Origin of the sequence: Pseudoxanthomonas beigongshangi, from assembly GCF_016820515.1 — a bacterium.
In the GTDB taxonomy this organism is placed as follows: Bacteria; Pseudomonadota; Gammaproteobacteria; order Xanthomonadales; family Xanthomonadaceae; genus Pseudoxanthomonas_A; species Pseudoxanthomonas_A beigongshangi.
The window spans coordinates 1-57003 of record NZ_JADHDV010000003.1 but is presented as its reverse complement, the minus strand read 5'-3'; the positions used below and the strand labels follow the sequence as shown (position 1 = coordinate 57003).

48 protein-coding genes and 1 riboswitch (1 of these 49 only partly in view) are annotated in these 57003 nt (G+C 68.1%); of the genes, 19 read left to right on the top strand and 29 right to left on the bottom strand.

The features are described from left to right. Both IQ458_RS02910 and dinB read left to right on the top strand, forming a co-directional pair. Positions 1–537: the final stretch of an aminotransferase-like domain-containing protein gene (locus IQ458_RS02910; RefSeq protein ID WP_203321859.1), read on the top strand. The gene continues 900 nt to the left of window position 1, outside the view; only the last 537 of its 1437 coding nucleotides appear in the window; its start codon lies off the left edge, out of view; its stop codon occupies positions 535–537. A gap of 216 nt (positions 538–753) precedes the next feature. Next, a complete protein-coding gene (gene dinB, locus IQ458_RS02905) occupies positions 754–1824 on the top strand; it encodes a DNA polymerase IV (RefSeq protein WP_203321858.1) in 1071 nt (356 codons plus the stop codon). A gap of 306 nt (positions 1825–2130) precedes the next feature. On the opposite strand, the gene btuB is transcribed toward dinB, so the two are convergent. Further along, positions 2131–3966 (bottom strand): TonB-dependent vitamin B12 receptor, encoded by a 1836-nt coding sequence (btuB, locus tag IQ458_RS02900; protein ID WP_235996600.1) that lies wholly within the window; start codon positions 3964–3966, stop codon positions 2131–2133. A gap of 126 nt (positions 3967–4092) precedes the next feature. Beyond that, a riboswitch (cobalamin riboswitch) is annotated at positions 4093–4332 on the bottom strand. Between the two features lie 168 nt (positions 4333–4500). Between btuB and cobT the strand changes: the two genes are divergently transcribed. Genes cobT through cobS form a run of 3 tightly spaced genes read left to right on the top strand, consistent with a single transcriptional unit; the run spans position 4501 to position 6901 of the window. Further along, positions 4501–5565, top strand: a complete 1065-nt coding sequence (gene cobT / locus IQ458_RS02895; protein WP_203321857.1) for a nicotinate-nucleotide--dimethylbenzimidazole phosphoribosyltransferase — start codon at positions 4501–4503, stop codon at positions 5563–5565. Next, positions 5562–6158, top strand: coding sequence for a histidine phosphatase family protein (locus tag IQ458_RS02890; protein ID WP_183640843.1), 597 nt, complete (start codon positions 5562–5564; stop codon positions 6156–6158). The genes cobT and IQ458_RS02890 overlap by 4 nt, the downstream gene beginning before the upstream one ends. After that, positions 6155–6901, top strand: a complete 747-nt coding sequence (cobS, locus tag IQ458_RS02885; protein WP_203321856.1) for an adenosylcobinamide-GDP ribazoletransferase — start codon at positions 6155–6157, stop codon at positions 6899–6901. Before IQ458_RS02890 ends, cobS begins: the two co-directional genes overlap by 4 nt. Before the next feature lie 6 nt (positions 6902–6907). Here the strand turns inward: cobS and IQ458_RS02880 are convergent, their stop codons facing one another. Then, complete coding sequence (locus IQ458_RS02880) at positions 6908–7291, bottom strand: TfoX/Sxy family protein (RefSeq protein ID WP_141454604.1); 384 nt, start codon at positions 7289–7291, stop codon at positions 6908–6910. 2 nt (positions 7292–7293) lie between these two features. Next, positions 7294–7779: a GAF domain-containing protein gene (locus IQ458_RS02875; protein WP_203321855.1), complete on the bottom strand. Its 486-nt coding sequence runs from the start codon at positions 7777–7779 to the stop codon at positions 7294–7296. Positions 7780–7974: 195 nt separating this feature from the next. On the opposite strand from IQ458_RS02875, the gene bioD reads away from it, so the two are divergent. Beyond that, positions 7975–8643 (top strand): dethiobiotin synthase, encoded by a 669-nt coding sequence (bioD, locus tag IQ458_RS02870; protein WP_183641407.1) that lies wholly within the window; start codon positions 7975–7977, stop codon positions 8641–8643. 252 nt (positions 8644–8895) lie between these two features. On the opposite strand, the gene IQ458_RS02865 is transcribed toward bioD, so the two are convergent. Both IQ458_RS02865 and queD read right to left on the bottom strand, forming a co-directional pair. After that, positions 8896–9291 (bottom strand): phasin family protein, encoded by a 396-nt coding sequence (locus IQ458_RS02865; protein ID WP_183640850.1) that lies wholly within the window; start codon positions 9289–9291, stop codon positions 8896–8898. A gap of 321 nt (positions 9292–9612) precedes the next feature. Further along, a complete protein-coding gene (queD, locus tag IQ458_RS02860) occupies positions 9613–9966 on the bottom strand; it encodes a 6-carboxytetrahydropterin synthase QueD (protein WP_141454267.1) in 354 nt (117 codons plus the stop codon). A gap of 181 nt (positions 9967–10147) precedes the next feature. On the opposite strand from queD, the gene IQ458_RS02855 reads away from it, so the two are divergent. The 3 genes from IQ458_RS02855 (at position 10148) to IQ458_RS02845 (ending at position 14495) form a co-directional block, all read left to right on the top strand. After that, positions 10148–10945: a DUF4198 domain-containing protein gene (locus IQ458_RS02855; RefSeq protein WP_203321854.1), complete on the top strand. Its 798-nt coding sequence runs from the start codon at positions 10148–10150 to the stop codon at positions 10943–10945. 31 nt (positions 10946–10976) lie between these two features. Further along, a complete protein-coding gene (locus IQ458_RS02850) occupies positions 10977–11888 on the top strand; it encodes an EF-hand domain-containing protein (RefSeq protein WP_203321853.1) in 912 nt (303 codons plus the stop codon). Positions 11889–12149: 261 nt separating this feature from the next. Then, a complete protein-coding gene (locus IQ458_RS02845; protein ID WP_203321852.1) occupies positions 12150–14495 on the top strand; it encodes a TonB-dependent hemoglobin/transferrin/lactoferrin family receptor in 2346 nt (781 codons plus the stop codon). Positions 14496–14599: 104 nt separating this feature from the next. Here IQ458_RS02845 and IQ458_RS02840 read toward each other — a convergent pair whose 3' ends face one another. Beyond that, on the bottom strand, positions 14600–15946 hold the full coding sequence (locus tag IQ458_RS02840) for a DEAD/DEAH box helicase (RefSeq protein WP_183640858.1): 1347 nt from the start codon (positions 15944–15946) through the stop codon (positions 14600–14602). A 386-nt stretch (positions 15947–16332) separates the two neighbouring features. Between IQ458_RS02840 and IQ458_RS02835 the strand changes: the two genes are divergently transcribed. After that, positions 16333–17106 (top strand): Crp/Fnr family transcriptional regulator, encoded by a 774-nt coding sequence (locus IQ458_RS02835; RefSeq protein ID WP_183640860.1) that lies wholly within the window; start codon positions 16333–16335, stop codon positions 17104–17106. Between the two features lie 358 nt (positions 17107–17464). Here IQ458_RS02835 and cydC read toward each other — a convergent pair whose 3' ends face one another. The 12 genes from cydC to ccoN form a co-directional block, all read right to left on the bottom strand. Then, positions 17465–19183 (bottom strand): thiol reductant ABC exporter subunit CydC, encoded by a 1719-nt coding sequence (gene cydC / locus IQ458_RS02830; protein WP_203321851.1) that lies wholly within the window; start codon positions 19181–19183, stop codon positions 17465–17467. Beyond that, complete coding sequence (cydD, locus tag IQ458_RS02825) at positions 19180–20874, bottom strand: thiol reductant ABC exporter subunit CydD (RefSeq protein ID WP_183640864.1); 1695 nt, start codon at positions 20872–20874, stop codon at positions 19180–19182. The genes cydC and cydD overlap by 4 nt, the downstream gene beginning before the upstream one ends. After that, a complete protein-coding gene (locus IQ458_RS02820; protein ID WP_183640866.1) occupies positions 20871–21596 on the bottom strand; it encodes a sulfite exporter TauE/SafE family protein in 726 nt (241 codons plus the stop codon). Before IQ458_RS02820 ends, cydD begins: the two co-directional genes overlap by 4 nt. After that, positions 21586–21828 carry a cbb3-type cytochrome oxidase assembly protein CcoS gene (gene ccoS / locus IQ458_RS02815; protein ID WP_183640868.1) on the bottom strand — a complete coding sequence of 81 codons (243 nt, stop codon included), beginning with the start codon at positions 21826–21828 and terminating at the stop codon, positions 21586–21588. Before ccoS ends, IQ458_RS02820 begins: the two co-directional genes overlap by 11 nt. Continuing rightward, positions 21825–24230 carry a heavy metal translocating P-type ATPase gene (locus IQ458_RS02810; protein WP_328805055.1) on the bottom strand — a complete coding sequence of 802 codons (2406 nt, stop codon included), beginning with the start codon at positions 24228–24230 and terminating at the stop codon, positions 21825–21827. The genes ccoS and IQ458_RS02810 overlap by 4 nt, the downstream gene beginning before the upstream one ends. Next, positions 24227–24739, bottom strand: a complete 513-nt coding sequence (locus tag IQ458_RS02805) for a FixH family protein (RefSeq protein WP_183640872.1) — start codon at positions 24737–24739, stop codon at positions 24227–24229. Before IQ458_RS02805 ends, IQ458_RS02810 begins: the two co-directional genes overlap by 4 nt. Further along, positions 24736–26286 (bottom strand): 4Fe-4S dicluster domain-containing protein, encoded by a 1551-nt coding sequence (locus IQ458_RS02800; protein ID WP_203321849.1) that lies wholly within the window; start codon positions 26284–26286, stop codon positions 24736–24738. The genes IQ458_RS02805 and IQ458_RS02800 overlap by 4 nt, the downstream gene beginning before the upstream one ends. A gap of 179 nt (positions 26287–26465) precedes the next feature. After that, on the bottom strand, positions 26466–26762 hold the full coding sequence (locus tag IQ458_RS02795; RefSeq protein ID WP_203321848.1) for a hypothetical protein: 297 nt from the start codon (positions 26760–26762) through the stop codon (positions 26466–26468). A 17-nt stretch (positions 26763–26779) separates the two neighbouring features. Further along, positions 26780–27715, bottom strand: coding sequence for a cytochrome-c oxidase, cbb3-type subunit III (gene ccoP / locus IQ458_RS02790; RefSeq protein WP_192199132.1), 936 nt, complete (start codon positions 27713–27715; stop codon positions 26780–26782). Next, a complete protein-coding gene (locus tag IQ458_RS02785) occupies positions 27712–27840 on the bottom strand; it encodes a cbb3-type cytochrome oxidase subunit 3 (RefSeq protein WP_318288375.1) in 129 nt (42 codons plus the stop codon). Before IQ458_RS02785 ends, ccoP begins: the two co-directional genes overlap by 4 nt. Before the next feature lie 16 nt (positions 27841–27856). Then, positions 27857–28477, bottom strand: coding sequence for a cytochrome-c oxidase, cbb3-type subunit II (ccoO, locus tag IQ458_RS02780; protein ID WP_203321847.1), 621 nt, complete (start codon positions 28475–28477; stop codon positions 27857–27859). A gap of 13 nt (positions 28478–28490) precedes the next feature. Then, on the bottom strand, positions 28491–29930 hold the full coding sequence (ccoN, locus tag IQ458_RS02775; RefSeq protein WP_183640879.1) for a cytochrome-c oxidase, cbb3-type subunit I: 1440 nt from the start codon (positions 29928–29930) through the stop codon (positions 28491–28493). A 226-nt stretch (positions 29931–30156) separates the two neighbouring features. Between ccoN and IQ458_RS02770 the strand changes: the two genes are divergently transcribed. The 5 genes from IQ458_RS02770 to IQ458_RS02750 all read left to right on the top strand — a co-directional run bounded on the left by IQ458_RS02770 (position 30157) and on the right by IQ458_RS02750 (position 34988). Further along, a complete protein-coding gene (locus IQ458_RS02770; RefSeq protein ID WP_203321846.1) occupies positions 30157–31731 on the top strand; it encodes a cytochrome ubiquinol oxidase subunit I in 1575 nt (524 codons plus the stop codon). Positions 31732–31744: 13 nt separating this feature from the next. After that, positions 31745–32899, top strand: a complete 1155-nt coding sequence (cydB, locus tag IQ458_RS02765) for a cytochrome d ubiquinol oxidase subunit II (RefSeq protein ID WP_183640883.1) — start codon at positions 31745–31747, stop codon at positions 32897–32899. A 12-nt stretch (positions 32900–32911) separates the two neighbouring features. Further along, positions 32912–33019 carry a cytochrome bd-I oxidase subunit CydX gene (gene cydX, locus IQ458_RS02760; RefSeq protein ID WP_141454247.1) on the top strand — a complete coding sequence of 36 codons (108 nt, stop codon included), beginning with the start codon at positions 32912–32914 and terminating at the stop codon, positions 33017–33019. A gap of 329 nt (positions 33020–33348) precedes the next feature. Then, entirely contained in the window at positions 33349–34089 is a 741-nt protein-coding gene (locus tag IQ458_RS02755; RefSeq protein ID WP_203321845.1) for an SDR family NAD(P)-dependent oxidoreductase, read from the top strand. A gap of 134 nt (positions 34090–34223) precedes the next feature. Next, positions 34224–34988 (top strand): FadR/GntR family transcriptional regulator, encoded by a 765-nt coding sequence (locus tag IQ458_RS02750; RefSeq protein ID WP_141454245.1) that lies wholly within the window; start codon positions 34224–34226, stop codon positions 34986–34988. A gap of 19 nt (positions 34989–35007) precedes the next feature. On the opposite strand, the gene IQ458_RS02745 is transcribed toward IQ458_RS02750, so the two are convergent. Genes IQ458_RS02745 through IQ458_RS02705 form a run of 9 tightly spaced genes read right to left on the bottom strand, consistent with a single transcriptional unit; the run spans position 35008 to position 44141 of the window. Next, entirely contained in the window at positions 35008–36150 is a 1143-nt protein-coding gene (locus IQ458_RS02745) for an alpha-hydroxy acid oxidase (protein ID WP_203321844.1), read from the bottom strand. A gap of 28 nt (positions 36151–36178) precedes the next feature. Then, on the bottom strand, positions 36179–37417 hold the full coding sequence (gene fucP, locus IQ458_RS02740) for an L-fucose:H+ symporter permease (protein WP_183640891.1): 1239 nt from the start codon (positions 37415–37417) through the stop codon (positions 36179–36181). Positions 37418–37442: 25 nt separating this feature from the next. Beyond that, on the bottom strand, positions 37443–37781 hold the full coding sequence (locus IQ458_RS02735) for an L-rhamnose mutarotase (protein WP_183640893.1): 339 nt from the start codon (positions 37779–37781) through the stop codon (positions 37443–37445). Between the two features lie 10 nt (positions 37782–37791). Continuing rightward, on the bottom strand, positions 37792–38568 hold the full coding sequence (locus IQ458_RS02730) for an SDR family oxidoreductase (protein ID WP_183640896.1): 777 nt from the start codon (positions 38566–38568) through the stop codon (positions 37792–37794). Positions 38569–38578: 10 nt separating this feature from the next. Further along, a complete protein-coding gene (locus tag IQ458_RS02725; RefSeq protein WP_203321843.1) occupies positions 38579–39424 on the bottom strand; it encodes an L-fucono-1,5-lactonase in 846 nt (281 codons plus the stop codon). Next, positions 39421–41202 carry an alpha-L-fucosidase gene (locus IQ458_RS02720; protein WP_203321842.1) on the bottom strand — a complete coding sequence of 594 codons (1782 nt, stop codon included), beginning with the start codon at positions 41200–41202 and terminating at the stop codon, positions 39421–39423. Before IQ458_RS02720 ends, IQ458_RS02725 begins: the two co-directional genes overlap by 4 nt. Then, positions 41202–42524, bottom strand: coding sequence for an L-fuconate dehydratase (locus tag IQ458_RS02715; protein WP_425504624.1), 1323 nt, complete (start codon positions 42522–42524; stop codon positions 41202–41204). Before IQ458_RS02715 ends, IQ458_RS02720 begins: the two co-directional genes overlap by 1 nt. Further along, positions 42521–43363: a fumarylacetoacetate hydrolase family protein gene (locus IQ458_RS02710; protein WP_203321841.1), complete on the bottom strand. Its 843-nt coding sequence runs from the start codon at positions 43361–43363 to the stop codon at positions 42521–42523. Before IQ458_RS02710 ends, IQ458_RS02715 begins: the two co-directional genes overlap by 4 nt. Positions 43364–43373: 10 nt before the next feature. Then, positions 43374–44141, bottom strand: a complete 768-nt coding sequence (locus tag IQ458_RS02705; RefSeq protein WP_203321840.1) for an SDR family oxidoreductase — start codon at positions 44139–44141, stop codon at positions 43374–43376. A 101-nt stretch (positions 44142–44242) separates the two neighbouring features. Between IQ458_RS02705 and IQ458_RS02700 the strand changes: the two genes are divergently transcribed. Genes IQ458_RS02700 through IQ458_RS02690 form a run of 3 tightly spaced genes read left to right on the top strand, consistent with a single transcriptional unit; the run spans position 44243 to position 50569 of the window. Beyond that, entirely contained in the window at positions 44243–46600 is a 2358-nt protein-coding gene (locus IQ458_RS02700) for a beta-N-acetylhexosaminidase (RefSeq protein ID WP_328805053.1), read from the top strand. After that, positions 46600–49014, top strand: coding sequence for a glycoside hydrolase family 3 N-terminal domain-containing protein (locus IQ458_RS02695; protein WP_203321839.1), 2415 nt, complete (start codon positions 46600–46602; stop codon positions 49012–49014). The genes IQ458_RS02700 and IQ458_RS02695 overlap by 1 nt, the downstream gene beginning before the upstream one ends. A 40-nt stretch (positions 49015–49054) precedes the next feature. Then, positions 49055–50569, top strand: a complete 1515-nt coding sequence (locus IQ458_RS02690) for an alpha-L-fucosidase (protein ID WP_235996599.1) — start codon at positions 49055–49057, stop codon at positions 50567–50569. A gap of 88 nt (positions 50570–50657) precedes the next feature. Here IQ458_RS02690 and IQ458_RS02685 read toward each other — a convergent pair whose 3' ends face one another. After that, positions 50658–52115 (bottom strand): alpha-L-fucosidase, encoded by a 1458-nt coding sequence (locus tag IQ458_RS02685; protein ID WP_203321838.1) that lies wholly within the window; start codon positions 52113–52115, stop codon positions 50658–50660. Next, on the bottom strand, positions 52112–53512 hold the full coding sequence (locus tag IQ458_RS02680; RefSeq protein WP_203321837.1) for an alpha-L-fucosidase: 1401 nt from the start codon (positions 53510–53512) through the stop codon (positions 52112–52114). The genes IQ458_RS02685 and IQ458_RS02680 overlap by 4 nt, the downstream gene beginning before the upstream one ends. Positions 53513–53966: 454 nt before the next feature. On the opposite strand from IQ458_RS02680, the gene IQ458_RS02675 reads away from it, so the two are divergent. Continuing rightward, positions 53967–56852, top strand: a complete 2886-nt coding sequence (locus tag IQ458_RS02675) for a TonB-dependent receptor plug domain-containing protein (protein WP_425504628.1) — start codon at positions 53967–53969, stop codon at positions 56850–56852. Positions 56853–57003 lie beyond the last annotated feature (151 nt).

The following is a 57003-nucleotide window of genomic DNA, read 5'->3' as shown; positions in this document are numbered from 1 at the left end:
TTCGACCGCGGCGGACGGGTGCTGCATTGCGGATCGTTCTCCAAGAGCCTGGCGCCGGGCTATCGGGTGGGCTGGGTGGCGCCGGGTCGCTACCGGCGCGAGATCGCCCACCACAAGCTGACGTTCTCGCTGGCAACCTCGGCGCCTAGCCAACTCGGCTTGGCCGCGTACCTGGAAAAGGGTGGCTACGAGCGCCACCTGCGGCGCCTGCGCAAGGCGCTGGAACGGCAGCGGCAGGAATACATGGGCGCGATCGCCCGGCACTTCCCCGAGGGCACGCGGATGACCCGGCCGCAGGGCGGCTACTTCCTGTGGGTGGAACTGCCGCCGCAGGTCGATGCGCTGGCCCTGCACCGGCAGGCGCTCGCCCAGGGCATCAGCCTCGCGCCCGGACCGATGTTCTCCGCCAGCCGCGCCTTCCGCCACTGCATCCGCCTCAACTATGGCCATCCGCTGGACGCACGCGCCGAACAGGCCATCACGACCCTGGGCACGCTGGCCACCGCCTTCCTGTCCCCACCTGTGGGAGCGACGTAAGTCGCGAGATTTTCCCTCAGCGGACGATTCCGGCCATCGCGACTGACGTCGCTCCCACAAGGAAAAATTCTCAAATCCTTGGCCCTGCCATCCATAACCCCACTTGTGGGAGCGACGTAAGTCGCGAGTTTTTCCTCAGGGTAAGGTTCCCGCCATTGCAACCGACATCGCTCCCGCAGGGAAAGAAGACTGCAGGACTCTTACAATACCGCCGGCATGCGCAAGATCATCCATATCGACATGGACGCGTTCTACGCGTCGGTGGAGCAGCGCGACGATCCGTCGTTGCGCGGCAAGCCGGTGATCGTGGCCTGGCGCGGCGCGCGTTCGGTGGTGTGCGCGGCCTCCTACGAGGCGCGTACCTTCGGCGTGCGCTCGGCGATGCCGGCGGTGCGCGCCGAACGGCTGTGTCCGGACGGCATCTTCGTGCCGCCGGACTTCGCGCGCTACAAGGCGGTGTCGCGGCAGGTGCGCGAGATCTTCCTGCGCCAGACCGATCTGGTCGAACCGCTGTCGCTGGACGAAGCCTACCTGGACGTGACCGCGCCCAAGACCGACCTGCCTTCGGCCACCGCCATCGCCGAGGCCGTGCGCGCGCAGATCCGCGAGGAAACCGCGCTGACCGCCTCCGCCGGGGTGGCGCCGAACAAGTTCCTCGCCAAGATTGCCTCGGACTGGCGCAAGCCGGACGGCCTGTTCGTGATCAAGCCGGGTCAGGTGGACGCCTTCCTCATCCCGCTGCCGGTGGAGCGGATTCCCGGCGTCGGCAAGGTGATGCTGGGCAAGCTGCACGCGATGGGCATCCGCACCGTGGGCGAACTGCGCGAGTGGTCGCAGATCGAACTGGAACAGCGCTTCGGCAGTTTCGGCGGCAGCCTGTTCCGGCGTGCGCGCGGCGTCGACGAGCGCCCGGTGGAACCGGATCAGCCGGTGCAGTCGATTTCCGCCGAGGACACCTTCGAGCGCGACGTGCCGCTGGCGGACATCGGCGAGGCGGTGCGGCGCCTGGCCGGCAAGACCTGGGAAGCGACCCGCAAGACCGATCGCGTCGGCCGCACCGTGGTGCTGAAGCTGAAGACCGCGCAATTCCGCATCCTCACCCGCAGCTTCACCCCAGAAGCACCGCCGGCCACCCTCGAGGATTTCACCGCCATTGCGCTGGCCCTGCGCGAACGCGTGGACCTGCCGGCCGACACCCTGTACCGGCTGGTCGGCGTGGGCCTGTCCGGCTTCCGCGATCGCGAGGATGTCGTCGAGCAGCCCGGGCTGTTCGAAGACGCCTCGTAACCTGGATTTTTCCTTGTGGGAGCGACGTGAGTCGCGAGCTCTTCCGGAGTTTCCGGCTTTCCGGTATCGCGACTAGGTCGCTCCCACAAGGGAGAAAGGCAACAAGGCGCCCGGCACTCGCGGTCGAGCAGCAAGGATTGTTCGATAAATCTCCGTAACCCGGATGTCTCCCTGTGGGAGCGACGTGAGTCGCGAGCTTTTCCGGAGTTTCCGGCTTTCCGGTATCGCGACTTACGTCGCTCCCACAAGGGAGGGATGGCAAAAAAGAAAAAGCCCGGCGTCTGCCGGGCTTTTTCATGCACGCAATCAGCGCTTGGGCTGGTAGCGCAGGCTCAGGCCGTATTCGCGGCCGGGCTGGTTGTACCAGGCGATGGTTTCGTATTCGCGGTCGAACACGTTGTCGACCTTGGCCAGCAGCGTCCATTCCGGGGTGACCGCGTATTCCAGCCGCAGGTCGGTGGTGGCGAAGCCGCCCAGGCGGGTGGCATTGGTCAGCTCGTCGTAGCGGTAGCCCGCGCCATTGACGGTCGCGCCGACGCGGAAGTCGCCGAATGCGCGATCCACGTCGATGCGACCGGTATTGCGCGCGCGGCGAGGCAGCAGCTTGTCGTTGTTGCTGGCGCTGCGGTTGCGCGGGTCGGTGTGGCTGAGCTGGGCGGAGAGATCCCAGCCGGCCAGGGTGACGTCGACGGTGAACTCGGCGCCGCGGATGCGGGCCTCGTCCACCTGCACCATCGCGAAACTGCTGCCGTCATAGGTGATCAGATCATCGATGCGGGTCTCGTACAGATCCAGCGCCCAGCGCCAGGCGTCGCCGTTCTGGGCGATACCGACATTGAGGCTCTTCGATTTCTCCGGCTCCAGGTCGCGGTTGCCGCTCCACGGGTCGTACAGATCGCTGAAGGTCGGCGCCTTGAAACCGGTGCCGTAGGTCGCGCTGAGCTTGAAGCCGCGCCCGAAGCTCATGCCCCAGCCGAGGTTGCCGGTGGTGTGGTTGCCGAATTGCTCGTTGTCGTCGTTGCGCACGCTGGCCTGCAACTGGTGGGCGCCGAACTTGCCCTGGTACTCGATGAAGCCGGCGGTGTTGCGGCGGCTGTCGGCGGCGTAGTCGGTGGTGCTGTCGAGGTGGTCGATGTACCAATCCGCGCCGACGGTCAGCAACTGATCCTGGCCCAGGCCGATGTCGGCCTGCGCGCTGGCGGTGTTGCGGTGGGTGTTGTGGGTGCTGTCGTGATCGACTTCGTTACGGTAGTTGTCGGTCTCGTTGTCGCTGCGGCCGATGTTGACGGTCAGGGCGAAGCGGTCGGTCGGCACGTAGCGGACCTTGCCATTCAACACCTGCTGCACGTTCTCGGTGTAGTTGTAGTAGCCGTCGTACCGGTTCGCGCCTTCGGCGCGCAGCGCGCTGGCCTCGGCGGTCAGCGTGTCGGTCAGCTTGTAGCCGCCGCGCAGGCTGGCAGAGACGTTGCGGTAGCCGTCGCGGTCAGGTTCGTCGGCGTAGCAGCCGCGACCCTGCGATACCGAGCCGCGGCAGGCATTGATGCCATCGGTGCGCTGGTAGGCCGCGTCCGCACCGAACCAGCCGCGTTCGCCGCCGCCACCGAAACCGGCGCTGGCCTGGCGCAGGCCGTTGCTGCCGCCGCCGATCTGGAAGTGCGGCGAGTAGGTGCCCTGGTTGCGGCGGGTGAAGATCTGGATCACGCCGCCGATCGCCTCGGAGCCGTACAGGCTGGAGTTCGGGCCGCGCACGATCTCGATGCGATCGATCTGCGCCAGCGGCAGATCCGGGATGGCGGCGGCGGCGAAATCGGCCGAGTTCACCCGCACGCCGTCGATCAGCACCAGGGTGTGGCTGGAGTTGGTGCCGCGCAGGAACAGCGAGGTCTGCTTGCCCGGGCCACCGGCATTGGTCAGGTTGATGCCGGCGCGGCCGCGCAGCAGATCCTGCAGCGAGGTCGCCTGGCTGCGCTCGATGTCGGCGCGGTCGATGACCTGCGCCGGCGCCAGGCTGTCTTCCAGCGCGATCGCGGTGCGGGTGCTGGTGACGACGACTTCGTCCAGTTCGGTGGCGGCGTCCTGGGCGAGCGCCAGGCCCGGCAGCGCCAGGGCGACGGCCAGGGACAGGGTACGGATAGATGGCATTGCAATCGGCTCCATGCGCCGCGCGCTCCCGCGCGGCATAACGAGGGGAGGCGGCAACGCGGGAACGGGAAGACAGCGGAAACGGCCGTACGCACGGCGCTCGCCGCCGCAACGCCCGCCGCGTCGCAACCAGTCGTCTTTCGGGCCGGTCTCCGGGCTTGCGAGCGCGATGGCGGCACCATCGCCGGCCAGCGCGCCTTCCCGTGCGGATGCACAGTGGCGTATGCCCTGTCCTGGCTCGCTTACCGTTGCGGGGGCAGCGCCGGAATCACCCGCAGCGCCGGGATGGCGTGCGCGGGTTCACCGGCTTCCCGTTTCAACCCGGGGCGGAATCGTCCGCGGGTCACCAGAAAGCGCGGCGATCCTACCAGATACCGGTCTGGCGGATGCCGATCCTGTGGATGGGCGGGCCGCGCCGGGGCGGCAGCGCGCATCGATGGAAAGCGGGCAAGACAAGGCATGCATCGGGGCGGACGGGGATGGGCGCGAGGCCTCCCGTAGAATCCCGGTTCCCTCGCCGCAAGAAATCGCCTCGTGTCTTCCGACTGGATCCTCGCCGATTGCCGGCAACCTTCCCCCGAACACGCTGAACGCGCGCGCGCGCGCCAGGATCAGCTGACCAAGCCGCAGGGCTCGCTGGGCCGCATCGAGACTCTGGCGGTGGAACTGGCGGCGCTGCAACGCGCCGATCGTCCGACGCTGGCACGGGTGCCGGTGATCGTGTTCGCCGGCGATCACGGCGTGGTCGCCCAGGGCGTGTCGGCGTTTCCGCCCGAGGTGACGGTGCAGATGCTGCACAACTTCGCCCACGGCGGCGCCGCGATCTCGGTGCTGGCGCGCGAACTCGGTCTGCCGCTGCGGCTGGTGGATGCCGGCACCCGCGGCAGCCAGCCCATCGCCGGCGTGCACGCCGACAAGCCCTGCCTGGGCACCCGCGACTTCAGCGTGGAAGCGGCGATGGACGAGGATGAACTCGCGCATGCGCTGGCGGCGGGCAGGCGCGCGGTGGAAGCGGCCGGCGACGCCGATCTGTTCGTGTTCGGCGAAATGGGCATCGGCAACACCACCGCGGCCAGCGCGTTGGCCTGCGCGCTGGCGGATCTGCCGCTGGAGGAACTGGTCGGCGCGGGTACCGGATTGCAGGGCGATCGGATTGCGCACAAGCAACGGGTGATCGCGGATGCGCTCGCATTGCACCGTCCGCACATCGCCGCGCACCCGCAGCCCGCGCGCGAGGCGCTGCGTCGTGTCGGTGGATTGGAAATCGCCGCGATGGCCGGCGCGATGATCGCCGCCGCCCAGCGGGGCGTACCGGTGCTGGTGGACGGTTTCATCGTCTCGGCCGCGGCACTGGCGGCGGTCCGCCTGCAACCAGAGGCGCGGCCATGGCTGCTGTTCTCGCACCAGTCCGCCGAGCGCGGCCACGCGCGCGTGCTGGCCGCGCTGGAAGCGCGCCCGCTGCTGCAACTGGATCTGCGCCTGGGCGAAGGCAGCGGCGCCGCGCTGGCGGTGCCGCTGCTGCGACTGGCCTGCGCGCTGCACGCCGGCATGGCCACCTTCGCCGAAGCCGCGGTTTCCGGACGCGACGAGACGCCATGATCCTCGACCTGGTGCGCCACGCCTCGACCGGACGCGTCGGTCATTTCGATGGCCGCACCGATCCGCCGCTGCTGCCGGGCGCCGCCGACGCGGTCTGCGGTGGTTGCACGGGCATTGCCTGGTCACGGGTGATCAGTTCGCCACGCCAGCGCGCGCTGCATACCGCGCAGGCGCTGGCCGCCGCGCAGGCGTTGCCGGTGGACATCGCCGATGACTGGGCGGAGTGGGATTTCGGCGACTGGGACGGTCGCCATCGCGACACCCTTGCGGCAGACCCGCACTCGCAGCGCGCCTTGCAGGATTTCTACCGGGATCCCGGCGCGCATCCGCCGCCGAACGCCGAACCCTGGGCCGGCTTCGAAGCACGCGTCGGTCGCGGCCTGCGCGCGCTGGCGCGACGCGAAGACACCTCGCCCGCGCTGGTGGTCAGCCATGCCGGCCCGTTGCGACTGGCGCTGGCGCTGGCCTGCGGCCTGCCGCTGGCGTCGCTGTGGGCGGTGCGCATCGATTACGGCACCCGCCTGCGCCTGCGCGTGCAGATCGATGACCGGGATCAGCTGTGGGGCGAACTGATCGAGGTGCGACAGGCATGAGCATGCGCAAGCTGATCCTGGCGGTGCAGTTCCTGACCCGCCTGCCCACGCCGCAACTGCGCGACTTCCGCGAGGAAGAACTGAGCCGCACGGCGGTGTATTTCCCGCTGGTGGGCGTGCTGATCGGCGCGTTGGTGGCGCTGCCGCTGTGGGCGCTGGACGCGCGCCCGTGGCTGGCCGGCCTGCTGGCCTTGCTGGCCTGGGTGTGGGTGACCGGCGCATTGCACCTGGACGGGCTGGGCGACGTGGCCGACGCCTTCGGTGCCGCGCATCGCGATCCGCAGCGCTTCCTGGAAGTGCTGAAGGATCCGCACATGGGCGTGTTCGGCGTGGTCACCGTGGTCATGCAGGTGCTGGCCAAGTTCGTGCTGCTGGCCGAACTGGCCGATGGCGCGTGGCTGTGGGGCGTGCTGCTGGTACCTGCGTGGGCGCGCTGGGCCACCACGCTGTTGTGGAGCCGCTGGTTGCCGCCGCTGCATGCGGGCATGGCCGAGCGCTTCGCCTGGTACCGCAACGAAGGCGCGTACTGGGATTGGGCGTGGGGCGTGGCGCTGGCGGCGATCAGCCTGTGGCTGGCGCCGCCGTTGCTGGTGTGCCTGCTGCTGGCACCGTTGACCGCGTGGTACTGGAAGCGCCGCCTCGGCGGCATCTCCGGCGACTGCCTCGGCGCCAGCACCGAGGTGCTGGAAACGCTGCTGCTGTTGGCGCTGGCGCTCGCGCCGGCGGCGTGGCGCCTGTCCTGAGGCGGATCAGTCGTCCTGTTCGCCGCCGCCCGGCGAGTCGAACAGGTTCATCGAAGGCGCGCTGCCTTCATCTTCCTGCCCATGGGTGGTGGTGGTCACCGGCGCGGCTGCCGGACGGCCACGGGGTGGCGGCAGCAGCGCGGCGGCGGCGTCGTAGGCCACCAGCAGTTCGCTGCGGCGTTCCTCCGGCAGGTGCTGCCAATGGCAGTCCAGCAGTGCGCCTTCCAGCGCGTACAGCAGGTTGAGGCTGGGACGGAAACCGGCGCGCTTGACCCGCATGAAGGCTTCCACCGAACCGGCCGCCACCAGATCCTCCTGCGTGCGCAGGCCGACCTGGCGCAGCCAGGCCGCCGATTTGGGACCGATATTGCGCATCTTCGCGGTGCTGATGCTCATGCCAGCGTCTCCACGTAGATGGCGGCGATGGCTTCCAGCCCGCGTTGATCTTCCTCGTCGAAACGCGCCAACCGCGGGCTGTCCAGATCCAGCACGCCGATCAGGCGATCGCCCTTGACCAGCGGCACCACCAGTTCCGAGCGCGAGGCGCTGTCGCAGGCGATATGGCCGGGGAAGGCCTCCACGTCTTCCACTCGCTGGGTCTGGCGGGTGCGCGCGGCCGCGCCGCACACGCCCTTGTCCAGGGCGATGCGCACGCAGGCGGGCAGGCCCTGGAAAGGACCGACCACCAGTTCGGTGCCGTCGTGGAAATAGAAACCGGCCCAGTTGAGATCCGGCAGCGCGTGGTAGACCAGCGCCGACAGGTTGGCGGCGTTGGCGATGCGGTCGCTTTCGCCGCTGAGCAGGGCGCGCGCCTGGGCGGCCAGCTGCGCGTATTGTTCCGGTTTGCTGCCGGTCAGGGTCTGGCTGGTGAAGGACATCACTGGATTCTAGCCCGAACCCGCGAGGGGGCCGGTGCGCCGGGAATGGTTGGATTGATGAAGACAACGTGATGACCGGCCAAAACAGGACGCGCCGGCGTCGGAATGTTCCGCTGGCACGCGGCTGCCTTCGCCGGACCGGCCCGCTACGATGGGCGGCCACGCGCCGACGGGGCGCATCGCCACAGGAAACGGATGCACAGCTTCTTCGTCACCGGCACCGATACCGGGGCCGGCAAGACCTTCGCCAGCAGCAGCCTGCTATATGCCCTGCGTGGTCGGGGCCTTCGCGCGGTCGGGATGAAACCGGTCGCCAGCGGCTGCGAACGCACCGTGGACGGTTGGCGCAACGAGGATGCGCTGGCGTTGCTGGCTGCCAGCGATCCGCGTCCGGCCTATGCCGATCTCAATCCCTATGCGTTACCCGCGCCGCTCGCCCCGGAGATCGCCGCGCGGGAAGCCGGCGTGGTCCTGGCGTTGCCGCCGATCGTGGATGCCTTCCAGCGGTTGCGGGCGCAGGCGGACGTGGTGGTGGTGGAAGGCGTGGGCGGCTGGGCGGCGCCGCTGTCGGCGTCGCTGGATCAGGTCGATCTGGTGCGCGCGCTGCGCCTGCCGGTGGTGCTGGTGGTGGGCATGCGGCTGGGTTGCCTCAACCATGCGCGGCTGACCGCGCGCGCCATCCGTGCCGACGGTGCGGAGCTGATCGGCTGGATCGCCAGCGAAGTGGATCCGGAGATGGCGCGGCGGGACGAGAACTTCGAACTGCTAAAGGCGCGCATCGATGCGCCGTGCTGGGGGCGGTTGATGCATGCCGCGCCGGTGGATCCGGCGGTGGGGGCGGGGCGGTTGGTGTTGCCGGGGTAAGCCGGGCGAGGGCTTTTCCGCGGTTGCCTTCGAGCTTCCGGCTGTCGGGAGAACTGATTTCGGTGGCCGTGGGATCTGGCCAAAAACGCCCCCATCCGCCCTTCGGGCACCTTCCCCCGCGGGGCGGGGGAAGGATTTGCAGGAAAGGGAGCGCGGAAAAAGAAAAGGCCCGGCAGCGGGGAGGCGCTGGCCGGGCCGGATTGCGCGGCGGGAGGGGAGTCCGCGCAATGTAGAGAGAACTTTGAAGCGGTATTACTTGGCGGCCTTGGCAGCCTTGGTCGCCTTGGCCACGGTGGCCTGGACGTTGTCGGTGGCAGCTTCGTACTGGGACTTGGCCAGCTGGCCGAAGGCTTCACCGGTCTTCAGCGCCAGACCGAACACTTCCTGGCCGGCGGCGACGAGGCGCTCGGTGTTGTCCTTGGCGATCTGCACGCCCTTCGGCCACAGGGTCTTGTAGCTGTCGAGATCACGCACTTCGGCCAGCTCGCCGAAGAAGGCGGTGGTGGCGTCGACGTTCTTCTCGAAGGTCTTCAGCTGGACGCCGAAGATGGTCTCGGCGCTTTCCAGGGCCAGACGGTTCGCGCGGGCAGCGGCCGCCGCGAACTGGTGCGTGTAGGTGCTGAACTGCTCGTTGAACTGTGCGGACATGGTGCACTCCAAAAGGGAATACGAGGATGTTGCGGCGCAGCATATCGAGGTCTTTGTTGCGGTGCAATAACAGGCGTATGGTTTTCCGACGAACGGTCAGTCCCCGTTAAAAATCAGCGGTTTGCGGGACAAAGCTGAACAGGGGAAGGCGAGGACGGGAAGCCACGATTGCGCGGGAAACGGGCGTGCACAGGCGCACCGCCACGGTGCAAACGTTTTCTTCCGGGTTTCCAAGGATTCGCGTGGTCGGCGAGGCCAGCCGTTTTCGACCATGCGATACGGTGCCCCTACCAGCGACCGGCCTGTCGCCGGTCCGGGCGCTCAGCCGCGATAACGACTGCCGGCGGTGCAGGTTTCGTGGACCACGACTTCGCTCAGGCCGGGCAGGGCGGGCTTGAGCTGTTCCCAGATCCATGCGGCCAGGCGCTCGCTGGTCGGGTTCTCCAGACCGGGAATATCGTTGAGGTAGTGGTGATCCAGGCGGTCGTAGATCGGCTTGAACGCGGCCTTGATGTCGGCGAAGTCCATCACCCAGCCGGTGTGCGGATCGATGTCGCCGGAAACGTGCAGTTCCACCCGGAACGAATGGCCGTGCAAGCGCGCGCACTTGTGCCCCTCCGGCACGTTGGGCAGGCGGTGCGCGGCTTCCAGGGTGAAGATCTTGAAAATATCCATGCGCGTATTGTCCGCTGCGGCGCATGAAGGCGGCAAATCCGGCGTCGCCCGCTGTGTCGGGCTTCTTTCGGAAATCCATCTTCACTGGATTGTAACGATTCGCATTTGCATTTAAGATGCGCCCGGCAGCCAGCAGCCGTCCCCGGTTCCGCCAGCGATTCCGTCCCCTCAGGAACCGATGATGAAACCGCTGACCCTGCTGACCGGCGCGCTCGCCTGGGCCGCCTTCGCGACCGCCTCCGCCCACACGCCCTATCTCTCGCCCAGCAACTTCGCCCCGCAGGCCGGCGAAACGCTGGCGCTCGACGCCGCCTTCGCCGAAACCTTCTTCGTGCCCGAAGCCGCGTTCGACAACAGCCGCTTCGTGATCATCGGGCCGGACGGCGCCAGCGCCGCGCCGGACACGGTGCAGGTGTTCAAGACCCGCGCGGTCGCCGAGCACCGCATGCCGCAGGGCAAGGGTACCTACCGGTTCAGCACCGGGCCGCGCCTGGGCGCGCTGTTCCGCACCTGGGAGGCCGGCGGCAAGCGCGAGAGTTCGCGCGATCCGGCGGTGAAGATCCCGGCCGGCGCCAAGATCCTGTCCAACTTCCAGTCACTTACCCTCGCCGAGACCTACGTCAGCATCGGCGCGCCGGATACCGCGGCGCTGCGCGCGCGCGGGCAGGGGCTGGAGTTCGTGCCGGTCGATCATCCCAACGATCTGTACGTGGGCGAGTCGTTCGCCTTTGTCGTCCAGCATGACGGCAAGCCGCTGGCCAACCAGCCGGTCGAGATCACCGAGGCGGTCTGGACGTCGGATCGCAAGGCGCAGGTCGTGAACCTGACCACCGACGCCGAAGGCCGGGTGAGTTTTCCATTGCAGCGCGCCGGCACCTGGCTGGCGTTGTCGCGTCATCGCACGCCGGCCCCGGCCGGCGCGCCGGTGGCTGAATACAGCCACAGCTACACCCTGACCTTCCGCGTGCTCGAACCCTGAGCCGCCTTTCCGGATCCGCTGGAGTCCCTCGATGAAAACCGCCTTCCTCACCGGCGCGGTCGCCACCGCGCTGCTGCTTCCCCTCGCCGCCAATGCCTGGCAATCGCCGCCCGCGCGCCCGCTGGTGGTGGGCCACAGCGACAACATCACCGCCTTCATCGCCCAGCATGACGGCAACAGCGATGGTCGCCTGGGCTGGGAGGAATTCGAAGCCTTCCGCCGCCAGCGCTTCGATGCCACCGATGCCAACCGCGACGGCAGCGTGGACGTGGAAGAATACGTGCGCGAGTTCGAAACCCGATCGCGGCAGGCGCGCGAACAGGCACGCGAAAACCAGATCACCCAGACCGGCCGCCGCTTCGACGCGCTGGATGCGGATCGCGACGGGCGCGTGTCGCGGGCCGAGTTCGACGCTTCCGGCGAACGCGTGTTCGCCGAAGGCCGGAAGGCACTGGAGAAGGAAAACGCCGAGCTGGCGAAGAGCGGCGACGCGGCCACCGAACGCGCCGCGCGCGCCGAGCGCAGGCGCAGCCGGATGGAGTTGCCCAGTGCGCATACCGGCGATGGCTTCCTGGCGCTGTACGACGGCAACGGCGACGGCCAGGTCGAACGCGCGGAATTCGATCGCGCCCGCGCCGGACAATTCGAACGCACCGACGCCAACCGGGACGGCGCGCTGGACCGCGAGGAATACCTGACGGAATTCCGCCAGCGCCTGGACCAGCACTACGCCGCGCTGGGTGGCGGTTCGGACAAGCAGACGCGCGTGCGTTTCGCCGCCCTGGACACGGACAAGGATGGCCGGATGACCTTCGCCGAGTACCAGGTGTCCGGTCGGCGCAGTTTCGACGCCGCGGACCGCAACCACGACGGCGTGGTCGACGCGGCCGACGCGGCGTTGCCGCCGCCGGCACGGCCGGCCCGCACCGCCGCGGGACGCTGACAGGCACCGGCATGGGGATGCCGATGAACACCGCATCGCTCCAGGGGATGTCCCCATGCGCGCGTCCTGCGCGGCGCCTTCCGTCGCGACGGCGCGTCGATCCCTGCCAACACCCGCGATAGCGGGCGTCACCCCACTTCCCGCATCGCCCGTGCGCGATGCCTTTCCCAGCAACGCAGGACCGCCGATGGCGGCGGCAGCCAGGACCGGAGCGCTCCCATCGAAGCGCGCATTTCCCTTCCCGACTGTCGGAGTTCCACCATGAAGCTGCCCCCCAGCCTGCTCGCGCTGGCCATCGCGTCGAGCCTGTCCTTCCCCCTGCACGCGGAAACCCCGTCCGATGCCGACGGCACCAAGACCTTCGACCCCGTCGAGGTCAAGGCCGCGCGTGAGAAGCGCAAGTCCGCCAACCAGAACGTCACCGTCATCGACGCCCGCCAGATGGAAAACGAGATGGCGGAGAGCATGGAAGACGTCATCCGCTACATCCCCGGCGTCAGCATCGTCGACCTCGGTCGCTTTGGCGACAACGGCTTCAACATCCGCGGCATCGAGGGCGATCGCGTCGCCTTGACCATCGATGGCCTGGGCATGGCCGAGAGCCTGGAGACGGCGCGCAGCTACGAATTCTTCCGCGCCGGGCGCGGTGGTTTGGACATCGATTCGCTGAAGACCGTGGAAGTGATCAAGGGACCGGATTCGATCGCCGCCGGCAGCGGCGCGCTGGGCGGCGCGGTGGTGTTCACCACCAAGGATCCGGCCGACTACCTGAAGCAGGAAGGCAATGACACCCATGTCGGCATGAAGCTGGGATACACCAGCCACAACGACGAGAAACTCGGCTCGCTGACCCTGGCCAACCGCACCGGCATCGTTGAATCGATGCTGGTCTACACCCGGCGCAAGGCGCACGAATCCGAGGGCTGGTTCTCGAACACCGCGGTGGAAACCGGCAGCGCGCGCCGGTTGCCGGATCCGATCGATCACGACAGCACCAACGTGCTGGCCAAGGTCGATTTCGTGATCAGCGATGCGCACCGGTTGGGCGTGGTCTATGAGCGCAACCGGGTGGACAACCTGGTCGAGAACCTGAGCCGGGTCAGCGGGCCCGGCTACCTGGAGCGCTGGGGCGACGACAGCAGCGAACGTGACCGCTACGGCATCCGCTACCGGTGGGATGCCGGCAACGCCATGTTCGACACCCTGGAGTTGCAGGCCGATCGCCAGGAGACCAAGAGCCGCGGCATCACCCGCATCCTGACCGGCAGCGGCGCTTCCAGCACGCCGGCCACGCCGGTCACCACGCCGTGCACGCTCGCGCTGACCTGCCGGCGCGCCGAGGACCGCACCACCGAGCAGAGCCTGGACCGGGTGGCGCTGGACTTCGACAAGGCCCTGGACACCGGGTCGACCCGGCACGCGCTGGTCTATGGCGCGGCCTGGCAGCAGCGCGACATAGACTTCCTTGCCATTGACTATCGCTGGAACAACGCCGGGGCGCTGGACACCGCCACCGTGGACCCGGCGCAGGTGCCAAAGACCGATGCGACCTCCTGGAACCTGTATTTGCGCGATCGCATCGGCTTCCTGGAAGACCGCCTGCAGCTGACCCTGGGCGCGCGCTACGACCGCTATGACTACTCGCCGCGGGTGGGTGGCACCTTCCTGGATCCCACCGGCAGCGTGCGCGACGTCAGTTTCGCCTCGCCCACCTGGCAGGCCGGCATCAGCTACCGGTTCCTGCCCAACCAGTCGCTGTGGCTGCAGGCCGGGCGCGGTTTCCGCGCGCCGACCACCGGCGAGATGTACGCGCCCACCAGCACCACCCAGATCACCGAAGTGGGAACCGGCAACACCGTGCTGGTGCCAACCGCGGCGGCCAATCCGGATCTGGAGGCGGAAAAGAGCCTGAGCGTGGAACTGGGCTATCGCTGGGAAAGCGACAACGCGCGTTTCGGCATCTCGGTGTTCCGCGATCGCTACGACAATTTCATCGAAAACACGCGGGTGACCGCCAATCCAGGCACCGAATACCGCACCTGCTCGCGCGGTACCTGCACCACCCGGCTCGGCTACGACTACAACACGCCGGCCAACGTCGGCGAAGTCACCGTGAAGGGCGTGGAGCTGGAAGGCCTGTGGCGACTGGGCGACGCCTGGCTGCTGCGCACGGCGTGGTCGCACAACGAGGGCGAGCAGAAGAACGGACGCCCGCTGGACAGCATCAACCCGGACAAGGGCGTGCTGGGCCTGAGCTGGCAGGGCTGGGATGACCGCCTGCGCATCACCGGCAACCTGACTCATTCGCTGGCCAAGAAGGGCCGCGACGTGGATCTTCAGCCGGACGTGTTCGGCCAGGTGCCGCAGCGCTTCCTGAGCGACGCCTACACGACGATCGATCTGTTCGGCAGCCTGCGCGTGAACGATCACCTGCGCATCAACGCCGGCGTGTACAACCTGATGGACGAGCGCTACTACCCGTGGGCGCGCATCCGCAACGTCACCCGCGGCGACTTCTACCTGTACGGCTACGCCACCGACGACGGCATCGGCCGCTACAGCGAACCGGGCCGCAACTATCGCGTGTCGGTGTCGTACAGCTTCTGAGCGGGTTCCGTTTCCGCCGCGCGTCCATCGCACCTGCCGGAAAAGAAAAAGCCGCGTCGACGGACGTCGACGCGGCTGATCGGAGACGGCCTTCGCTGGAGCGATCAGCGTCCGGAACCACCCCCACGGCCACCGCGGGCGCCACGGCCTTCCTGGCGACGACCCTGGCCCTGCGGCTTGGGACCGCCGGCATGGGCATGCCGCGGCGGGGCGGCGTGCGGACGGCGGTTGTGCTTGCGCGGTGCCTTGTTGCCGGCGGGACGATCGTCGCGGCCGGCCTGCGAGTTGCCCCAGCGGATCGGCACCTGCGGTTCGAAGCCCGGCACTTCCACGATGTCGAGATCGCGCTTGAGCATGCGGTTGATCTGGCGCAGCAGCTTGGCTTCGTCCTGGGCGACGATCGAAATCGCCTCGCCCTGCGCGCCGGCGCGGCCGGTGCGGCCGATGCGGTGCACGTAGTCCTCGGCCACCATCGGCAGGTCGAAGTTGATCACCCGCGGCAGCTGATCGATGTCGATGCCGCGCGCGGCGATGTCGGTGGCGACCAGCACGTTGACGCGGCCGGCCTTGAAATCGCCCAACGCACGCAGGCGCGCACCCTGCGACTTGTTGCCATGGATGGCGGCGGCGCGCACGCCGCTCTTTTCCAGGAACGTCGCCAGCTTGTCGCAGCCGTGCTTGGTGCGACCGAACACCAGCGTCTGCACGCGGCTGTCCGCGGCCAGCAGGTGCAACAGCAGTTCGCGCTTGCGGCCGCCGTCGACCGGATGCACGCGGTGGGCGATGGTGTCGGCGACGGTGTTGTTCGGGGTCACCTGCACCTGCTGCGGCTCGCGCATGAACTCCAGCGCCAGATCGCGGATCGGATCGGCGAACGTGGCCGAGAACAGCAGGGTCTGCCGGTTCTGCCGCGGCAGCTTGGCGAGGATGCGCTTGATCGAGGGCAGGAAGCCCATGTCGAGCATGCGATCGGCTTCGTCCAGCACCAGCACCTCGATGCCGGACAGGTCGATGCTGCGGCGCTCGATGTGATCGATCAGGCGGCCCGGGCAGGCGATCACCAGATCCACGCCACGGCGCAGCGCGTCCAGCTGGTTGCCCATGCCGACGCCGCCGTAGATGGTGGTGCTGGGGATGCGCAGGTATTTGCCGTAGGTACGCAGGCTGTCGTGCACCTGCACGGCCAGTTCGCGGGTCGGGGTCAGGATCAGCGCGCGCGGCTTGCGGCCGCCGCGCGGGGCGACTTCCTGCGGGGTGGTGGCCAGGTACTGGATCAGCGGCAGGCCGAACGCGGCGGTCTTGCCGGTGCCGGTCTGGGCGCCGGCCAGCAGGTCGTGACCCGCCAGCGCCAGCGGAATGGCCTGGGCCTGGACGGGGGTGGGCTCGGTGTAGCCCTGCTCGTCCAGCGCGCGCAGCAGTGCCGGCGCCAGGCCGAGGGATTCGAACGTCATTGCGGAATACTCCAAAGGCGGCGGACGCCACCCGCGCCGACAACGCGCGGTCAGGCGCGGCGGCGATGGCGGATCGGCCGTTTACCCGTAGCGTTCCCTGGAAACCGCGCTGCGAGAGGGGGAAAAGGCGGAAGACGCCACATGGCGACTCCGGGTTTGCACAGCGAAAGCAGTCGGAGTGGGGCGGATGCGGGACCGCGGGGGACCGGCATCGGCGGACCGTCGGGGAAACGAACGGCCGCTGGCAAACGGCGCGCACTTTAACCGATTCCGGGCGCCAGCGGGGATTTTGTGGACCGGGAGTGGCGGTTTCCCGTTCAGCCGAAAGGAATGCCGCGCCGGGCCGATATACTATAAGCCCCTGTTTTCTCGACCCGACCGCCCCCATGAGCCTGCGCGTATTGCGTCACAACGGACAGCCCGTTGTCCCCGGGAGCCGAGGGGACGCCGATCCCCTGGCCGGCCCGGCCCAGGGCGACTGCGTCGGTTGCCAGGTCCGCCACCTGGCGGTCTGCGCGGCACTGCCGCTGGACCAGGCGCGGGCGCTGGAGACCCTGGCCGGCGACATTCCGCTCAAGGCCGGCGAAGTGCTGGCGCGGGAAGGCGACTCCCGCCGCGAGGTGTTCACCGTCACCGCCGGCGCGCTGCGCCGGATCCGCCTGCTGGCCGACGGCCGCCGGCTGGTGGCCGGCTTCCTGATGCCGGGCGATTTCATCGGCTTCAGCGGCGCCACCCACTACCGCCATTCGATCGAGGCGATCGTCGACAGCGAGCTGTGCGCCTTCACCATGCAGGACATGCGCACGTTGTGCGCGCGCTATCCGGAACTGGAGCGCGAATTGCTGGAACGCGCCTGCGTGGAGCTGGACGCCACCCGCGACAACCTGATGTCGCTGGCGCGGATGACCCCGCTGGAGCGGCTGGCCTCGTTCCTGCTGGACATGCACGCGCGCCGCCGCCGCCAGGGCTACAGCGGCGACGAGGTGGTGCTGCCGATGTCGCGCACCGACATCGCCGACTACCTGGGCCTGACCGTGGAAACCGTCAGCCGCAGCTTCACCCGCCTGCGCCAGGACGGCCTGATCGCCACCGACGACCCGCACCGGGTGAGCCTGAAGGATCGCAAGCGCCTGGCCGCGCTCGCCGAAATGCGCGAGTAAGCCGGCGTCGTCCGCTCGAAATACATGCGTAGAGCGGAGCTTGCTCCGCTTTCCTTTTGCCTGTTGTGCGGATGATGGCCTGACGTGCGCATGAGACATCGCGGGGCGGAGCGAGCTCCGCTCTACGAAGAGGCGACGTAGTTTGTGTAGAGCGGAGCTTGCTCCGCTTTTCTTTTGCCTGTTATGTGGACGATGGCTTGACGTGCGCGTGAGGCATCGCGGAGCGGAGCGAGCTCCGCTCTACGAAGAGGCGATGTGGTTTGTGTAGAGCGGAGCTTGCTCCGCTTTCTTTTTGCCTGTTGTGCGGACGATGGCTTGACGTGCGCATGAGGCATCGCGGAGCGGAGCGAGCTCCGCTCTACGAGGACGCGATGTGGCTTGGTGTAGAGCGGAGCTCGCTCCGCTCCGCGGGATCCGGCCAAAGGCGGCCGTCGATCAGGCGGTGGCTTTCGTGGACGGTGCCGGGGGGCAGGGGCGCGTGGGTGATGATCAGGACCGCGCGATCGGCGGCGGCCTCGGCGATATCGCGCATCAGCGCGTCGGCGGTGTCCTGGTCCAGGCCTTCGGTGGGTTCGTCGAGCAGCAGCAGCGGGGTATCGCGCAACAGCGCGCGCGCCAGTGCCAGGCGCCGCGCCTGGCCGGCCGAGAGGGTTGCGCCGCTTTCGCCGACCCAGCCATCGAGGCCGTCGCTCCAGTTTCGCACCAGCGTGTCCAGCCGGACCTGCGCCAGCGCCCGCCACAGCTTTGCATCGTCGGCGCCGGGATCGCCGATCCGCAGGTTGTCGCGCACGCTGCCGGCGAAGATCGGCGCGTCCTGCGGCAGCCAGGCCAGGCGTGAATGCCAGTCGGCGCCGCGGAACCGGCGCAGATCGTGGCCCGCGTAAAGCAGCCGGCCTGCGTCGGGATCGCGCAGGCGTAGCAGCAATGCGAGAAGCGATGACTTGCCGGCGCCGCTGTCGCCGCGGATGGCGATGCGACGTCCCGACGCGAGCACCAGATCCACGCCATCCAGCAGCCGGCGCGCTTCGCCCGGCCACGCAAAGGCCACGCCTTCCAGCACCAGCGGGCCTTGCGCGGGCACGGCGACGGGATCGTCGGGCTCGTCAATCTCCGGTTGCTGCATCGCCACCTCGTCCAGCCGCCGCGCGGAGGCGCGCGCGGCCTGCCAGGCCTGCCATGCCACGCCGATGCCGGCGGCGGCTTCCAGCAGGGCGAGGGTCATGAAGAACAGGCCGCCCGCCGCGGGCGCGGACAATCGCCGCGCATCGACCGCGTCGAACAGCAGCCAGCCCAGCGCCGGGAGCAGCGCCGCCGCCAGCAGGCCGTGGAGCAGCACGCCGAGCGCGAGCCGCCGCTTTCGCTGGCGCTCCCGTCCGGCCAGTGCCAGTGCGTCCGCATCCACCCGCGCCAGCCAATCATCCGCCGCGTCGAGCGCGACCAGATCGCTGGCGCCTTCCAGCCCTTCGAGCACCGCGTAGCGCAGGCGCGCGCGTGTTTCGGCGCGTTCGCGTTCCAGGCCGCGCGCGCCGACCTGTATCGCCCACGGCACCGCCACCGCGATCAGGACGAACGCGACCGCCAGCAACAGTCCGGCGACGGGCAGCCGCCAGGCTGCGACGGCGACACCGATCGACAGCACCGTCGCCAGCGACACCAGCGGACCGAGCGCGCGCACCAGCAGGCCGTCGACCGCCTCGATGTCGGCGACCAGTCGCGCCAGCAGATCGCCCACGCGATAGCGCCCCAGCCCCAGCGGCGCCAGTGGCAGCGCGCGGCGGAAGAACCACACCCGCAGATCCTTCGCCAGCGCCAGGGTGACGTCGTGGCCGACCAGCTTTTCCGCGTAGCGCGAGAGGATGCGGGCGAAGGTGAATGCACGGATGCCGGCCGAGGGACCGAAGAAGTTGAAGCCGATCGCCGCGCTGCCGGCCAGCGCCGCGGCGGTGAGGAAATGCCCGGCCAGACCGAGCAGGCCGGTGCCGGCCAGCAGGGTGGTCAGCAGCAGCGCGAAGGTCAGCGCGATGCCGCCGGCATGGCGGTGCAACACGCCGCGCAGATCGTCAGGCCGCGCGCTCATGGCGACGCCTCCGGCACACGCGGGCATGCGTGGTGGAGATCCAGCACGCGCCCAGCCATCCGCATCGCCGCCGGACTGTGGGTGGCCATGATCAGCGTGCGTCCGCGCGCGAACTCCGCCAGCGCCTGGAGCACGGCCTGTTCGGTTTCCGGGTCGAGGAAGGCGGTGGGTTCGTCCAGCAACAGCAGGCCGGGTTTGCGCAGGAACAATCGGGCCAGCGCCACGCGCCGCGCCTCGCCGCCGGACAGGCCGAAGCCGCGCTCGCCGATGGCGGTATGCAGGCCTTGCGGCAGGCGCCGGGCGAAGCGCATCACCTGGGCGGTCTCGGCGGCGTGTTCCAGCTCCGCGTCGCTGGCGTCGGGCGCGGCGATACGCAGGTTGTCGGCCAGCGTGCCCTGGAACAGGAACGGTCGCTGCGGGGCATAGCCGATGCGCGGCGGCGTGTCGTATTGGATTGATCCTTCGGCGGGCGGCAGCCAGCCGGCCAGCGCTTCCAGCAGCGTGCTCTTGCCACCGCCGCTGGCGCCCGCGATCGCGAGGTGTCCACCGGCTTCCAGCGCGAACGAGAGATCCCGCAGCGCCAGCGGCGCACCGGCGGCGGGACGCAGCGCCAGGCGTTCCACCCGCAGCGCCGGCGCGCGCGGATCGCTGGCCGCGTTCGCGGTCGTCGGCGATGGCGGCGCGGTCTCGGGTTCGATGTCTTCCAGCAGCTGCGCCATCTCGCCCGCCGCGGCCAGCGCGGCGGCGCGATCGTGGTAATGCGTCGCCAGCCGCCGCAGCGGCGCGTAGAACTCCGGCGCCAGCAGCAGGCAGAACACGCCGGTCGCCAGATCCAGCGGCGGTCCGCGCAGATCGAGCATGCCCAGGTAGGACAGGCCCAGGTACAGCGCGATCATCGCCACGCTCAGCGAGGCGAAGAACTCCAGCACCGCCGAGGACAGGAAGGCGATGCGCAGGACCTTCAGGCTGCTGCTGCGCAGGCCTTCGGCGGCCTGTTCGATGCCGGCCAGTTCGCTGTCGCCGCGTCCGTACAGGCGGATCAGGCCGAGGCCGCGCAGGCGATCGGCGAAATGGCCGCCCATCCGCGCCAGCGCCTGCAACTGGCGGCGGCTGGCCGCTTCCGCGCCCCAGCCCACCAGCATCATGAAGATCGGCGCCAGTGGCAGGGTCAGCAGCAGGATCAGGCCGACCACGCGGTCGGCCCAGAACGCGCCGATCAGGATCAGCAACGGCACCGCCACCACTTCCAGCCGCACCGGCAGGAAACCGCCGAGGTAGCCTTCCAGCGCATCGACGTGGCCGCCGAGCGTCTCGGCGAGTTCGCCGCTGCGCCGGTGGCGCAGCCAACGCGGGCCGCGCGCGATCAGGCGGCGCGCCAGCCGTGCACGTACCTGCACGCGCACCGTTTCCACCGCTTCGTCGGCCAACCGCCGCGACGCCCATCCGAGCAACGCGCGCAACATGCCGACGACGGCCAGTCCGACCAGCAGCGCCGCCACCGCGCGCACCGGCGCATGGTCTACGAAGACCTGTTGCATCGCCCGCGCGATCAGCAGCGCCTGCGGCACCAGCAGCGCGCCAGCCAGCACCGTGCAGACGCCGGCCAGGCGCAGCGGACGCGCGCCGAGCGCGGCGAATGCCTTCAGGTGTCGCGCCGCGTCGGGCGCGCGCGCATCCGCCACGTCGCTCATGTCGGCAGGGTGCGGCAGCCCAGCGCGCTGAGCAGGCCATGCAGTGCCGGCGCGTGCGCCAGCCACGGTCCGGCGAGGGTGAGCAGGCCGGCGAACAGCACGATCATCGCCGCGCCCATGCGCGCGCCCGGCCGTTGCAGCCAGCGGCCCATGCGCGCGCCCGACCAGGTCAGCGGCACCATCATCGGCAGCGTGCCCAGGCCGAAGGCAAGCATGGTCAGCGCGCTGTCGCGCGCATTGGCCTGCAACCACGCGGCGGTCAGCAGGCTCAGGCTGAGTCCGCAGGGCAGCCAGCCCCACAGCATGCCCAGCGCGATCCGGCGCCACGCGCGATCGGCGGGCAGCAGGCGCGATTGCAACGGCCGCAACCACTGCCACACGCGCGCCGCCGGACGCGACAGGAACTGCAGGCGCGCGCGCCGATCCAGCAGGCGCAGCGCGACCAGCACCAGCACCACGCCCACCGCCATGCGCAGGACCAGTGCCAGGTTGTCGAATCGGAACACTTTCAGCAGCCCGCCGCCGAAACCGCCGACGATCGCGCCGGCCAGCACGTAGCCGCCGACCCGACCGAGGTTGACCTGCAAGGCCGCGCCCCAGCCGCGTTGCGGGCTCATCGCGGAGAATCCGGTGGCGATGCCGCCGCACATCGCGGCGCAATGCACGCCGCCCAGCAGGCCGCTCAGCAGCGCCGCGAGCAGGGTGAGGCTGTCAACCGGCATCGTCCTTGCCCGTGTCGCGCGCCGCGTCCGTCGCGGGTGCCGCGCCGTCGCCTTCCGGTGCGGATGGCTTCGACGCGTGCGCGGGTTTCCGCGCGTCCTCGTCGTCGAGGATGTCCAGCGCGGGCGTGTCCAGATCGTCGAACTGGCCGCGCCGCACCGCCCAGATGAAGGCGGCGACCGCCAGGCCCAGCAGCACCAGGCTGATCGGAATGAGCATCAACAGAATGGTCATGGTGCGGACTTGCTCGTGGGCACGCGGGTCAGGCGCAGGGCGTTGGCGGTGACCAGCAGCGAGGATAGCGCCATTCCCAGCGCGGCCAGCCACGGGGTGACCTTGCCGGTGGCGGCCAGCGGCAGCGCCAGCACGTTGTAGGCCAGCGCCCAGGCCAGGTTCTCGCGGATGATCCGGCGGGTGCGGCGGGCCAGATCCACGGTGGCGGGCAGGCGCGACAGCGAGGTGCCGGTCATCACCAGGTCCGCCGCTCGCTGCGCCAGCGGCGCACCCTGGCCCATCGCCACCGACACGTCCGCGCCGGCCAGCACCGGCGCGTCGTTGATGCCGTCGCCGACCATCGCGACGATCCGGCCCTGCGCCTGCAGTTCATGCACGAAGGCGAGCTTGTCCTCCGGCGTTTGCCGCGCGCGCGGATCGGCGATGTCCATTTCCGCGGCGAAGCGCTGCACCGGCGCGATGCCGTCGCCGCTGGCCAGATGCACCGCGTAGCCCTGCGCGCGCAGTGCCGCCAGCGCGTCCCGGGCGTCGGGACGCGCCGATTCGCGCAGCACGAACCGCGCGACGGCACGCGTGCCATCGCCCAGCCAGATCGCCCCATCGTCTTCGCCGCCGCTGGCGAACCCGGCCTGGCCCAGCCGCCACGCCTGGCCATCGATGCGGCCCTGCACGCCCCGGCCGGTGACGGTTTCCACACGCTCGGCGCGCAGCGTGTCCACGTCCGCGTCGGTGGCGGCCTGGAGGAACGCGGCGGCCAGCGGATGGCCGCTGTCGCGCTCCAGCGCCGCGGCCAGCGCGAGCGCGCGCGAACGATCGAAACCGTCCAGGCCCTGCGCCTCCACGCTCAACGCGCGCGGATCGCTGAGCGTGCCGGTCTTGTCGAACACGATGTCGCTGGCGCGCGAGAGCGTGTCCAGCGCATCGGCGCGGGTCGCCAGCACGCCCAGCTTCGCCAGGGTGCCGTGCGCGGCGGCCAGCGCGGTCGGCACCGACAGCGACAGCGCGCAAGGACAACTGATCACCAGCAACGCCAGGGTCACCTCGAAGGCGCGCGCGGGATCGTGGAAATACCAGAACACGTACACCGCCAGCGCCGCCAGCAGCAGGCCGGCGACGAAGCGTCCGCCGATGCGATCGGCCGCGCGCGCGATCGGCGGCCGGTGCGCCTGCGCCTGATCGACCAGCCGCGTCAGCTGCGAGAGCCGGGTGGCGCTGCCGACGTCGGTGACCCGCAGCCGCGCCGGGTGCTCGCGGCACACGGTGCCGGCGTAGACCGACGCGCCGGCGCGCTTGTGGATGGGATGCGACTCGCCGGTCAGCAGCGCTTCCTCGAACACCGCGTCGGTGTCCAGCAGCACGCCGTCGGCGGGCACGTTGTCGCCGGCGGCCACCCGCACCACGTCGCCGGCGGCGAGGCTGCCGACCGCCACCGACTCGCGGCTGCCGTCGGCGCGCTCGCGGGTGGCGAAGGCGGGGCGCGCCCGCGCCAGCGCATCGACCTGGGCGGTGGCGATGTTGCGCGCGCGCTGTTCCAGCATGCGCGCGGCCAGCAGCAGGAACACGAACATCACCGCCGCGTCGTACCAGACATGCACGCCGCCACGGATGGTTTCGACCAGGCTGGCCAGGTAGGCGAGCAGGGTGGAACCGGCGATCAGCGTGTCCATGCCGAGGTGGCGTTCGCGCAATTCGCGCCAGGCGCCGGCCAGGAACGGCCAGCCGGAGTAGAACACCACCGGCGTGGACACCAGGAAGGTCAGCCAGCGGAAGAAATCGCGCGTGGGCACCGGCATCGTCCGGTCCACGTCCAGGTACAGCGCCTCGGCGAACATCATCGCCTGCAATGCGCCCAGCCCGGCGATGCCCAGCCGCAGCAGCCAGCGCTTGCGCTCGTCCAGGCGCGCGCGTTCGCTGGCCTCGCCACCGGCCAGGTAAGGCCGGTAGCCGAGCATGGACAGCCGCTGCAGGATCCGCGACAGCGCCGCGCGCTGCGGATCCCAGGCGATGCGGATGCGTCCGGTCACCGCGTTGGCGGTGCTGTCGAGCACGCCCTCCTCGCGGGTGAGCGCGCGGTCGATCAGCCAGGCGCAGGCGGCGCAGCGCATGCCGTCGGTGAGCAGGATGATCTCGCGCCCGCCGGTGACCGGATGGCTGTGTTCGGCCTGCAACTCCTCGCGATCCCAGATACCCAGATCGACCGGCTCGGCGTCCACGCGTCCGGCCGCGGCGCTGCGCAGGCGGTAGTAGCTGCCCAGGTCCGAATGGCGGATCCATTCGGCCGCCGCGGCGCAGCCTTCGCAGCAGAATCCCGCGGTCTGGCCGTCCAGCGGACGCAGGACCGGTGCGGCCGGCAGCGCCTCGCCGCAGTGGTAGCAATGCGGCGAAGGCGCCGTTGCGCTCACGAGGCGGCGTCGTCCTGCAACGAGGGCGACAGGTGCGTGGCGCGCTGCGCCTTGGGCAGACGGCCGCGCAGCCGCCATTGGCCGTCGGCCGGGCCGAGTTGCACCTTCCACGCGTGCGAGGCGTCCACCGCTTCATCCAGACGCCAACCGTTGCCGGCCGGCGGCAGGCGCAGGCGGCGATCCTCCTCGGCCTTGGTCGGATGTTGCAGATGCAGCTCCAGCGGCGCGCGGCGATCGAATTCGCCGCTGACCGGAATGACTTCCACGACGCCCGCGTCCACCCGCAGCACCGCCGCCAGCTTCATCGACTGCGCACGCTGGTCCGGACCGAGGTCGGTGGTCTGGATTTGCGCCATCCGATCCACCTTGTCGGTGACCGCGTCGGCGCCGCCGGCGCGCACGGAGATGTAGACCAGGCCGACGCCGGCGACGATCGAGGCGATCGGCAGGCCGATCACCAACCACATCACCGGAATGCGCCAGAGGGGGACTTTGGGTTGCGGGGTCATGGGACGGGTCCGAAGTAGCTGCTCTCGACGATCTTGGTGGACACGCCATCCTCGCGTTCGACGCGGATGCGGATGGCGTGCCGGCCGGTCACGCTGGACGGCGCGGTCGCGACCAGCGGCAGCGACAGCACTTCCTCGGCATCGGCCTGGACCTGCTTGCCGCCACCGGCCAGGGTGATGCCGGGCGTGTCCGATTCCAGCACGATGCGGTACTGGTGCGATTGCTGATCCTTGTTGACCAGCTTGAGCGTGTAGCTGTTCTCGATGCGTCCGCCGCCGACGTCGCGGTACAGCGCGTTGCGATCACGCAGCACCTCGGCGATCACGTCGCTGCGGTGGGTCACGCCCCAGGCCCAGGCGGCCAGCAGCGCCAGCAGGATGGTGCCGTAGACGAACACGCGCGGACGCAGCACGCGGGTGCCCTTGCCGTCGATGGCGTTCTGGGTGGAATAGCGGATCAGGCCGTTGGGATAGCCCATCTTGCCCATCACGTCGTCGCAGGCGTCGATGCAGGCGCCGCAGGCGATGCACTCGTATTGCAGGCCGTTGCGGATGTCGATGCCGGTCGGACACACCTGCACGCAGATGGTGCAGTCGATGCAGTCGCCCAGCTGATCCGGGGCGAACTTCGGCAGCGGCTCGGCGTGCGCGCCGGCGCCAGCAAAGGTGATGGTGCCGCGCGCGTGCAGGCGGTTGTCGGCCGCGGTGGGATGCTGGTACGCGCGGAACACGTAGTCGTAGGCGGTGGCCTTGTCGAGCAGGCCGCGCGCGCGTTCCAGCACGCTGCCCAGGCCGCGCTTGCGCGGGCCACGCGGTTCGCCGCGCATCGGATCGTAGGCGATGATCAGGGTGTTGCGGTCGAACATCGCGCTCTGGAAGCGCGCGTAGGGGCACATGTACTTGCACACCTGCTCGCGCAGGAAGCCGGCGTTGCCCCAGGTGGCCAGCGCGTAGAACAGCACCCAGAAGGTTTCCCAGCCGCCCCATTCCAGCGGCGCGCGCACGGCCAGATCGCGGATCGGAGTGAAGAAGCCGACGAAGGTGAAGCCGGTCCACAGCGCGAACAGCAGCCAGATCGCGTGCTTGCCGCCCTTGCGCAGGATCTTCTGCCCGTTCCAGGGGCCGGCGTCCAGCTTCATGCGCTGGCCGCGGTCGCCCTCGGTCCAGCGCTCCATCCACAGGAACACTTCGGTCCACACCGTCTGCGGGCAGGCGTACCCGCAGAACAGGCGCCCGGCCAGGGTGGTGAAGAAGAACAGTGCCATCGCCGCGATGATCAGCAGCAGCGCCAGGAACAGGAAGTCCTGCGGCCAGAACGACAGCCCGAACACGTAGAACTTGCGCGCCGGCAGATCGAACAGCACCGCCTGGCGGCCGTCCCAGCGCAGCCACGGGAACACGTAGAACATGCCCAGCAGCCAGAACACCGCGGCCACGCGCAGGCGGTTGAGGCGGCCGGACACGTCGCGCGGGTAGATCTTGCGTTCGCTGACGTAGAGCGAATTGCCCTGGTCGTCCACCACGTCGATCGGGATCTGCCGGCTCATGGCGATACTCCGCTGCGTGATGGGAGCTGGGATTTGCGGTAAAGCGGAATCGGAACGTTCATGGCATGGCTTCGCCGGGGGTTACCGGCGTGGCGTTGAGGGAGTACCGGACGGATCCAGTCTCCGGCGCGCACGACAGGAGCGGGAGCGACGGTTTGTCGCAGGCCCGCTCCAGGCTTTCATTCCGGCGGCAGCGCGCGGTTGAAGCGGCTGGAAGGCCGCAGGAGTATCCAGGTAAAGAGGCTGGACGAGGCGGTCGCCAGCCAGAACATGAAAAAGCCCAGCGTGTAGCCGAGCTCGCGGGTCAACGGCCAGTCGGGGAAGGTCACGTCGCGCAGCTGGAGCGGATCCACGAAGGCGAAGAACACCATCGTCGCCACGCCCGCCGCGAAGAAACTGGGCCAGAGGATGGCCCCGATCCGCTGTGCCAGCGGGCGGGACGGATGGTCCAGTCGGGGTTCGCTGAAATCGGTCATGGCGACGACGTTTCCTTCTATGGCGAGGCGGCGGCGGTTTCCTTGTTGCCCTTGTGCGACAGCGACCAGACGTACGCGGCGACCAGGCGCGCGCGGGTCTCGCCGAGAAGCTCACGGTGCGCCGGCATGATGCCATGGCGGCCCTTGCCGATGGTCTGGCGCAGGCTCTCGCTGCTGTCGCCGTACAACCAGTAGTCGTCGGTCAGGTCGGGCGCGCCCAGGTCCTGGTTGCCCTTGCCGTCCACGCCGTGGCAGGCCACGCACACGCCTTCGTACAGCTTCTTGCCCTGGGAGGCGGGGAAGTTGTTGATCAGCTGATCCGGATGGCCGAGCGTGCGCACGTAGGCGATGGTGTAGTCGACCGCGTTCGGACCGCCCATGCCGGTCAGCGCGGTGCCCCATTCGGGCATCACCCCGTCGCGGCCGTCCAGCACCGTTTCCAGCACCTTCTCCGGCGAACCGCCCCAGTGCCAGATGTCGTCGGTCAGGTTGGGATAGCCGATCGCACCCTGCGCGGACGAACCGTGGCAGGTGGCGCAGGTGTTGTTGAAGATAGAACGGCCCAGCGACAGCGCCTTCGGATCCTGCGCCAGCTTGTCGATGGCCTGGTCCGCGTAGGGCTTGAAGGTCTGTTCCAGCTTGGCGTCCTCCACCTTCTTCTTGGCGGCGTGTTCGCCGGCCGAAGACCAGTCGGCGGCGCCGGCGTAGCCGCCCAGGCCGCCGTACCACGCGATGTAGCCGATGCCGAACGCGATGGTCAGGTAGAACATGTTGATCCACCAGCGCGGCAAGGGCTTGTTGTACTCGGTCAGATCGCCGTCCCAGACATGGCTGGTTTCCTCCGGCGCCGGATCGCCCGGGCGACGGCGCGCCGTCCACCACAGCAACCACGCGCAGCCGACGATGTTCAGCGCCACCAGGGCGATGACGTACCACGACCAGCCGCTGTTCATGCCTTGTACTCCTCGTCTTCCTCGTTCAGCGGCAGCGCCGCGGCGTCATCGAATTCGGCCTTGCGGCGCGGGCTCCATACCCAGATCCAGCCGCCGATGAACAGCACCAGCAGGATTGCGGTCACGATTCCGGACACCATCTCAGCCTCCCCGCGGTGCGTGCTTGCCGAGCGCCTGCAGGTACGCCACCACGGCGTCCAGCTCGGTCTTGCCCTTCAGTTCCTCGGGCGCGGCCTTGATCTCGGCATCGGTGTAGGGGTCGCCCAGCGCCTTCAGCGCGCCCATCCGCCGCGCGGTGGCCTCGCCGTCGACCTTGTTCTTCTCCAGCCAGGGGAAGCCGGGCATGTTCGACTCGGGCACCACGTCGCGCGGGTTGATCAGGTGCACGCGGTGCCAGTCGTCGGAGTAGCGGACGCCGACCCGGGCCAGGTCCGGCCCGGTGCGCTTGCTGCCCCACTGGAACGGACGGTCGTAGACCGACTCGCCGGCCAGCGAGTAGTGGCCGTAGCGCTCGCTCTCGAAGCGCAGGGTGCGGACCATCTGCGAGTGGCAGTTGTAGCAGCCTTCGCGGACGTACACGTCGCGGCCGGCCAGTTGCAGGGCCGGGTAGGGCTTGACCCCTTCCAGCGGCTTGATGGCCTCGGCCTGGAACATCAGCGGCACGATCTCGGCCAGGCCGCCGAACGACACGACCACCGCGATCAGGATGGCCATCAGGCCGATGTTCTTCTCGATTTTCTCGTGGGAGTTGCTGTTGCTCATGTCGGTCTCGTCCTCAGGCGCGCACTTCGGAAACGTCAACCGGCAGGATCGGTTGCGGTGCGGTCGAACGCGCGGATGCAAACGTCTTCCAGGTATTCCACGCCATCACGCCCATGCCGCTCAGCACCAGCAGGCCGCCGCCCAGGCGGATCAGGTAGTACGGATAGGTGGCGTTGAGCGCCTCGACGAAGCTGTAGGTCAGCGTGCCGTCGGCGTTGGTGGCGCGCCACATCAGGCCCTGCATGACGCCGGCGATCCACATCGAGGCGATGTAGAACACCACGCCCAGGGTATGCAGCCAGAAGTGCAGGTCGATGGCCTTGGTCGAGAACATGCTGTCCCGGCCCAGCAGGCGCGGCAGCAGCGCGTAGATCGAACCCACCGAGATCATCGCCACCCAGCCCAGCGCGCCGGCGTGCACGTGGCCGACCGTCCAGTCGGTGTAGTGGCTCAGCGAGTTGACCGTCTTGATCGACATCATCGGTCCCTCGAAGGTCGCGATCATGTAGAACGACACGGCGACAATCAGGAACTTCAGGATCGGGTCGGTGCGCAGCTTGTGCCACACGCCCGACAGGGTCAGGATGCCGTTCAGCGCACCGCCCCACGACGGCGCCAGCAGGATCAGCGAGAACACCATGCCCAGCGACTGCGCCCAGTCCGGCAGCGCGGTGTAGTGCAGGTGGTGCGGACCGGCCCACATGTAGACCGCGATCAGCGCCCAGAAGTGGACGATCGACAGCCGGTAGGAGTAGACCGGGCGGCCGGCCTGCTTGGGCACGAAGTAATACATCATGCCGAGGAAGCCGGCGGTCAGGAAGAAACCGACCGCGTTGTGGCCGTACCACCACTGCACCATCGCATCGACCGCGCCGCTGTAGACCGGGTAGGACTTGGTGAAGCCGACCGGGATGGCGATGTTGTTGACGATGTGCAGCAGGGCCACGGCGATGATGTAGGCGCCGTAGAACCAGTTGGCCACGTAGATGTGCTTGACCGCGCGCTTGGCGATGGTGCCGAAGAACAGCACCGCGTAGGCCACCCAGACCACCGTGATCAGCAGGTCGACCGGCCATTCCAGCTCGGCGTACTCCTTGCCCTGGGTCATGCCCAGCGGGAGGGTGATCGCGGCCGCCAGGATCACCGCCTGCCAGCCCCAGAACACGAACGCGGCCAGCTTGTCCGAGATCAGCCGGACGTGGCAGGTGCGCTGGACCACGTGCAGGCTGGTCGCGAACAGGGCGCTGCCGCCGAACGCGAAGATCACCGCATTGGTATGCAGGGGGCGCAGCCGGCCATAGCTGAGCCATGGCAGATCGAAATTCAGCGCCGGCCAGTACAACTGGGCGGCGATGAACACGCCCACGGCCATCCCCACGATGCCCCAGACCACGGTCATCACCGCGAACTGGCGCACCACCTTGTCGTTATAAGTACCCCGCACGCTCTGCATGCCACCTGCTCCTAGGCTCAACACCATGATCTTCAGCCCCATCGGCCCCCGCCCACATTGATTTGAATCAACCGGGAGGGGGGAAATACGGACAGGGAGTGGTCAGCGAACCACGGGCGGCATGTTGGCAACCCGGGACAAGGTCCAGGGTGCGACAGATTGTCACCCCCGCCCTTGCCCGGCAGGGGTCTAGAATCCCCCTCGACACCGCTGCCGAGCCTCCCTCATGCCGGACATGACCGTTGTCGAGCTGTCCCGCCTGCAATTCGCCCTCACGGCGATGTATCACTTCCTGTTCGTGCCACTGACCCTGGGCCTGTCCTTCATGGTGGCCATCATGGAGAGCGTCTACGTCATGACCGGACGGGACGTGTGGCGGCGGATGACCCTGTTCTGGGGCACCCTGTTCGGGGTGAACTTTGCCATGGGCGTCGCCACTGGTATTGTGATGGAGTTCCAGTTCGGGACCAATTGGTCTTATTACAGCCACTACGTCGGCGACATCTTCGGCGCTCCGCTGGCAATCGAGGGCCTGATGGCCTTCTTCCTGGAAGCGACCTTCATCGGCCTGTTCTTCTTCGGCTGGAACCGGCTCAGCCGGGTCCAGCACCTGGCGGTCACATGGCTGGTCGCGCTGGCGACCAACTTCTCGGCGCTGTGGATCCTGGTCGCCAACGGCTGGATGCAGAACCCGGTCGGGGCGGTGTTCAACCCCGAGACCATGCGCATGGAGATCACCGACTTCATGGCGGTGATCTTCAACCCGGTCGCGCAGGCCAAGTTCGTCCACACGGTCAGCGCCGGCTACGTGACCGGGGCGATGTTCGTCATGTCGATCAGCGCGTTCTACCTGTTGCGCGGCCGCAACGCCGACTTCGCCAAGCGCTCGATGGCGGTGGCGGCCAGCTTCGGCCTGGCCGCGGCGTTGTCGGTGGTGGTGCTGGGCGATGAGAGTGGCTACGCGGTCGGCGAGAACCAGAAGATGAAGCTGGCCGCGATCGAGGCGATGTGGGAAACCGAGCCGGCGCCGGCGGGCTTCAACGCCTTCGCCATTCCCGACCAGGAAACCCGCACCAACCACTACGCGGTGCATATCCCCTACGTGATGGGGATCATCGGCACCCGTTCGCTCAACAAGGAGATGCCGGGCATCCTGGAACTGGTCGAGCGCGCCGAGGGGCGCATCCGCAACGGCATCGTCGCCTACGAGAACCTGCAGAAACTGCGCGCCAACCGCGGTGATTCCCACGCGCGGTACATGTTCGAAACCCACTGGCGCGACATCGGCCATGCCCTGCTGCTGAAAAAGTACCGCGAGGACATCGCCAACGCGACCGACGAGGAGATCGTCAAGGCCGCGTTCGACACCGTGCCGCATGTGGCGCCGCTGTTCTGGAGCTTCCGCCTGATGGTCGGACTGGGCTTCTACTTCATCGCCTTCTTCGCCTTCGCGTTCTGGCTTGCCAGCAAACACCAGCTGGACAAGCGGCGCTGGTTCCTGCGGCTGGCCTTCTACAGCCTGCCGTTGCCATGGATCGCGATCGAGGCCGGCTGGCTGATCGCCGAGTACGGCCGCCAGCCGTGGGTGATCGATGGCGTGCTGCCGACCTTCTTCGCCGCCTCGGGCCTGAAGCTGCACCAGATCCTGATCACCCTGAGCGGCTTCGTCACGATTTATACGGTGCTGGCGGTGGTCGAAATATGGCTGATGCGCAAGCTGATCCTGAAAGGCCCGGAAGAGATCTCGCCGGAACCGCACGGCGCGACCGCACCCGCCACCCCGCCGGCCACGGCCATCTGAGAGGAGCGCGTCCATGGACACCATTCCGCTCGACTATCCGACCCTGCGCCTGATCTGGTGGGCGCTGCTGGGCATCCTGCTGATTGGCTTCGCGGTGATGGACGGCTTCGATCTGGGCGTGGCGACGCTGCTGCCGGCGGTGGCCCGCACCGACGAGGAACGCCGGATCACGCTGAACGTGATCGGCCCGGTGTGGGAGGGCAACCAGGTCTGGCTGATCGTCGGCGGCGCCGCGATCTTCGCCGCCTGGCCGCCGCTGTACGCGGTCAGCTTCTCCGGCTTCTACATCGCCATGTTCCTGATCCTGGTCGCGCTGATCCTGCGCCCGGTCGGTTTCAAGTTCCGCAGCAAGGTGCCGGACCCTCGCTGGCGCGCGGTATGGGACTGGGCGTTGTTCGTCAGCGGGCTGGTGCCGGCGCTGGTATTCGGCGTGGCGATGGGCAACGTGCTGCTCGGCGCGCCGTTCACCTTCGACGACATCCTGCGTCCCCACTACGAGGGCGGCCTGTTCGGACTGCTCACGCCCTTCGCGCTGCTGTGCGGCCTGGTCAGCGTGTGCATGCTGGTCGCCCATGGCGCCGGCCGGCTGGCGATGAAGACCGACGGCGCGATCGCCCGGCGCGCGCGCCGCTACGGCAGCGTGGCCGCGATCGCCACCGCGGTGCTGTTCGTCATCGGCGGTGTCTGGCTGGCCAAGGGATTGAATGGTTACGTGTTGCAGGTCGCCATGGATCCGGCCGGTCCGTCCAATCCGCTCGCCAAGGTGGTGATCGCGCAGCCGGGCGCGTGGATGGGCAACTACGCGCGCTGGCCGGTGATCTGGCTGTTCCCGGTGCTGGGCGTGCTGGGTGCGCTGCTGAGCGCGCTCTGTCTGCGCGCGGGCAAGGGCGGACTGGCGTTCCTGTCCTCGGCGCTGGCGATTGCCGGCATCCTGCTGACCTTCGGCTTGACCACCTTTCCTTTCCTGCTGCCATCCTCGCTCAATCCCGGCGCCAGCCTGATGGTGTGGGATGCGTCCTCCAGCCACCTGACGCTGTTCATCATGCTGCTGGTGACCGCGTTCTTCCTGCCGATCATCCTGGCCTACACGGCCTGGGTATACCGGGTGATGCGCGGCAAGGTCGGCGAGGACAGCCTGGATCACGACCAGAATCCGAACGCTTACTGAGGAGAAGCACGCATGTGGTATTTCAGCTGGATACTCGGCGCCGGACTCGCGGCCAGCTTCGCCATCCTCAATGGCATGTGGTACGAGATGCGGGATACGGACAAGCGCAAGAGCGATTGAGTGGAGAGCGGTGGCGTGCCCGTGCACGCCATCTCCGCAAGCCAATGCCGCCAGCGTGTCGCGTGGCGAATCCCCGGCATGTCCCTGCCTGCATCGCCATTCCATCATTGTCCCGGCGAATGCCGTGATCCATTTGCCGTGATGGTGAGTGGTCCTGGACGTCGAGAAACCCGGCGAAAATGGATTCCAGGTTTCGCTGGAATGACGGCGGTGCGACGACTGGGACAATGTGATTCGACTGTCATTGGCGCTGGACTCGGCATGGGTAAAGGCAGCAGGGATTAACCTGTTGAAAGTTCACATCGGCCCCCACGGCCAGGAGCGTCAACATGGATTTCAACAACAAGGTCGTCATCGTCACCGGCGGTGCCAGCGGCATCGGCGAGGCCAGCGCGAAGCTGTTCGCAGAGCGCGGCGCGCATGTGGTGATCGCGGATTTCTCTGATCACGGGCAGGCGGTCGCCGACGCACTGTCGAAGCAGGGCGCGAAATCCCTGTTCGTGAAGACCGATGTCACCGACAGCGCGGCGGTGCAGCGGATGGTGGCGGAAACCGTCGCCGTGTTCGGTCGCATCGACGTGCTGTTCGCCAACGCCGGCATCGCCGCCGACGGTCCGATCGACCAGCTGTCCGAAGCGGCCTGGGACCGCACCATCGGCATCAACCTCACCGGTGTCTACCTGTGCGACAAGTACGTCATCGAGCAGATGCTCAAGCAGGGTGGCGGCGTCATAGTCAATTGCGGTTCCATCCACAGCCACGTTGGCAAGCAGGGCGTCACCGCCTACGCGGCGGCCAAGGGCGGGGTGAAGCTGCTGACCCAGACCCTGGCCATCGACTACGGCGCACGCGGCATCCGCGTCAACGCGGTCTGCCCGGGCTACATCGACACGCCGCTGCTGAAGGACGTCCCGGCCGAGGGCAGGCACGCGCTGGAGCAGCTGCATCCGATGGGCCGGTTGGGCCGGGCGGAGGAAGTCGCTCGTGCGGTGCTTTTCCTCGCCAGCGACGATGCTTCCTTCGTCAATGGCGCCTCGTTGCTGGTAGACGGTGGCTACACGGCGCAGTGACGAATCGGGCGCGCGGGGCGCGGTGCGCCCCGCCGCTTCGGTACACGCCGGCCCCGACCGTCCGGGACGGTACGGGGATTGGCCTATAATCGCCGCATGTTCCCAGCAAGCCCGCCGGATGCGGAGCCCCGGACATGCCAGTCAAGAGCATCCAGAACCGTCGTCTCTACCAGCAGATCGCCGACCAGTTGCGCGGCATGATCAATCGCGGCGAATTCCCGCCGGGCAGCTATCTGCCACCGGAACGCGAGCTCTCGCAGCAGTTCGGGGTCAGCCGCACCTCGCTGCGCGAGGCGCTGATCGCGCTGGAGGTGCTGGGCCTGGTGCGGGTCCGGGTGGGCGATGGGGTCAGCGTGGTGGGGCCGGACGCGGATGAAGCCCCGCCGGTCGAACATGCGCTGGATCGCGCCCGCCAGCTCAACCCGTGGACACTGGATCCGGAACTGGGCGTGGTGGCCGATTTCGATGCCGAAATCCCGCCGTTCTCGCTGCTGAGCGCCCGCCGGCTGGTGGAACCGGAAACCGCCGCGCTGGCGGCCGAGAACGCCACCGACGATCAGATCGCCGGCATCGAGGAAGCTCTGCAGCGCAATATCGCCGACAACCAGCACGCCTCCACCACCCATCCCGGTGATCGGCTGCTGCATATCCGCATCGCCGACGCCAGCGGCAACCCCGCCTATTCGCTGCTGATCCGGCACCTGCTGGGCCACCAGTACGGCGCCATGTTCCAGCGCGTGCAGGCCCTTTACACGGTGGAAGACATGCCGCGCCGCTCGGAGCTGGAGCACGAAGCCATCGTCGACGCGATCCGCGATCGGGATCCGGACGCCGCGCGCGCCGCGATGGAACGGCATCTGGATTCGGTGATCCGGATCTTCTCCGGCGGCGAGCGCTGACGCCGGGCAGCCGTCGACCCTAGGGCCGCCACAACACCTGCGGACCGATCTCGCGCACGTCGCGGGTGCCGGTCAGCGCCATGCTCACGTCCAGCTCGCGGCGGATCAGGTCCAGCGCGGTGGTGACGCCGCGTTCGCCCATCGCACCCAGGCCGTACAGGAAGGCCTTGCCGATCAGCGTGGCGCGCGCACCCAGCGCCAGCGCCTTGAGCACGTCCTGGCCGCTGCGCACGCCGCTGTCGAACCAGATCTCGCAGCGGTCGCCGACCGCCGCCACCACCTGCGGCAAGGCGAGGATCGCCGGCGGCGCGGAATCGAGCTGGCGGCCACCATGGTTGGACACCACGATCACATCCGCACCGGCATCGACCGCCGCACGCGCGTCGTCCGCGTCCAGGATGCCCTTCACAATCAGCTTGCCCGGCCACAGCGAACGCACCCAGGCCACGTCCTGCCAACTGAGGGTGGGATCGAACTGACTGCCGATCCATTGCGACAGCGTGGTCATGCCCTTGCCGCCGCCGGAAATGAAACCGGCCAGGTTGCCGAAATTGCGGTGCGGCGTGCGCAGCATGCCCCACGCCCAGCGCGGTCGGCGCAGCAGATCCAGCGCGTTGCCCACGGTCAGTCTGGGCGGCACGGTCAGGCCATTCTTGATGTCGCGATGGCGCTGGCCCTGGATCTGCAAATCGGCCGTGAGCACCAGCGCGGAGCATTGCGCGGTCTTTGCGCGCTGGATCAGCGATGCGGCGAAATCGCGATCGCGCATCACGTACAGCTGGAACCAGAACGGCTTTTCCACCGCCGCGCGCACCGCCTCGATGGAGCAGATCGACACCGTGCTGAGGGTGAACGGCACGCCGGCGGCCTGGGCCGCGCGCGCGGCGAGGATTTCGCCGTCCGCGTGGAGGATGCCGGTCAACCCGGTCGGCGCCAATCCCACCGGCATGCTCACCGCCTCGCCGGCCATGGTGGTGGCCAGCGATCGCTGGTCCACATCGATCATCACCCGCTGGCGCAGCATCAGCGCGTCCAGCGCGCGACGATTGCCGTTGAGGGTGTGCTCGTCATACGAGCCACGGTCGACGTAGTCGAAGATCGCGCGCGGCGCGCGGCGCATCGCCAGCTGGCGGAGATCCTCGTTGCAGGTGATCGGGGTCATGATGGAAACGGTTCGGGTCGAAGTACGGTCAGGACTGCGGGTGGCGGCGCGCGTAAACACCGTACAGCGCGACCACCAGGAAGCAGAAGGCGGGAATCCAGAACGCGGTCTCGATGCCGGCGACATCCGCCAGCCGGCCCATGAACCACGGCACGATGGCGCCGCCGACGATGGCCATGATGATGAAGCTGGCGCCGCGCTTGGTCTGCGCGCCCAGGCCCTTGATGCCCAGCGCGAAGATGGTCGGGAACATCATCGACATGAAGAAGAACACGGCGATGAGGGCGGCGACCGAGACCTTGCCCATGCCGGCGATGACGACGCCGCACAGCAGGATGTTGATCACCGCGTACACGCTGAGCACACGTGCGGGCGAGATCATGCGCATCAGCAGGGTGGTGAGGAAGCGACCTGCCACGAAACAGCCCAGCGCAACCGACAGCAGGTGAGAGGCGTGCTTGGAGGACAGACCAGGGATGTGATCCACCGCGTAGTTGATGAAGAACGCGCCCGCGCCGACCTGCGCGGCGACATAGAAGAACTGGGCCACCACCGCGAACACGAAATGACGTTGGGAGAACAGCGGCACAGCGGGCGCTGGATTCGTGGCGGCCGAGACATCGTTGGAAATTTCCGGCATCCGCGTTCGCCAGATCAGCACTGCGATGGCGATGACCACCAGCGCGGTGGCGACGTAAATAAGCTGAACGCCATGACTGCCGGAAATCCCCGACTCCGAGTCGCCGAAGAACAACTCGCCGGCGATGAACGGGGCGATAAACGTACCCAGTCCATTGAATGACTGCGACAGGTTTATCCGCCGTTCCGAATCACCGGCTGGACCCAGCACCGTGACGTAGGGATTGGCCGCGGTTTCCAGGCAGGCCAGCCCGCAGGCGATCACGAACAGGGCGAACAGGAAGTACTCGAACACGCCGGCGCGGGTGGCGGGAATGAACAGCAGCGCACCGCAAGCGAACAGGCCCAGGCCGAGCAGGATGCCGGTCTTGTAGCCATGCCGTTCCATCAGCGCCGCCGCCGGCAGTGCCATCAGGAAGTAGGCACCGAAGTAGGCGGCCTGCAGCAGCGCCGAGCGTGCACGGGTGATGTCCAGGGTTTCCTGGAAATGCTTGTTGAGCACGTCCAGCAGCCCGTAGGAGAAGCCCCACAGGAAGAACAGGCAGGTCACCAGGATGAATGCCAGCCGGTAGCGTTGCGCGCCGCTGTCCTGCAGGGTCGGGGAGGCGGTACCGGGCATTGCGGGCATGGTGGAAGCTCCTGCGGAAAGAGGGTCAGGCGTCGGTCAGGCGGAAAATCGGTTGCATCGGGGTCCACTTGGTGCCTTCCGGCGTCCACGGCGTGGCTTTCTGGAACGACCACATCAGGTCTTCCCAGGCGCGCAGGCGCGGATCGTCGCGCTCGGCGTCGGCCATGCGCGCGGCGTCGAACACCGCGTCGTCGGTGTCCATCACCATCACCATGCGCGTGCCCAGCCGGAAGATCTCCAGCTCGCGCACGCCCTGCGTGCGCAGGTGGGCCAGCACTTCCGGCCAGACCTGCCGGTGGTAGTGCTCGTAGGCGGCGATCAGATCCGGATCGTCGTGCAGATCGAGGGCCAGGCAATGGCGCATCGGGATTTCCTCAGGTCAGGGCGCGATCCAGATGGGTGTAGCCGCCATCCACGAACAGCCATTGGCCGGTGACGTGGGAGGCGCGCGCGGACAGCAGGAACACCGCGGTGTCGGCGATCTCGTCGGCGCGGGTCATGCGCCGTTCCAGCGGGATGCGGCGGGTGATATCGGCCAGCTTGGCATCCGGGTCGTCGAAGCCGGACAGCCAGCTCTGGTAGAGCGGGGTCATCACTTCCGCCGGCACCACCGCGTTCACCCGCACGCCGTCGGCGGCCAGCGAGGCGGCCCATTCGCGGGTCAGCGACAGCTGCGCGCCCTTGGAGGCGCAATAACCGCTGGTGCCGCCCTGGCCGGTAATCGCGGTCTTGGAGGAGACGTTGACGATGGCGCCGCGGCTGGCCTTCAGCGCGTCGACGCACAGGTGCGCCATCACGTAGTAGTGGATGAGATTGCGCTCCAGCGACTGCACGAACGCATCGCGACCGGCTTCCAGCCCGACGCCGTCGTTGACGCCGGCGTTGTTGACCAGGCCGTGCAATGCGCCGTTTTCGGCCAGCGTCGCGGCCACCGCGCGCTCGCAGGCGTCCGCGTCGGCTAGATCGAGTTGGTGGAAACGGAAGCGTGGTTGCGCCTGCCGCAATTCATCCTCGAATGCGGCGTCCAGCGGACTGCGCCCGAAGATCACCGGAATCGCGCCCTCGCGCGCCAGTGCGCGTGAAATCGCGCCACCGATGCCGGCGCCGCCGCCGGTCACGATCACCACCTTGTCCCGCAATTCCAGATCCATCACGACCCCCTCAGCCGTGTACGTCATAGCAGCGCAGGGCGGTCCCGCCCCACAACTGCGCCTGTTCGGTTTCCGACAATCGGCCCGCCCAGTCTCGCACCAGCGCCGCGACCGCGGCGTAGTCGGCGCGCAGCAGGCAGACCGGCCAGTCCGAGCCGAACATCAATCGATCCGCGCCGAACGCTTCCAGCGCGGCATCCAGGTGCCGGAGGATCGCATCGCGATCCAACCCGGCGCCGACCACTTCGGTCACCAGTCCCGACGCCTTGCACAGCACGTGCGGCTGCGCGGCCAGCGCATGCAGGTGCCGCCGCCAGTCGGCCTCGCCGTCGCCGCCGATGGCGGGCTTGCCGAGGTGATCCAGCACCAGCCAATGGCGATCGTGGCGCGCGCAGAAAGCCGGCACCTCGGCCAGCTGCGCCGGTCCACGCACCAGGATTTCGTAGACCAGGCCCTGCCGCTGCGCCGCCTCGACGCCACGCGCGAAGCGCGGGTCGGCCAGTGTCGCGGCCACGTCCGGGTCGTCCTGCAGCAGGTGGCGCACGCCGGCGAAGCGCGGATGCGCGCGCCAGTGCGCCAGCCGATCCTCCGCATGGGCGGCGAACAGATCCACCCAGCCGACCACCGCCGCGATGATGGCGTGCTGCTGCGCGAGGTCGAGCAGGAGAGTGTTCTCCACCTCGTCGGCGCGCGCCTGCACCGCGATGCACGCGTCCAGCGCGGCGGCTTGCAGCAAGGGCGCCAGATCTTCCGGCAACCGGTCGCGCCGCAGCACGTCCATGCCGTCGCCCATCCAGGGATAGTCCCGGGGCGCGTAGCGCCAGAAATGCTGGTGGGCGTCGACGCGGGCGATCACGGCGCGGCGTCCGCCCGCGGCGAAATCGACATCGCGTCGAAGCGCAGTTCCAGATCCTGCGCGGGGTAAGCGGGTGCGGCCAGTTCGATCGTCACCGGAGTCGCGCCCGCGTCAGCGGCAGGGATCGCGAACGGTCCGATGGCCTGCCCGCGCAACGTGGCCGCGTCCACCTCGCGTGCCTGTTCGCCGACACGGATGCGATAGCGCTGCGCCGATGCCGCCTGCACGCCCGAGAAACGCAGCCATGCGGCGGCTTGCGCCTGTTCGGGCCGCAGCATGGCGCGCAGCGATACATTGGTCGAGCGCTGGCTGCGATAGCCGCTGCCGAACGCGAAGCTGGTGCCGGGATGCCAGGACGAACGGGGCAGCGTCGCGATGCCGGAAGCGGGGACCGCGGCCGCATCGGCCGGCATGATCCGGAGCGCGCCTTGCAATTCAACACGCAGCACCGGAAGCACAGCGTCCGGTACCCCCGCGGGCAGATCGATCACCAGCGTATCGCCGTCGCGACGCCAGGCCAGCGGCGGCGCGGTGTCATTTCCATCGATGTGGATCCCGCGCGGATCATTGGCGAGGCCTTCGACGACGAGCTTGCCGCCGCGCCAGTCGCGCACGAACAGATAGAGCGCCTTGTCGTCCACCAGCGTGCTGCCCCAGGCCTGCGGCGGCAGCCCGCTGGGCCGCGCGGTCATCGCGAGATTGCCGTGGCGATGCAGCCACTGGCCGATGCCGCGCAGGACGTCGGCCTCGAACGGCACGATTGAGCCATCGCCCATCGGGCCGATGTTGAGCAGGTAGTTGCCGCCGGCGCTACGCGCCTGCACCAGGCCGTTGGCCAGCTCGCGCACCTTGCCCGGCAGATCGTCGCGCTGCTGCCAGCTCCGGTAGCCCCAGGTGGCGTGGTAGATGGACGCCGGCACTTCGAACGGCGGCTGCATCGACGGCGGTGGCGCCTCGTTGTCGCCGAGGGTGACGAAGTCGCCGACGTTGTTCCAGATGCGGCCATTGATGACCGCCGCCGGCTGCAGGCGATGGACGATGCCGGCGAACCTGCGGCTCTGCTCCGGCGTCGGCGTGGACATGTCGAACCACACCTCGGTGATCGGCCCGTAGTTCGTCATCAGCTCGGTGATCTGCTTTTCGATCAGCGGTTCCATCGACGCCGGAATCGGGTTGCCGTTGTCCGGGTCGAAGGGATGGCCGGCGTGCCAGTCCACCAGCGAGAAATACAGGCCCAGGCCGATGCCGCGCGCGCGGCAGGCCTCGGCGATCAGCTTGATCGGGTCCTTGCCGAACGGCGTGCGATCGACGATGTCGAAGTCGGTGCTCGCGGTATCGAACATCGCGAAGCCGTCGTGGTGCTTGCTGGTGACCACCACGTAGCGCGCGCCGGCGTCCTGGGCCAGTTTGCAGATCGCGCCGGCGTCGAACTTCGGCGCCGAAAAGCGTGCGGCGACCTTCGCGTAGTCGTCATGGGAAATATTGGCCCAGCTCTGGATCTGCTCCGAGTAACCGCGCGTCACCGGCTGGCCGTTCCACACGCCGCCCAGTTCGGAATACAGGCCCCAGTGCACGAACATGCCGTAGCCCTGTTCCTGCCAGTGGCGGATACGCGCGGCGGGATCGGCGGCCGGAAGCGTGGTGGCCGCGGCGGGCGTGCCGTCGTGTGCGGGCGGCGTGCTGGTCGGCCGCTGTTCGTCGCAGCCCGCCGCCAGCGACAGCGCGACGGACAGCAGCGCGGCAGGCAGGGCGGATCGGCGGCGCGCCGTGGCCCGCATCAGGGGCCACCGCCGGGCGCGGGATGCAGGTACTGGCGACGGCTGGCGTCCTTCATGGTGATGGAGAAGCCGGGCGCGGTCGGGGGCAGGTAGGCGGCGTCGCGGATCACGCAGGGGACCTGGAAGTGTTCGTGCAGGTGGTCGACGTATTCCACCACGCGACCCTCGCGGGTGCCGGCGATGCAGACGTAGTCGATCATCGCCAGATGTTGCACGTATTCGCACAGGCCCACACCTCCGGCGTGCGGGCACACCGGCAGGCCGTACTTGGCCGCCATCAGCAGGATCGCCAGCACCTCGTTGACCCCGCCCACGCGGCAAGCGTCGATCTGGACCACGTCGATGGCGCCGCCGGCGATGAACTGCTTGAACATGATCCGGTTCTGGCACATCTCGCCGGTGGCGACCTGCACCGGCGCGATGGCCTGGCGGATGTCGCGATGCCCGGCGATATCGTCGGGGCTGGTGGGCTCCTCGATGAACCACGGTTGGGCGAAGGCCAACTGTTTCACCCAGTCGATGGCCTGGCCGACTTCCCAGATCTGGTTGGCGTCGATCATCAGCCGGCGATCCGGTCCCAGCACCTCGCGGGCGATGGTCACCCGGCGGATGTCGTCCTGCAGATCCCGGCCGACCTTGAGTTTGACGTGGCGGAAGCCGGCGTCCACCGCTTCCTGGCATAGCCGGCGGAGCTTGTCGTCCGGATAGCCCAGCCAGCCGGCCGAGGTGGTGTAGCAGGGATAGCCCTCGCGTTCGAGGGTGGCGATGCGCCCGGCCTTGCCGGCTTCGCGATCGCGCAGCAGCGCCAGCGCTTCCTCCGGCGTGATGGCGTCGCTCAGGTAGCGGAAATCGACGCAGCGCACCAATTGTTCCGGGGTCATGTCGGCGACCAGCCGCCACACCGGCTTGCCCTCGGCCTTGGCCCACAGATCCCAGGCCGCGTTGACCACCGCGCCGGTGGCCAGGTGCATGGCGCCCTTGTCCGGGCCGATCCAGCGCAGCTGGCTGTCGGAGGTGACGTGGCGCCAGAAGCGGCCCATGTCCTGCGCGATCCAGTCCAGATCCAGCCCGACCACCAGATGCCGCATCGCCTCGATCGCGGCGCAGCAGATCTCGTTGCCGCGGCCGATGGTGAAGGTCAGGCCGTGGCCTTCCAGTCCGTCGCGCGTGGTTTCCAGCACCACGTAGGCGGCCGAATAGTCCGGATCCGGATTCATCGCATCCGAACCGTCCAGGTGCTGCGAGGTGGGGAAACGCAGATCCTCGACCCGCATCCCGCTGATGCGCACGCCGGCCAGCGCCGGCTGGGGAACGGCGTTCATGCCTGCACCACCTTCTGCCGCTGTTCGCCGAGGCCGTCGATGCCCAGCCGCATGACCTGGCCGGGCCGCAGGTACACCGGCGGTTTCTGGCCCAGGCCCACGCCCGGCGGCGTACCGGTGGAGATCACGTCGCCCGGTTGCAGGCTCATGAAACGGCTCAGGTAGCTGATGAGGAACGGCACCTGGAACACCATCGTGCGGGTGTTGCCGTCCTGGTAGCGGTGGCCGTCCACTTCCAGCCACAGGCCGAGCGCGTGCGGATCGGGAATCTCATCGGCGGTCACCAGCCAGGGACCGAGCGGGCCGAAGGTGTCGCAGCCCTTGCCCTTGTCCCAGGTGCCGGTGCCTTCCAGCTGGAACTCGCGCTCGGACACGTCGTTGATCACGCAGTAGCCGGCGACGTGCTCCATCGCGTCGGCTTCGGCGATGTAGCGGCCGCCGCGGCCGATCACCACGCCCAGTTCCACTTCCCAATCGGTCTTGCGCGAACCACGCGGAATCCGCACGTCGTCGTCGGGTCCGCAGATCGCGCTGGTCCATTTGTTGAAGATCACCGGCTCGGCGGGCACCTGCGCGCCGGTTTCGGCGGCGTGGTCGGAGTAGTTCAGGCCGATGCAGACGAACTTGCCGACCTGTCCCACGCAGGGGCCCAGGCGCGGCGCGCCATCCACCAACGGCAGCGTGGACACGTCCAGCGCGCGCAGGCGCTGCAGGCCTTCGGGAGTAATCGCTTCACCGGCGATGTCAGTGATGACCGCCGAGAGATCGCGGATGCGGCCTTCGTCGTCGAGCAGTCCGGGCTTTTCCGCGCCCGGTGCGCCATGGCGCAACAGTTTCATGAGGTTTCCTTCAGTTGATCCAGCCGCCGTCGATCACGTGCGTGGTGCCGGTGGTGAATGCGGATTCGTCGCTGGCCAGGTACACCGCCAGCGCGGCGATTTCCTCGGGGCGGCCCAGCCGGCCCATCGGTTGGCGGCCGACGAACGCGGCCTGCACGTCCTCGATGGAACTGCCCTGTTGCCGCGCCTGCTCGGCGATGCGCGCTTCCAGCGACGGCGAGCTGACCGTGCCCGGGCAGATCGCGTTGCAGCGCACGCCGCGGCCGACGAAATCGGCGGCCACCGCCTTGGTCAGGCCGATCACCGCGGCCTTGGTGGTGCCGTAGATGAAGCGGTTGGGTACGCCCTTGATGCTGGAGGCGACCGAGGCGACATTGATGATCGAGCCGCCGCCGCGTGCCAGCATGCCTGGCAGCAACCGGCGGATCAGGTGGTACATCGAGCCGACGTTGAGGCGCCAGGCGAGGTCCCAGTCCTCCTCGCCGGCTTCCAGGATGCTGCCGCTATGGACGAAGCCTGCGCAGTTGAACAGCACGTCCACCGCGTCGCCGGCACCCGCGTGGCGCTGCGCGAGGGCGGCGATCGCGGCGGTGTCGGTCACGTCCAGGCGCAGCGGGACAAGCGCCTCGCCGGCCTCGACCCGCAGCCGCTGCAAGGCCTCCTGGTCGATGTCGGCGGCGATCACCCGCGCGCCTTCGCGGATGAAGGCCAGCGCGGTGGCGCGGCCGATACCCTGGCCGGTCGCGGTGACCAGGGCGAGTTTGCCTTGCAGGCGCATGGGGGACTCCGGGCTAATGGCCTAGTGGTTGGACCAATGCTATCGTGAGATCTGAAACTTGCAACCCGGCATGGCAGAGGCGAGGTCCGATGATGGAACAGGTGAAGCGGAAAGGGGAGGCGGCCCGCGCCGTCGTGATGGGAAAGGCGACCGGGTTGGCGATCCTGTTGCTGGCCCTGGGCGCCTGCGGTGGCCCGGCAACTGACCCGGGCCAGGCGGCCACACCCGCCGAGGCCTTCGCCGCCGGGAGCCCGCCGCCGCTGATTCCCGCGCCCGCGCAGGCCACGCCCGGACAGGGCCGTTTCGTGGTGGCGGCCGACACGCCGGTCGTCGCCGCGGCGGCCGATCCCGCCGCACGGGCCGCCGCCGGCCAGTTCATCGCCATGCTGCGCGAAAGCACCGGCGTTTCCCTGCATCAGGTCGATTCGGCATCGGGGCCGGCCATCGTCTTCAGCAGCGACGCGAAGCTGGACACCCGTGCGGAAGGCTATGCGCTGGACGTGGCCGCCGACGGCATCCGCGTCCATGCCCGCGATGGCGCCGGCCTGTTCTACGGCGGCGTCAGCCTGTGGCAACTGCTGACCACCGCCGACACCCTGCCGATCAGCGTGCCGGCGGTTCGCATCGCCGACGCGCCGCGCTTCGGCTGGCGCGGCTTCATGCTCGACTCGGCCCGGCACATCCAGAGCGTGGACGGGATCAAGCGCCTGCTGGACCAGATGGCGCGGCACAAGTTGAACGTCTTCCACTGGCACCTGACCGACGACCAGGGCTGGCGCCTGGAGATCAAGCGCTATCCGAAACTCACCGAAGTCGGTGCGTGGCGCATTCCCGCCGGCAAGGCCGGGCAGGGCGCCGACGGCAAGCCGGTGCGCTACGGCGGTTTCTATACCCAGGCCGAAGCCCGCGAGATCGTCGAGTACGCGCGCCAGCGCCACATCACCGTGGTGCCGGAAATCGAGATGCCCGGCCACGCGCAATCCGCCATCGCGGCATACCCCGAGTTCGGAGCCACCGGCAAGGCGCCGCCGGTTTCACCGGACTGGGGCGTGAACACCTGGCTGTATGGCGTGGAGGATCCGACCTTCAAGTTCCTGGAGGACGTGCTGACCGAGGTGATGGACATCTTCCCCGGCCAATACATCCACATCGGCGGCGACGAGGCGGACAAGTACCAGTGGCGCAACTCGCCGTCGATCCAGGCGCGCCGCAAGGCGCTCGGCCTGACCGACGACATGCAACTGCAGAGCTGGTTCATCAAGCGCATCGAAACCTTCCTGGTCGCGCACGATCGCCGCCTGATTGGCTGGGACGAAATCCTCGAAGGCGGCCTGCCCCCGGAAGCGACGGTGATGTCCTGGCGCGGCATGGAAGGCGCGGTGGAGGCCGCGCGGCAGGGGCACGACGTGGTGCTGAGCCCGAGCAACGTCACCTACATCAACCGCATGCAGTCCGACGAGTCCGACGAACCGCCGGGCCACGACTACACCACGACGTTGCGCAAGGTGTACGACTTCGAACCGGTGCCGCCCGAACTGGATGCCGATCAGGCCAGGCATGTGCTCGGCACCCAGGCCAACCTGTGGACCGAGCACGTGCGCACCGAGCCGCGGGTGGAACACATGGCGTTCCCGCGCCTGTCGGCGTTGGCCGAGATTGCCTGGTCGCCCAAGGCCACGCGTGACTGGGAAGGCTTCCTGCAACGGCTGGCGCCGCAGATGCGGCGCTTCCAGCGTTCCGGCATCCGCGCCGCCGACAGCGCGTTCGCCGCGCGCATCCGCGCGCGGGCCGAGGGCGAACGCGCGCAGGTGACCCTGCTCAACCAGACCGGCTTCGGTGAACTGCGCTACACCACCGACGGCAGCGAACCGACGGCGCAGTCGCCTCGCTACCAGCAGGCATTGCAGGTGACGTTGCCGACCACGGTGAAGGCCAATGCCTTCTTCCAGGGCAAGCCGTTGGCCGCGCCGCGCGAGCTGCGTATCGACGCGCTCGCGCTGCGCACCCGCGAGGCCGAGTACCTGGATGCCTGCCGCAAGGACAGCTACGTGCTGCGACTGGAGGACGACGAACCGCGCGAAGGCGAACGCGCGGTGGTGCCGGTCGACATCGGCACGCCGTGCTGGCAGTGGAAGCAGGCGCCGCTGGACGGCGTCACCACCCTGCGCGCCGAAGTGTTGGACCTGCCGTACAACTTCCAGTTCGGCGGTGATTCGGTCGGCGTCGAACCGCCGCCGGCCGGGCCGGTGGATCTGCAGGTGCGCGTTGGCGGCTGCGAAGGCAAGCCGGTGGCGGAAGCGCGGGTCGAAGTGGGCGCCGACGCGGTGAAGCGGGTCGACGTGGCCCTGCCTTCGCTGCGAGGCGCGCAGGATCTGTGCCTAAAGTTCACCGGCGATCACCGGCGCGTGCTGTGGGCCATCGATCGGATCCAGCTGCTGACGGCGGCGGAGCCGCGCTGATGCGCGCGCCGGCAACGCTGGCCGTGCTGATGGCGGCGGGATTCACCGCCGCCACGCCCGCGACCAATCCGGCGGGCGAACCGGCGCCGGCCTTCGCGCCGACCCCGGGGATCTACCACGACGGCTGGATCGACCTGGACAAGAACGGCCGCAAGGACGTCTACGAGGACGCCCGCGCGCCGATCGACGCGCGGGTGGAGGATCTGCTGGCGCGGATGAGCATGGAGGAAAAGACCGTACAGCTGGCGACGCTGTACGGCTACGGCCGGGTGCTGAAGGATCCGCTGCCCACCGCGCAATGGAAGGCGGCGCTGTGGAAGGACGGCATCGGCAACATCGACGAGATGCACAACGGCTGGGGCGATGGCCGCAGGAGCGCGTACGCCACCGACCTGCGCCGGCACGTGTGGGCGATGAACGAGGTGCAGCGGTTCTTCGTCGAACAGACCCGGCTCGGCATCCCGGTCGATTTCACCAACGAAGGCATCCGTGGCGTCGAGGCGCGTGGAGCGACCAGTTTCCCCAGCCAGTTGGGCATTGGCCACACCTGGAACCGCGCGCTGGTGCGCCGGATGGGCCGCATCACCGGCATCGAGGCGCGCGCGCTGGGTTACACCAATGTATACGCGCCGATCCTGGACGTCGCGCGTGATCAGCGCTGGGGCCGGATGGAGGAAGTCTACGGCGAGGATCCGTATCTGGTCTCGCGCCTGGGCGTGGAAATGGTGAAGGGGCTGCAACAGGACTTCACCGTGGCCGCCACCGCCAAGCACTTCGCCGTCTACAGCGCCAACAAGGGGGCACGCGAGGGCATGGCCCGCACCGATCCGCAGGTGGCGCCGCGCGAGGTCGAGGAAATCTTCCTGCCGCCGTTCGCCGCCGCGATCCGCGAGGCCGGCCTGCTGGGCGTGATGAGTTCCTACAACGACTACGACGGCGTGCCGGTCACCGGCAGCCACTATTGGCTGACCGAGCGCCTGCGCGGCGATTTTGGCTTCCGCGGGTACGTCGTCTCCGACAGCGAGGCGGTCGAATTCCTGCACACCAAGCACGGCGTGGCCGCCGACGCCAAGGACGCGGTGCGGCAGGCGGCCGAGGCCGGCCTGAACATCCGCACCAACTTCACCCCGCCGGAGGACTACGTGCTGCCGATGCGCGCGGCGCTGGCCGACGGTTCGCTGGCGATCGCGACGGTGGATGATCGCGTGCGCGACGTGTTGCGGGTGAAGTTCATCCTCGGGCTGTTCGACCGTCCCTACGTGGACGACGCCCAAGCCAGTGCGCGCCTCGTGAATTCGGAAGAACACCGCGAAGTCGCCCTGCAGGCGGCGCGCGAGAGCCTGGTGCTGCTGAAGAACGCGGATGCCGCGCTGCCGCTGCGCAAGGATCTGAAGACGGTCGCGGTCATTGGCCCCAATGCCGATGACGGTCGTTATTCACACCGCCACTATGGCCCTTCCGGCGGCCACGTGGTGACTGTGCTGGAGGGCCTGCGCGCGAAACTGGGGCCACGCGCCGAGGTGCGCCATGCCAAGGGCGTGGAGATTGCCGGCGACAACTGGCCGGCCATCGAGATCCTGCCCGAACCGCTGAGTGCCATCGAGCAGGCCGGCATCGACGAGGCCGTGCGCGCGGCCACCGGCGCCGACGTGGCGGTCGTCGTGCTGGGCGATGGCGATCGCACCGTCGGCGAAAGCCTGAGTCGCACCAGTCTGGATCTACCGGGCAGGCAGCTGGAACTGCTGCGCGCCGTGCATGCCACCGGCACGCCGGTGGTGCTGGTGCTGATCAATGGCCGGCCGATGAGCATCAACTGGGCCGATGCGCACGTGCCGGCGATCCTGGAAGCCTGGTTTCCCGGCGATCAGGGCGGCACCGCCATCGCCGATGCGCTATTCGGCGACTACAACCCGGGCGGCAAGCTGACCGTCACCTTCCCGAAGAGCGCCGGGCAGATTCCGTTCAATTTCCCGACCAAGCCCAATGCGCAGTGGGAAGGGGAGAAATCACGCGTCAACGGCGCGCTGTACACGTTCGGCCACGGTTTGAGTTACACCACCTTCGACTATGCCAACCTGCGCGTCGCGCCAAGGCGCATACCCGCGAATGGCAGCGTCGAGGTGAGCGTGGACGTACGCAACACCGGCCGTGTCGCCGGCGACGAGGTGGTCCAGATCTACACCCGCGACCTGGTCGGTTCGGTGACCACCTACGAGAAGAACCTGCGCGGGTTCGAGCGCATCCACCTGGCGCCGGGCCAGACCCGCACGGTGCGATTCCGCCTGACGCCGGAGGATCTGGCGTTGTGGGACCGGCGGATGCGGCGGATGGTCGAGCCGGGGATGTTCCGGGTGATGATCGGGGCGGGTTCGGAAGACATCCGCCAGCAGGGCGAGTTCGAGGTACAACCATGACCGCGACGCATCGTGGCGATGCGCGCGAAGGAGCAATCGGATGACGATGCAATGGCCGCGCTGGACGCGGCGGGGTTTCCTGGGCGCCGGCGCGGCCGGCATGGCCGGCGCGCTGGTGCCGCTGGCGGCGGCCGGCGCGGCCACATCGGCGCGGTCCGCAGCGGTCATCGTGGATGCGGCGCCGCGCCCGCGCCCCAGCGCCGCGCAACTGGCCTGGCAGCGCGAGGAATTGTCGATGTTCGTGCATTTCACGGTGAACACCTTCACCGGGCGCGAATGGGGCGACGGCAGCGAAAGTCCGGCCATCTTCGACCCGAAGGCGCTCGACGCGCGCCAGTGGGCGCGCACCGCCAAGGCCAGCGGCTTCCGCAGCATGATCCTCACCGCCAAGCATCACGACGGCTTCTGCCTGTGGCCGACGAAGACCACCACGCATTCGGTCGCCAGCAGTCCCTGGCGCGGCGGCAAGGGCGATCTGGTACGTGAATTCACCGATGCCTGCCGCGCGGAAGGACTCGGCGTCGGCTTCTACCTGTCGCCGTGGGATCGCAACGCGCGCGTGTACGGCGAGGGCAAGGCCTACGACGATTTCTACATCCAGCAGCTGACCGAACTGCTGATCGGCTACGGTCCGGTGGTCGAGGTCTGGTTCGACGGCGCCAATGGCGAAGGCCCCAGCGGCAAGCGCCAGCAGTACGACTGGGCGCGCATCCACCGCACCGTGCGCGAACTGCAGCCGCAGGCGGTGATGTTCTCCGACGCCGGCCCCGACGTGCGCTGGATCGGCAACGAGACCGGCAGCGCCGGCAGCACCTGCTGGGCCAGCGTCGATCCGGCGCGGGTGCCGCGTCCCGGCGCCGATGATCCGTGGACCGGCGAAGCCTTGCAGCAGGGCGATCCTTATGGCGCGGTCTGGCGTCCCGGCGAAACCGACGTATCGATCCGGCCCGGCTGGTTCTGGCATGCGGATCAGGACGCGAAGGTGCGCACGCCGCAGAACCTGATGAACCTGTACTTCACCTCGGTGGGCCGCAACAGCAAGCTGCTGCTGAACGTGCCGCCGACACCCGATGGCCTGTTCCACGACAACGACGTGCGCGCGCTGCAAGGCTTCGCACGCCTGCGCGAGGCGCTGCTGGCGAAGGATCTGGCGCGTGGCGCGAGCGCGAAGGCGAGCATGGGGGACGGCGCGGCGCGGGTCGTGGATGGTGATGCGGACAGCTTCTGGACACCGGGCGGCGACGCGCGCGAAGGCTGGCTGGAACTGTCGCTGCCGCCCGATGCGGAGTTCGACGTGATCCGGCTGGAGGAAGCCATCGCGCATGGCCAGCACGTCTCCAACTACCGCATCGACGTCTGGCGCGACGACGCCTGGCAGCCGTTGACCTGGGGCACGACGATCGGCCACTGCAAGCTGGACCGGGTGCCCTCGACGCGCACCGGGCGGTTGCGCCTGGTCATCGAGCACGCCTACGCGGCGCCGCGCATCGTACGCATCGGGCTGCACCGCAGCGCCGACGCCGCCTGGGACCGCCCCGACTATCACGGGGACTGAAAGGGGGGCGCGTCGTCCGGGGTGCCCGGCGCCGCGGTACCTGAAAAGAGGAGGGGCGCCGAGGCGCCCCATTTCTTTCTTGCCGCCGTCAGCGCATCCGCCCCGTCGCCCCCGGCAGGCGGATCGCCCAGGCCGGTGAGCCGGCGGTGGCTTCGCGCGCCGCTTCGGGAATCAACGCGATGGTCCGTTCACCCTCGCGGCGCCACTCCAGTTGCACATCGCTTCCCAGCACGGCCAGCCGGCTGCCCGCGCGCGGTGACGGACCGGGGATTTCCAACTGCGCCGGCAACCGCTGTTCGTCGGCGTCGGGCAGGTAGATGGCGTACACGTCGCCATTCTTCATCCGGGTGTAGCGGAATTTGCCGTCGCGGTACGGCGCCACCGCGCGGCTGGCGTAGATGGCGCCGCCGTTGGTCTTCATCCACGCGCCGATTTCGCGCAGCCGGCTCACCGCCTCGGCCGGCAACTGTCCGTCCGGCTGCGGCCCCACGTTGAGCAGGTAGTTGCCGCCTTTGGCGACCACGTCCACCAGCATCTGCACCACCGTGCGCGTGCTCTTGTATTTGTCGTTGGGCGAATAGCTCCAGGAATCGCCCAGGGTCATGCAGGTTTCCCACGGATACGGCAACGGTTCGTCGGGAATCTTCTGCTCCGGTGTGCGGTAGTTCTCGTAGCGGCCACCGACCGCGCGATCGACGACGATCAGGCCCGGCTGGTTGCGCCGTGCCATCGCCGCCAGCCCCGGCATGTCGATGTCCTGCGGCCACGGCACGCCGGCCAGTCCCTGCGCGACGTCTTCCAGGGTATCGCCCGGACGCACCCAGCCGCCGTCCAGCCACAGGATGTCCACGCGCCCGTAGTCGCGGGTGAGTTCACCAATCTGCGCGTGGGTGAAGTCGACGAACCGTCGCCAGCGCTCGGGATACTTGCGGGTGTCGTAGTTGACGTGGCGGTTGGGGGTGGCGAAGCGCGGCCACCAGTAGTCGTCGCTGTGCCAGTCCGGCTTGGAGAAATAGGCGCCGATGCCGAAACCCTTCGCGCGGAACGCGTCGAACACCGCGCGGGTGATGTCGGCGCGCGGATTGTCATGGAAGGGCACGTTCGGCGCGGTGATCCGGTAGTCGGTCTGGCGGGTGTCGAACATCGAGAAGCCGTCGTGGTGCTTGGTGGTGAACACCACGTACTTGGTGCCGGCCTCGCGCGCGACCTCCGCCCAGGCCGCCGGATCGAAACGCACCGGATTGAAGGTGTCGGGCAGCGCCTCGTATTGCTTCACGTAATCGACATAGGCCACGCCCTCCGGGCGCTGGCACCAGCCCACGTCCTCGGAACAGATCGACCACGACTCGACCACGCCCCACTGGCTGTACGGGCCCCAGTGCATCATGAAACCGAACTTCCAGTCCTGCCATTGGTCCAGCTTGCGCACCACCAGCGGATCGGTTTCGGCGACGTATTCACCGCGGCTGTCGGCGCGCGCGGCGGAAGGGGCGTGCAGGGCGATCGCGCCCAGCAGCGCCAGCGACAACAGGCGATGCAGTTTCATCCGTTGCTCTCGATGGGTTTGGATTCTTCGCGGTAGAGCTTCACCGGCGCCTCCAGTTCCAGCGCGATCACGGTGAGATCAGGATCCAGCGCCGCCTTCGGCACGCTCAGGAACAGCAGGCCGGGGTGCTTGGACCAGTCGTACTTGCCCAGCACCCGCGCCTGCACCGGCTGGTCGCCGCCGACCACGCGCGCGCGCAGTACCTTGCTGTCGAAACCCTTCACCAGCAAATCGCCGTTGGGCGTTCCGTCCAGGAACAGGTAGACGGTGCGGCCATCCTTCGACACCGTGCTCGGGCCGGCGTAATGATCCAGGCCGATACCCGCGGTGGTGCCATAGATGGCCTCGCTGTGCTTGCCGGTCCAGCGGCCCAGCTTTTCCAGGATCTCCAGCTGGCGCGGATCGATGCTGCCGTCGGCCTTCGGCCCGATGTCCAGCAGCAGGTTGCCGCCCATCGACAGGGTCTGGCTGAAGACCTGGATGATCTGGTGCGGACTCTTGTACTCGGTGTCGCGCGGCTGGTAGCCCCACGACCGGTTCATCGTCAGGCACAGTTCCCAATACGTCTGCGCCGGCTTGACCACCGGCACGCCCAGTTCGGGTGTCGCATAGTCGCCGTATTCGTTCAGGCGCGAATTGATGATCAGCCCGGGATTGCGCGCGCGCATGTCGGTGCGCAGCTTGGCCGACTGCCATTCGCCCGCGTTGTGCTCCCAGTCGCCGTCGAACCAGATCAAATCAGGCCGGTAGCGCTGCTGCAGATCCGCGATCTGGCCCTGGTAGTAATCCAGGAAGCGCTGCCAGCGCTGCGGCTCGGCGGCGAGGCTATAGCGCTTCTGCTTGCGGGTGAACACGTCGTAGTCCGGGTACGACCAGTCCGGCAGCGAGTAGTACAGGCCCACCTTCAGGTCGGCGGCGCGCAGTGCATCGGCGAACGGGCCGACCAGATCGCGTCCGGCCGGCGTATCGCGCACCACGTTGAGCCCCTGCTTCGAATCCCACAGCGCCACGCCGTCGTGATGCCGCGTGGTCAGCACCGCATAGCGAGCGCCGCTCTGGCGGAACAGCCGCGCCCACGCCTGCGGGTCGTAGGCGCTGGCGGTGAAGCCGCGCAACTGCTTCAGATAATCGGCATGCGACATCTTGCCGTTGAAGAACGACCAGGATTCGTCCACGCCATCCACCGCGTAGATGCCCCAGTGGATGAAGATGCCCAGCTTGGCGTCGGCGAACCACTGCATGCGCTGGGCATGCTGCGCATCGGTTTCGCCGTGGAGGGAGGTCGGCGCGGGGGACTCATCGGCAAGCGGTGCAGCGGCCAGGGAGGCGCCGGTTCCGCCAAGCAGGCCGAGCAGGGAAAGGAGCAGGGGAAGGCGTGCCGGGCGTCGAACGCGCATGCGGAAATCCGTTTGGTTCAAAGGCTGGACCAATCGTAATCACATTGCGTGCACACGCAAGCCCGCTATTCAGTGATCCGCGGGAGCAAACAGTGACTGCCCGGAGTGCGGATAACCGCTGCCGGGGGTGGGCTGTATGGCGTGGGAAATCCCTTTTGACGGCAGGGAAAGGCGCCTGGCTGCACATCCAAGCGTAACCGTGATGACAGTCCGGCACCGAAATCGATTTCAGGGAATTGAATCGGTACAAAAAGAGAACTACATCACATTTTTACGCATTTCTTACCGCTATGTTTGCCGGGAGCGCAGGAGCTAGGGACTCGTGCGCGCCGATAGGCTGGACCTTTAAACCAATGTTTTTCCTGGGAGGGAAGTAATGAACCGCTTGTATTCGAACCGCCGCACCGTTCTGGCGGCCGCCATGGCGCTGGCATTGAGTTGTCCCCTGGCCGCGATGGCGCAGGAAGAACAGACCGCGCAGCAGACCCAGTCCGATGAAAGCCAAGCGAACGACGGCAAGGCGAAGAATCTCGACACGGTCACCGTGACCGGCTCACGCATCAAGCGCTCCGGAATCGAAGGTCCGGCGCCGGTGACCGTGATCACTTCCGAGCAGATGAAGCGGGAAGGCTTCGCCACCGTTTACGACGCCCTGACCACCATCACCGAAGCGATCGGCAACGTCGAACAGGATTACAACTGGGGTTCCACCACGGTCAACGCGAGCCCGCTCAACCTGCGCAACCTTGGTCCCGGCCGCAGCCTGTTGCTGATCAACGGCCGTCGCGTCGCCGATTATCCGCTGCCCTACCAGGGCAAGAGCAATTTCTCCAACTTCAACAACATCCCGTCCGGCATCGTCGAGCGCATCGAAGTGCTGTCGGGAAGCGCCTCGGCCATCTACGGCTCCGACGCGATGGGCGGCGTGATCAACGTCATCCTCAAGAGCAACGTGGAAGGGCATACCGTCCGCGCCAAGTACGGTGAAGCCACCCGCGGTGGCCGCGCGAACACCGATCTCGTGTTGTCCGGCGGCTTCAGCGGGGACAAGTGGAGCCTGGTCTACAACGCACAGCATTTCGAGCGTGGCGTGTTGCTGGCCAGGCAGCGCCCGTTCATGGATTCCGAGGATGACAAGGATTACGCAACGTGGGGGCCGGCCGAGCGCGCGCTGAACACCGCCAAGCTGTTCCCGTTCACCGGCAACCGCATGCACGACGGCACCAGCACCAACATTCCCGGTGTCGGCAGCGTTCCCAACTACATCGCGCCGCCACCGGGCGCCTGCGACCAGTACGGCAGCACGATGTACCAGTTCACCATCCGTGGTTATGACCGCAACACCGGTGCGATCACCAACGGGCCGACCGTCTGCGCGCAACGCGTATTCGCGAACTGGACGCTGCGCAGTGGCAGCAAGGACGATTCGCTATACCTGTACGGTACCTATGATTTCACCGATGACCTGCAGGGCTGGGCCAGCCTGGGGGCATGGCGCACGACCGGCGAATCCAGCAGCTTCCTTTACAGTTTCGGCAGCGGCAACTACTGGGATCCGACCGTCAACAACGGTGCCGGCGGCCGTCGCAACTTCCTCAAGCGCTTCACGCCGCAGGATGCGGGCGGGGATGCCGCCTTCCTGACCCAGTCCAAGGAACTGGCGGTTGATTTCAGCGCCGGTATCAAGGGAACGCTGGGAGACGGCCGCTTCGACTGGGAAGCGTCGATTGGCCGCGCCGAGTATGAGGTCAAGGAACAGTTCCCGGCCTTCAGCCAGAGCGAGATGCGCGACTTCTTCCTGGGACCACAGCAGGGCACCGCGGCGAACGGCGATCCGATCTTCACCCCGGACTACAACAAGTTCTGGAACCCCCTGGGCGCGGATCAGTTCAATTCCATTGCCCATCGCGGACAGAAAAAGGCCGAATCCTGGCTCACCCAGGCGCAGTTCATCCTGTCCGGCGACCTGTTCGAGGGCTGGGCTGGCCCGATCGGATTTGCCGGCGTGGTGGAAGCGGCCCGCCAGGGCTACCGGCTGACCCCCGAACCGAAGACGCTGACCGGCGAATGGTCGACCCCCTTCGGCAACATCGAGCAGGGCGGCGGCGACCGCAATCGCTACGCGGCCGGCGTGGAATTCCACGTACCGCTGCTGGAAACGCTGTCGGCCAACCTGGCGACCCGTTACGACAAGTACGATGCGGTGCGCAGTGGTGCCGAGACCACCTACCAATTGGGCCTGGAATGGCGCCCAATCGACACGCTGCTGGTACGCGGAACCTATGGCACTGCGTTCCGCGCGCCGGACATGCACTTCGTCTATGCCAAGGCCAGCTCGGGCATCGAGGACAACACGGACTACGTGGCCTGCGCCCTGGACCCCAACCGTCCGTCCGGCCAGTGCCCGCGTGACCAGTACAAGATCGAAGACTCGGTGATCAACCGCGGCGGCACTCCGGATCTGGAGTACGAATCCGGTACCTCGTACACGGCTGGCTTCGTCTGGGACGCATTCACCAATTTCTCGATCAGCGCCGACTACTGGAGCGTGAAGATCGAGGACATCATCGACACCATCGACGTGGACGAGTTGCTGAAGACGGAGGCCTACTGCACCCAGGGAGGCTTCACCCCGGACAACAAACCGCTGTCGTCACCGCCAACCGCCTCGTGGTGCGCTGAGGCGATCCGCCGCATCCATCGTACACCGGGCGTGCCGGCCACCACGGCGGGCTCGGTCACCATCGACATCAACCCGATCAACCGTGCCGAGACCGAAGTGGATGGTGTGGACGTGAGCGCCCGCTACCGCATGCCGGACACGGCGATTGGCAGCCTGAGCTTCAATCTGAACTACACCAACATGCTGAGCTTCAAGTCGCGGCGTACCGTGACCGATGAACTGCGTGATACGCGTGCCACGGAGAATCCGCGCACGAAGATTACCGCCAGCGTCAACTGGAGCTGGGAAAAGTGGAACGCCACATTGATGATGTACCAGAAGTCCGGTGGTCGCGATAACCGCTGGGGCGGCTGCATGCCGCTGGCCGATGGCTACAGCGATCTGTCCTACGTTGATGACTACACCTGCCAGGACACGACGGTGGGTAGCCCCACCTTCGGCCAGACTTCGCCCCGCCACTATGATCGCCGCGCACCTCGCCGTTACTTCAACGGCAGCGTGGGCTACCAGATCAACGACGTCCTGAAAGTGAACCTGTACGCCAGCAACCTCTTCGACAAGATCTATGGCGACAAGTGGTGCGGCGACTTCGCCTACTGCGTCGATGATCCGGTCGGCCGCGAAGTGGCGGCGGAGATCGTCTACAACTTCAAGTAACCGCTGTATCGCATCGTCTCTCCCGATGCGACTGGGCCCGGCGAAAGCCGGGCCTTTTTTTGGGCGGAAATGAGAATGCAATGGAAATGCAGCAGCTTGATTGCGAGTCTAAGTAGTTGTACCGATTGGTACGCCCCCGATTCCGTAGACA

What these genes read in the sequence shown, in the direction of transcription:
- IQ458_RS02890 (WP_183640843.1), top strand. Translation starts at nt 5,562, where the DNA reads ATGATCCTCGACCTGGTGCGCCACGCCTCGACCGGACGCGTCGGTCAT.
- IQ458_RS02705 (WP_203321840.1), bottom strand. Translation starts at nt 44,141, where the DNA reads ATGCGCCTGCAAGGCAAACTCGCCCTGGTCACCGCGACCGGCCAGGGT.
- IQ458_RS02800 (WP_203321849.1), bottom strand. Translation starts at nt 26,286, where the DNA reads ATGAGCCGGCAGATCCCGATCGACGTGGTGGACGACCAGGGCAATTCG.
- IQ458_RS02710 (WP_203321841.1), bottom strand. Translation starts at nt 43,363, where the DNA reads ATGAAACTGTTGCGCCATGGCGCACCGGGCGCGGAAAAGCCCGGACTG.
- IQ458_RS02755 (WP_203321845.1), top strand. Translation starts at nt 33,349, where the DNA reads ATGGATTTCAACAACAAGGTCGTCATCGTCACCGGCGGTGCCAGCGGC.
- IQ458_RS02840 (WP_183640858.1), bottom strand. Translation starts at nt 15,946, where the DNA reads ATGACGTTCGAATCCCTCGGCCTGGCGCCGGCACTGCTGCGCGCGCTG.
- cydB (WP_183640883.1), top strand. Translation starts at nt 31,745, where the DNA reads ATGGACACCATTCCGCTCGACTATCCGACCCTGCGCCTGATCTGGTGG.
- IQ458_RS02715 (WP_425504624.1), bottom strand. Translation starts at nt 42,524, where the DNA reads ATGAACGCCGTTCCCCAGCCGGCGCTGGCCGGCGTGCGCATCAGCGGG.
- IQ458_RS02845 (WP_203321852.1), top strand. Translation starts at nt 12,150, where the DNA reads ATGAAGCTGCCCCCCAGCCTGCTCGCGCTGGCCATCGCGTCGAGCCTG.
- IQ458_RS02835 (WP_183640860.1), top strand. Translation starts at nt 16,333, where the DNA reads ATGAGCCTGCGCGTATTGCGTCACAACGGACAGCCCGTTGTCCCCGGG.
- dinB (WP_203321858.1), top strand. Translation starts at nt 754, where the DNA reads ATGCGCAAGATCATCCATATCGACATGGACGCGTTCTACGCGTCGGTG.
- ccoP (WP_192199132.1), bottom strand. Translation starts at nt 27,715, where the DNA reads ATGAACAGCGGCTGGTCGTGGTACGTCATCGCCCTGGTGGCGCTGAAC.
- btuB (WP_235996600.1), bottom strand. Translation starts at nt 3,966, where the DNA reads ATGCCATCTATCCGTACCCTGTCCCTGGCCGTCGCCCTGGCGCTGCCG.
- IQ458_RS02855 (WP_203321854.1), top strand. Translation starts at nt 10,148, where the DNA reads ATGAAACCGCTGACCCTGCTGACCGGCGCGCTCGCCTGGGCCGCCTTC.
- IQ458_RS02685 (WP_203321838.1), bottom strand. Translation starts at nt 52,115, where the DNA reads ATGAAACTGCATCGCCTGTTGTCGCTGGCGCTGCTGGGCGCGATCGCC.
- ccoO (WP_203321847.1), bottom strand. Translation starts at nt 28,477, where the DNA reads ATGAGCAACAGCAACTCCCACGAGAAAATCGAGAAGAACATCGGCCTG.
- IQ458_RS02690 (WP_235996599.1), top strand. Translation starts at nt 49,055, where the DNA reads ATGACGATGCAATGGCCGCGCTGGACGCGGCGGGGTTTCCTGGGCGCC.
- IQ458_RS02750 (WP_141454245.1), top strand. Translation starts at nt 34,224, where the DNA reads ATGCCAGTCAAGAGCATCCAGAACCGTCGTCTCTACCAGCAGATCGCC.
- IQ458_RS02875 (WP_203321855.1), bottom strand. Translation starts at nt 7,779, where the DNA reads ATGTCCTTCACCAGCCAGACCCTGACCGGCAGCAAACCGGAACAATAC.
- ccoN (WP_183640879.1), bottom strand. Translation starts at nt 29,930, where the DNA reads ATGCAGAGCGTGCGGGGTACTTATAACGACAAGGTGGTGCGCCAGTTC.
- IQ458_RS02805 (WP_183640872.1), bottom strand. Translation starts at nt 24,739, where the DNA reads ATGACCCCGCAACCCAAAGTCCCCCTCTGGCGCATTCCGGTGATGTGG.
- IQ458_RS02865 (WP_183640850.1), bottom strand. Translation starts at nt 9,291, where the DNA reads ATGTCCGCACAGTTCAACGAGCAGTTCAGCACCTACACGCACCAGTTC.
- IQ458_RS02730 (WP_183640896.1), bottom strand. Translation starts at nt 38,568, where the DNA reads ATGGATCTGGAATTGCGGGACAAGGTGGTGATCGTGACCGGCGGCGGC.
- IQ458_RS02680 (WP_203321837.1), bottom strand. Translation starts at nt 53,512, where the DNA reads ATGCGCGTTCGACGCCCGGCACGCCTTCCCCTGCTCCTTTCCCTGCTC.
- cydC (WP_203321851.1), bottom strand. Translation starts at nt 19,183, where the DNA reads ATGAGCGCGCGGCCTGACGATCTGCGCGGCGTGTTGCACCGCCATGCC.
- ccoS (WP_183640868.1), bottom strand. Translation starts at nt 21,828, where the DNA reads ATGACCATTCTGTTGATGCTCATTCCGATCAGCCTGGTGCTGCTGGGC.
- IQ458_RS02695 (WP_203321839.1), top strand. Translation starts at nt 46,600, where the DNA reads ATGCGCGCGCCGGCAACGCTGGCCGTGCTGATGGCGGCGGGATTCACC.
- cydD (WP_183640864.1), bottom strand. Translation starts at nt 20,874, where the DNA reads ATGAGCGACGTGGCGGATGCGCGCGCGCCCGACGCGGCGCGACACCTG.
- bioD (WP_183641407.1), top strand. Translation starts at nt 7,975, where the DNA reads ATGCACAGCTTCTTCGTCACCGGCACCGATACCGGGGCCGGCAAGACC.
- cydX (WP_141454247.1), top strand. Translation starts at nt 32,912, where the DNA reads ATGTGGTATTTCAGCTGGATACTCGGCGCCGGACTCGCGGCCAGCTTC.
- IQ458_RS02770 (WP_203321846.1), top strand. Translation starts at nt 30,157, where the DNA reads ATGCCGGACATGACCGTTGTCGAGCTGTCCCGCCTGCAATTCGCCCTC.
- IQ458_RS02735 (WP_183640893.1), bottom strand. Translation starts at nt 37,781, where the DNA reads ATGCGCCATTGCCTGGCCCTCGATCTGCACGACGATCCGGATCTGATC.
- IQ458_RS02675 (WP_425504628.1), top strand. Translation starts at nt 53,967, where the DNA reads ATGGCGCAGGAAGAACAGACCGCGCAGCAGACCCAGTCCGATGAAAGC.
- IQ458_RS02850 (WP_203321853.1), top strand. Translation starts at nt 10,977, where the DNA reads ATGAAAACCGCCTTCCTCACCGGCGCGGTCGCCACCGCGCTGCTGCTT.
- queD (WP_141454267.1), bottom strand. Translation starts at nt 9,966, where the DNA reads ATGGATATTTTCAAGATCTTCACCCTGGAAGCCGCGCACCGCCTGCCC.
- cobS (WP_203321856.1), top strand. Translation starts at nt 6,155, where the DNA reads ATGAGCATGCGCAAGCTGATCCTGGCGGTGCAGTTCCTGACCCGCCTG.
- fucP (WP_183640891.1), bottom strand. Translation starts at nt 37,417, where the DNA reads ATGCCCGCAATGCCCGGTACCGCCTCCCCGACCCTGCAGGACAGCGGC.
- IQ458_RS02795 (WP_203321848.1), bottom strand. Translation starts at nt 26,762, where the DNA reads ATGACCGATTTCAGCGAACCCCGACTGGACCATCCGTCCCGCCCGCTG.
- IQ458_RS02745 (WP_203321844.1), bottom strand. Translation starts at nt 36,150, where the DNA reads ATGACCCCGATCACCTGCAACGAGGATCTCCGCCAGCTGGCGATGCGC.
- IQ458_RS02720 (WP_203321842.1), bottom strand. Translation starts at nt 41,202, where the DNA reads ATGCGGGCCACGGCGCGCCGCCGATCCGCCCTGCCTGCCGCGCTGCTG.
- IQ458_RS02820 (WP_183640866.1), bottom strand. Translation starts at nt 21,596, where the DNA reads ATGCCGGTTGACAGCCTCACCCTGCTCGCGGCGCTGCTGAGCGGCCTG.